Origin of the sequence: Terriglobus sp. ADX1, from assembly GCF_036877645.1 — a bacterium.
In the GTDB taxonomy this organism is placed as follows: Bacteria; Acidobacteriota; Terriglobia; order Terriglobales; family Acidobacteriaceae; genus Terriglobus.
The window spans coordinates 1-57,671 of the sequence record NZ_JAEDXV010000021.1 but is presented as its reverse complement, the minus strand read 5'-3'; the positions used below and the strand labels follow the sequence as shown (position 1 = coordinate 57,671).

The following is a 57,671-nucleotide window of genomic DNA, read 5'->3' as shown; positions in this document are numbered from 1 at the left end:
GCCGTCATAATAATGGGCCTCAGACGGGTAAAGCCTGCCGTTACAGCCGCTCGCAAAGGCGACTCACCGTTTGCTCTTAGTTCGTTTGCAAACGTAACGAGCAGGATTGAGTTTGCTGTAGCGACGCCGATCGACATGATCGCGCCCATCAGCGATGGCACATTGAAGGTCGTCTGGGTAAGGAACAGAGCCCACACAATACCGCAGAATGCACCTGGCAGAGCGCAGATGATGATGAACGGATCGAGCCAACTCTGATAGTTAACAACCATCAACAGATACACCAACAGAGCAGCAAAAGTGAGACCGATACCAAGACGCGTAAATGCCTCATTCATGCTTTCAACCTGTCCGCGGACGACAATCTTAGTTCCTGCCGGAAGATTTGCACTCTCCTGTTTCACAATGCGGTTGACTTTGGCAGCCACAGAGCCAAGATCACTGTCCTGCGTGTTCGCGTAGATGTCATAGACTGGTGCGCCGTTGTGGTGATTGATGACAACAGGCATGATGGCTGGTCGAAGCGTCGCCATATTGCCCAACACCTCTGTCCGATTGGCCATCGTGCGCATCGGAATCGGCGTATTTTGCAACGCGTTGATGGAATCAATACTGTATTGTGGCGTCTGTGCAGCAACGGTGTAAGTAATACCCATCTTCGGATCGAGCCAGAAATTCGGCTGTACCGCAGCGCTGGAACTTAACGAAACATACAGACTGTTTGCCACGTCCTGCTGTGTCAATCCGAACTGTGCTGCACGAACTCGGTCGATATCCAGATGGAGATCCGGCGCATCGACAACCTGATGCATATGAACATCAACAGCACCGGGCACGGTTGCTAATTGCTCGCGTAAACGCTTCGCAATAGCGTAGTTCGCCGGATCATATCCCTGCACCTGAATATCAATCGGCGCGGGCAAACCAAAGTTCAGGATCTGCGTCACCATGTCCGCAGGCTGGAAGAAGAACGTCGCATCAGGAAACTTCTTTGGAAGCTCCATACGAAGCTGCTTGATGTAGCCCTGCGTGGAGTGGTGTTTTTCATTCAATGCAATGAGAACTTCGCCATCCGCACTGCTAATCGTCGACCCATCACCGAACGCATAGTTAAATGTCTCAGGAGTAAGCCCGATGTTATCCATCACCAATTCCGTCTCATCAGCCGGAATTGTTTTACGGATTTCATCCTCCACCTGACTGAAGATGACCTTCGTCTTCTCGATTCGTGTTCCTGGATGCGTGCGGATATGCAACTTTATCTGTCCCGCATCAACACTAGGAAAGAAGTCGCGTCCAATGAACGGTAGCAACACAAAGGCTGAAAGCATTACCGCTACTGAAGCAAAGAGAGCCTTGCGACGATGAGCAAGGAACGTTTCCAGTGCTGCAGTATAACGATGCTGCAGACGCTCGTATCCTCGATTGAAACGTTCATTGATGCGACGGAAGAACGACGGGGCACCAGCATTTGCCACAGCCTGAGTGGAGTGACCTTCGAAGCTGTGCTCCGCACCAAGAAGGAAGTTCACCAAGACCGGCACCAGCGTGCGAGAAAGCACATAGGAAGCCAACATGGCGAAGACGACAGCCAGTGCCATAGGTGTAAAGAGGAATTTTGCAGGTCCCGTTAAGAAAACAACTGAGACAAACACAATGCAGATCGTGAGTGTCGAGACAAGCGTGGGCGTAGCAATCTCTGAAGCACCGATGAGAACAGCGTCGCGTAACGATTGACCATGCATATGGCGATGAATGTTTTCGATGGTCACCGTCGCGTCATCCACCAGAATGCCGATCGCAAGTGCGAGACCGCCGAGAGTCATGGTATTCATCGTTTCCCCAAGCGCGCTGAGAACGATGATGGAACTAAGAATCGACAGCGGAATTGAGATCGCAATGATTAACGTACTGCGCCAACTTCCAAGAAACAGCAGGATCATAAGCGCCGTAAGCGAAGCAGCGATTAAACCCTCGCGCAAGACGCCAACAATCGATGCCTTTACAAAGATGGACTGATCGAAAAGCTCAGTAATCTTCAATCCCTTAGGGGCTGCGGCACGCGATGCAGGCAACACATCATCCTTGATCTGCTTCACGATATCCAGCGTGGATACCGAGCCCGTCTTCATAATGGTGAGCAGTGCAGCAGGCTTTCCATTGGCTCTTGCAACATTCTGTTGTACTGACCAGCCATCGCGTACGTGCGCAACATCTCGCATGTACACCATTGCGCCGTTCACTTGCTTAATAGGAACGTCGTTCAGTGACAATGCATCGACTGGACTGGAGTTCGTGCTGACCGTGTATTCAGTGTTTTCGACCTTCGCGGTGCCGGAAGGCAGAGTGACGTTCTGCGCATTAATGGCATTGGTCACATCAATCGGCGTTAGGCCTTTCGCCAAAAGCGCATTCTGATCAAGATCGACCATGATTTGTCGTGCAACACCGCCATAAGGAGTAGGCAAAAGTGTGCCCGGCACCTTCGTCAGCTGCTGACGAACGCGGAACAAACCGTAGTCATAAATCTCTGACTCTGAAAGAGTGTCACTTGAGAGTGATAGCTGAATGATCGGCACCGTGGATGCACTGAAGCGAAGAATCCATGGCGGATTCACACCCTGCGGCATACGGAAGCGAATGGAATTTACTGCTGCCCCCACCTGCGACATGGCCGCATCAATGCGCACCTGGGGCTGGAACGAAATCTTGATAACAGACGCACCATTTGTCGTCTGCGAATCAATCGACTTCACATCATTGACGACCGCCATCACAAACTCACTGAAGGTCGTGATGCGCTGTTCCATCTCTTTCGCGGGTAGACCGGAGTACGACCAAATCACCGTAACTTGCGGAATATCAATGTTTGGGAAGATGTCCGTCGGAGTCGTCGCAATCGAAGAGAACCCAAGAACAAGGATGAGAATCGACGCTACAATAAAGGTGTAAGGCTTATTGAGCGCAAGACGGACTATCCACATAACGACGTCTCCATAACGCGACGTTTCTGTATTTCGACTACTTTGATGTTCGTCAAAATAGTTGGATTCAGGATTCACACGTTTTTGAATATTTGCGCCGATAGATACGTCTCATAGGTATGGGCGCGATGAAAGAGAAAGAAGCAACACTGATCGCGAAGGCACTCGGAGAACCGAGCCGCTTCTCCATCTACAGTCAGATTGCTGAAGGTGATGGGATTTATTGCGGTGAGGTCTGCAACAAGCATGCGCTCTCACCGGGAACGGTCTCGCATCACCTCAAAGTGCTGACAGATCTTGGCCTCATCACTTCTCGCAAAGAAGGACTGAACGTTTACTATCGCTCTGTCCCGGAAAAGTTTTCAGCCTATCTCGCTTACCTGCAGAGTCTCAACCGGAAGTAAGCCGCCTGAACCCAATGTTTTCGATGTTGAAATAGCAGTACACTGTTCGGGTTGAATGCTTCAGGAACAGAGCGGGCTCGGGTGACGATGCGGCAGCGCATGGAATACGCCGCTTTGCGTCTGATCGTCGGTATGCTGCGGGTGCTTCCCAGAAATAGCGCGCGCGCTGTTGGCGCGTGGCTCGGTACTGTTGCAGGCAGACTTGCAGGCAAACTCTCTTCCGCTGGGGAACAGAATCTTCAGATCGCTTTCCCCAGTATGGGCGCCACGGAGCGGCGTACCATCCTGCAGAAGACCTATCGCAATCTCGGCTGGCTGCTGGCTGAGTTTTGTCAGATGTCAAAGTACTCGCCGGAGTTCGTGCAGCAAGAGGTCATGCGTTACGAAGGCCTGGAGCATTACCTCTCGGCCAAGGCCAAAGGTAAAGGCGTCCTCGTTCTGACAGGACATCTTGGCGCGTGGGAGTTGTCCAGCTTCGTCCATTCCCTGCTTGGCGAGCCCATGGGAATGGTCATCCGCCGACTCGATAATCCGCTGGTAGACAACTTCGTAAACAGTATTCGCTGCTTGCACGGCAATCGCGTGCTGCACAAGGATGACTTTGCGCGAGGCATCATCAAGGCCATGCATCGCGGCGAAGCCGTCGGGATTCTGATGGACACAAACATGACGCCACCGCAGGGTGTGTTCGTTCCCTTCTTCGGTATTCCCGCATGCACTGGCAGTGGCCTGGCACGCATTGCACGCAAAACAGGCGCAGCGGTTGTGCCGGGTTTCCTGCTCTGGTCTGAAGAAGAGTCTCGTTATGTGTTGCACTTCGGCGAGGAACTGCACCTACAAAGGACCGAGGACGCTGAGGCTGATGCGTTAGCAAACACCGCACTCTTTGCGCGCGTTACCGAAGATTACATCCGTCGCTATCCAGATCAATGGTTATGGCTTCATCGTCGCTGGAAGACGCGTCCGGAAGGCGAGCCGCCGATTTACAAGCGGCGTACTTCCTCGACCGAACCGGCATTACCGGTATCGCGAACAGCAAAACAAGGTGAGTTGGTTTAATGGCAACCATTGCAGAGATTGCAGAATGGACCGGCGGACAGGCTGTTTCTTCTCTCGCCAACAGCGAGATCACACGCGTGAGCGCTCTCGATGATGCGGATGTCGATGCGGTCGTCTTTGCTTCATCTGCAGACGCCTTGCAGAGCGCTTTGCAATCCCGCGCAGGAGCAATTCTTGCTTCAGCGAAGATCGCCTCTGAAGAGCATGACAAACGGCTAGTGCTGGTGACAGACCCGCGACTTGCATTCTCTATTGTTGGCGATCGGCTACGCCCATCGGTAGCGGCAGCTATTCATGCAACAGCGGTGATCGACACGACCGCACAGATTGGCGCCAATACTAACGTCGGACCGGGCGTTGTGATTGGCGCGGGCGTTCGGATCGGCGACGGATGCCTTATTGGCGCACGCGTTGTGGTGGAACCCGGCGTGATCATTGGAGACCGTGTGCGTATCCAGGCAGGAGCAGTGCTTGGCGCTCTCGGCTTTGGTTATGCGCGCAGACCCGACGGCAGCTACCTGATGTTCCCGCAGCAGGGCGCTTTGGTGATTGAAGATGATGTAGAAATTGGTGCGAACACCACCATCGATCGCGGCGCTCTTGAAGAGACACGCATCGGCGCGGGCACCAAGATCGATAATCTGGTGCACATCGGTCACAACTGCCGCATTGGCCGCAACGTAATCATCGCTGCACAAACCGGTATTAGCGGATCGTCCGTGGTGGAAGACGGAGCGATCCTTGGCGGACAGGTCGGCATGGGCGAACACGCTACCGTTGGCCCCGGCGTGATCCTTGGCGGCGGCGCGGGGGTACTTAGCGGCAAGAAGCTCTTCGGTGCAGGACAGGTTTTCTGGGGGCGTCCTGCGCGTCCTTTGAAGCAGTACTTGCGTGATCTGGCACGCCTGAGTCGTGGCCGTTAAGTAGGCAAACGAACAAGACAAAAAGAATGAAGGCCCGCCATGATGAGCGGGCCTTCATTCTTTTCCTGATGCTGTATTTAGTTGGCTTCGTTCGTAGACGCGTCCATGTAGGCTACGTCGTTCGCCGTTCCCTGTACTGTGATGTTCGTGTTGTCGATCTCCGAACCATCGGCAGTGTTGAAGGCGTGAACCTGGCCGCCGTACGCCGTGTATACCTTGTTCAGATTCTCGACCCAGCACAAACCGGTCAGGCTGCCGTAGTAGTACTTGTCCAGATTCTCATTCGGATACGGAACCGTCGTCGTGCCCCCCGGTGTGACATTGGGAACGATGGCCGCAGCCTTGTTCGTAATGTCGTAGCGCGTCAGGCAGTTGTAGTTCTGGTTGTGCGCTGCACGTTCGCCGCTGGCACAGTTGGAAGAACCAATCCAGAGCGTGTTGTTATCCGCAAAGAGCATCTTCGTGTGCGTTCCATCCGAGATAGAGTATGTCGCGGAGATTGCCTTCGTGGACAATGGAATCACCGACAGATTGCCGCCAAAGAGCCCATCCGTCTGCAGCGACTGGCCAGACACGTACAGCGTGTTGCCATCGGAGATGGCAGCTGTTGCTCCACCCGGTACCGCTGTAAAGCTGGACACGGGTACTACAGAGCTACCACTGGTCGGGTAGTAATCAATACGTAGCTGATTGAGATTGACGAAAGAAACACCTGCAACATCGTCACCTGTAGCCGCCGTGCCGCCGCACTCGCGACCGCAGTTCAAGAAGTACACCTGCGAACCATCGGGCGAGAAGTATGCGTCATACGGGCGGTGAAAGGTGGGTGCTGGAACGCCACCGCTGGAGCCATCTGGTGCATTGACCGGAACGATGCAATACAGCGGATTGTTAACCGGCATGCACGTCAGCGCATCTGCAGGAGGAGCCTGCGTACCAGATGAGGTGTTTGAGGAGTTATTGAGCTGCAATACGCGATACACATTGTTCGAATTACGCAGCATCAGCAGAATCACGCTGTGGGACGGGTTCGCCACCACCTTGTACACGCTGGGCACCGGGAACGAGTACGTCGCCATCACGGATGTCGACGTGGCCGAGGCCGTCGATGGCTGATTCATGACAAAGAGACCGCTGCTCTCCACCGCAGTCAGAACCGAGTACACGTCCTGCGACACAAAGTACGAGGACAGCGCGCCCGTGGTGGATGCCGTTGTACCGGCTGCGGCTTCCGTCGAATAGTTAATCGTATTGATCGCACCATCCGAGCTGTACACGTAACCGCGCATCTGCTCTGGATAGTTGATGATGCTCTTCGCATTGCTGCTGTAAGCGCTGATCATCGTGGTGCTGTTCGCCACGTAGACGTTGGAACGGATATCGCGTTTGGCATCCAGCACTTCCAGGCCACCGCCCAGAAGCGAGGCCTGCGAAATGGCGACCATCACACGCTGAGTCAGCTTCGACGGCGGTACGGGACGGCCAGCGAACTGATTCTCGGTGGTCTTATAGGGGCGATATCCACAACCCGTCAGGAGAACAACGACGGTGGCACACAGGAGGGCGGCTGCCGACCGCGCAACGGAAACACTCTTCAACGGAAAACCTCAATGTTGCTGCGGGAATCTCCCTGTCCGCAACCTGCCAAAGTATACCAAAGCAAACAGGCTGATTTGCAGAATGGGTACAGGTTGGACGAACAGAACTGTGAACCGTTGGACGAAGTAGGATAGGGAGATATTTATGTCTGAAGTTTCTCTGCCCAGCATCGACCGCATTTTCGGCTCCCGCCCCATCCTTTGCGATGGCGCGATGGGAACCATGCTGTATGCGCGTGGCATCTTTATCAATCGCTGCTTTGACGAACTAAACCTCAGCGAACCAAAGATGGTCCGCGATATTCACGAGGAATATCTGCTTGCGGGCGCAGAACTTCTTGAGACGAACACCTTTGGCGCAAATGCCATACGCCTGAGGCGCTTTGGCCTAGAAAACAAAGTAGCGGAGATCAACGCCGCCGCAGTAAAGCTTGCCCGCGAGGCCGCAAACGCCGTCCGTGAAAAACATGCGCACCACGCCTATATTGCTGGCGCACTCGGCCCGCTTGGCCTAGCAGCACCGGAACGCGATGCTGCCATCATGACGGCCGCCTACCGCGAGCAGGTACAGGCACTGGCGGATGCGGGCGTGGACCTGGTTGTGGTGGAAACGATGACCTCCATGGCCGAAGCGAAAGCGGCCATCGACGCCATACGGCAGGTGAGCAGCGATCTGCCCGTCATCGCCATGGTCACTGTGACCGATGCCGGCAATGTATCTGACGGCACTTCGCCGGAAGAGGCCGCGCGGCTGCTGACTGAGTGGGGCGCGAATGCCGTTGGATGCAACTGCAGCGATGGACCACAGCTTGTACTGGACACCATTGAGCGCATGCGCCGGATGACTTCCCTGCCCATCGCCGCCATGCCCAACGCTGGCGTTCCCAGTTGCGTAGACGGTCGCAGCATCTATCTTTCGTCGCCAGAGTATCTCGCCAGTTTTGCGCGCAAGGCCATGCGTCTTGGCGCAACGATTATTGGTGGCTGCTGCGGCACCACGCCGCAACATATTCGCGCCATGCGTTCCAGCGTAAAGGCCATTCAGTCGCAGGCAGAAGGCGTAGCCCAAGTGGGCGACAAGCCTGCCGCGGCGCTGATCGAACCCGCACCCCTTGCGGAGCGTTCGCAACTTGGCCAACGCATCGCCACGGGTGAATTCGTCACCATGGTGGAGATCGTGCCGCCGAAGGGCTTTGATCCTACACGCGAACTCGAAGGCGCTCGCATGCTGAAAAAGCTCGGCGTGCATGCTATCAATGTGCCCGATTCACCACGTGCCAGCACACGCATGAGTGCCAGCAGCCTCTGCCTGCAGATTGAGCAGAAGATCGGCATAGAAACGGTCATCCATTTCACCTGCCGCGACCGCAATCTTCTGGGTATTCAGAGTGATCTTCTCGGCGCAGCATCGCTGGGCATGAAGAACATCCTCTGCCTGACAGGCGATCCGCCGAAGATGGGCAATTATCCCGATGCAACTGGGGTCTTTGATGTGGATGCCGTCGGCCTGACGCGCGTGCTGCGCGACATGAATCATGGTCTCGACATTGGCGGTCAGAGTATCGGCGCCAGCACCGGATTCGTGCTCGCCTGCGCAGCCAATCCTGGCGTGCCTGATCTGGATCTGGAAGTCCGTCGCTTCGCCGCCAAGGTAGAAGCGGGAGCGGAATTCGCCATCACCCAGCCGGTTTTCGATCTGAAACTGCTGGAGACATTCCTGAAGCGGATCGAAGGCTTCCGTATCCCTGTTGTTGCGGGTATCTGGCCGCTGACCAGCGTGAAAAACGCGGAGTTCATGAAGAACGACCTGAAGGTGCGCATGCCGGATCAGATCCTGCATCGCATGGCTGCGCATGCTGGAACACCGGAGCAGTCCCGTGCAGAGGGCATCCGCATTGCCCAGGAGATGCTGGCCGAGGCGCAACCCATGGTGCAGGGTGTGCAGGTAAGTGCTCCCTTCGCTCGCTACACTGCGGCGGCAGAAGTGCTGGAAGCCCTGTTGGAACCAGTGGCAGCAGAGTAGGATCAGGGAACAGATATGGCAACTTTCGAAGAGCAGCTCAAGTCGTTGGAAAGCGTCGTAGAACGACTGGAAAAGGGCGACCTCCCCCTGGAAGAATCGCTGGCGCTCTTTGAACAGGGTGTCGCTCTGTCAGAATCCTGCAAAAAAGAACTGGATGCGGCAGAAGGCCGTGTCCAGGTCCTGCTGCAACGCGGCCGTAAGATGGAAGCGGAAGACCTCACACTGAGCGAAGACGAGTAGCCACCGCCTTGAAATCGCGCCTCCCAACAATCCATCGCAAAGAAACAAACTTCGCACGTAATCGCTGTGGAGCGAAGCCGTGTGGAATGCGATACTCGAACTTCAAACAGCCACTGAAATTGGGAGAACGCCTGCTTGGGTAAGCCACCGATCAGCGATGCCGCGATGCGGAAGATGTACGAAACCATGAAGGCGCTTCGCAGCGCCAAGCGGGAAACCACCACATGGACAGGCGTGGCGCGCAACGCCAAAGCCTCGGCAGTGGCCGAACCAGAGTCGTTGCTGGCGGGCATTCTTTCGCAGTTGCATCGACGCGACACGGTGGTCACCTCCGGCGAACTACCTCTGCTGAAGACTGCGATAGAGAGCTACTTCCCTGTCTCCGTCGCGTCACTTCACACCGTCACCTGCAACGGCTCGACAGAAGAATGTGCTTCTGTGGCTGCCGGTGTCGCGCTGCGATCCATGGATGCGACGCGCGATCCCAAGCCTGTAACCATTGCACTGTTACAGGATTTTCCGTCTTTAGCGGGAACCCTGAAACTGATGGAATCCCACGACCTGCCTCTGCTGGTTATTGCAAAGAGCGAAGCGGAGCCAAGGGCTATTACGGAAAAGCGGATGAAGTCCACGCAGATCCCTATACTTCCGGTGGACGCTGCAGATGCAGTTGCAGTATGTCGCGTGATGCAGGAATCTCTTCTACGAGCACGCAATGGATGGGGTGGTTCCGTGATTCATGCCATCGCTATGCCATCAGCGGCTGACTCCATCGCCGGGATGGAAGAGCGTCTGCGAGCACGTGGTTTGCTCTAGGTTTTGCCGAGGCGTTTCTGTGTGAATATGCGCGCCTATCGACATCCTATAAGCTATTTACCAGGAACGACATGCACTGGCTATGGCAAACATTCGGGGATCAGAAGGAGCGCATGTGCCCTTTTGCCCGAACATCTTAAGTGCCGTTGCCAGTCATCTTACGGGCAAAGCTCATCCCAGTGAGGTCCGCTTGGAAGTATGTATTCGTGCAGTAATTAGGCCGCTGTGGTTTGCTACGCGTCGGAACCTGGCAACCACCGCTGTCCTTGGGGCTACCTTGTTGCCCTTCAGCGCATCTGCGCAGCAGCAATCACCTCCACCGGAAGCACCTGTCGTTCAGGCTCCGAAGCCAACCCCTATCGATCCATCGTCTGTACCAAACTACCCCACCGCGCAACCTTCTGCATCCCCACCGGTAACAGCTCCTCCGCTCAGACCTTATACAGAAGCCGACAAACCCGTCGTAGAAGATGAGCCGACCAAGGAACACCCGAATGTAGCCCGCAATCCCTACAATCCAGATTTGATCCCTTCGCAATTCAGCGACTACTGGCTTGGGTCTACCTACATCGACATGGATAGCTGGGTTTATCCCGCTCTCTTGCGTTTGTATTCGCGCGGCTATATTGATACCGCGTTCCTCAGTCTGCGCCCATGGACCCGTCGCAGCGTCCTGCACATGCTTGAGAAAAGCGAAGGCGCGATCCGCGATGGAGGCGATACCGAATCCGAAGAAATTCTGGATAAAGTGCTGTACGAACTGCGCGATGAACCGTCAGCGGATGGCCTGACAAAACGCGGGCTTATAACCGGCGTCTCTTCTGCCTACGTCAGCGTACGCGGTGTCGGTGGCACGGTGTTGCGTGATAGCTGGCATCTTGGCCAGACCTTCATTAACGATTATGGTCGCCCCTACTCCAGCGGCTTCAATACCTATGACGGTGGATCAGTCATCACTGAACTGGGTCCGTTTTCTTTGCGAGTTCGTGGCGAGTATCAGCATGCTCCGGGATACGAAGGCTACAGCTACGCACTGGCCAGTACCCTCTCCAATTTGGATGGCATCTCCTACAACAACCCATCCAAGGATTACTTTGGTGGAACCAATCGTCCTCAGGCCACCATCCCAGAGGGCCCCCTCTCCAGCGTCAACCGCTTCCATCTGATTGAAGCAACGTTTGCAGCACATGTCTTCAACCATGAAGTCTCCATCGGTAAGAGCGATGCATGGCTTGGACCAGGGCTGGGCGGCGCGATGCAATGGTCCAACAATGCGGACAACATCTATGCATTCCGTATCAATCGCGTAGAACCACTCCATATTCCGTTGGTGAGCAAGCTGCTCGGCGACACTCGTTATGACTTTTTCGTTGGCAGTCTCAAGGGACACACCTATCCCAACTCGCCGTGGGCGCATTCGGAAAAGATCGATTTCGCACCAACGAAGAATTTTCAGTTTGGCTTTCAACGAACCATCATCTGGGGCGGCAAGAACCATGCTCCCATCACGCTACATACTTTCTTCAAAGGCTTCTTCGACTTCAACGACACAACGCAGCAAGAAAAGTATTCACGCGACGATCCAGGCGCCCGCTTCTCATCGGTCACCTTCAGCTATCGCCTCCCCTTCCTGCGCAAATTAGCGACGCTGTATGCCGATTCCACGACGCATGACGATTTGTTCCCCCTCAGTGCGCCGCGGCGCGCAGGATGGCTTTCGGGCATCTACCTGACGCGTCTTCCCTACGCCCCCAAGCTCGACCTGCGCGTGGAAGGCGTATACACCGACTTCGTCACCAGCACTTCCACCAAAGGCCAGGGCAACTATTACGAAACCATTCAGCGCCAGGGCATGACCAATAGCGGCGTCATCTTCGGCGATTGGATCGGTCGCGAAGCAAAAGGTGGCCAGGCATGGTTGACGTACCACTTGAGCGGTAATGAGTGGGTTTCACTGCAGTATCTCCGCAAGAAAAACGGCAACGATTTTCCCGCAGGCGGCACCACGCAGAACACCTTCCGCGTAGACCTTGTAAAGCGCCTCACGCGTGATGTGGAGCTGAACGCATGGTTCCAGGAAGAGCGCTGGAAAGCCCCTATATGGAAGACAGGACAACAGGGCTCCACCACAGCGGCCTTCACGCTGACGTGGTATCCCGACCTGAAGACACCGCAATAATTTCACATGAAAAAGGAGGGCATGGCGCTTGCCATGTCCTCCTCTTTATTTCTTTGCGATCCGTTATGCCTTCGCTGCAATACGGGCTTTGAAATAATCCATAGAAAGCTGCAGACCATCTCGCAGGTTTACCCTGGGCTCCCATCCCAGCAACGCCTTCGCCTTCGTAATGTCCGGCTTGCGTTGTTTCGGATCGTCCTGCGGCATAGGCCGATAGACGATTTTGCTGCTGGAGCCGGTCACTTCCAGCACCGTCTTCGCGCAGTCCAGAATGGTCCATTCCTCAGGGTTGCCAATGTTTGTCGGAAGAGGCTCACCACTCTTTGCCAACGCCACAATTCCCCGAATGAGGTCTGATTGGAAGCAGAACGAACGCGTCTGCGACCCTTCACCATAGATCGTCAGATCCTGCCCCTGAAGCGCCTGCATCATCAGGTTGCTGATTACGCGACCATCGTTCGGCTGCAAACGCGGACCATACGTATTGAAGATGCGTACCATGCTGGTCCGCACCTTGTAGTAGTTGTGATAGGCCATGATGGTGGCTTCAGAGAAGCGCTTCGCCTCGTCGTACACAGAGCGAGGACCGATGGGATTCACGTTGCCCCAGTAAGTCTCTTTCTGCGGATGCTGCTCCGGATCCCCGTAGCATTCCGAGGTGGATGCGTGCAGGAATCCAGCGCCATACCTCTTCGCCACTTCCAATGCATTCACCGTGCCGTCCGAACCAACACGCAGCGTCTCCGGTCCCAGCTTCATGTAATCCACCGGGCTGGCAGGAGATGCGAAGTTGAATACAAAATCCACTTCGCCAAAATCAAATGGCTTGCAGATATCGTGCTGCTCAAACGAGAACTTCGAGTTCGATTTCAGGTGGGCCAGGTTTTCCAGTGAACCGGTGCAGAGGTTGTCGACACCGACAACTTCTGCACCTTCGGCCAATATTGCATCCGTAAGATGCGATCCCAGAAAACCTGCCGCGCCTGTAATCAGGACGCGCTTCCATTGCGCCATGTCTACAACCCTTCTCGCTTACGCGTTGATCGTCTCGCGGACAGGATGCGCCACAGGACGCCCCACGCTGTAGTAGCTAATGCCCGCATCCGCGACCTTCGTCGGGTCGTACATGTTGCGGCCATCAATGACAATGGCATAACGCAGCGCCGTACGCAGCTTCTCCAGATTGAGCGCGCCAAACTCATTCCAATCCGTGAGGATGAGCAGAGCATCTGCATCTTCCGCAGCCGAATAGATACCGTCGGCATAGTGCAGCTTGTCAGACTCCGGAAGTACAGCGCGCGTACGCTCCATTGCAGCCGGATCATATGCTGTGATCGAGCATCCTTCCGCGATCAGCATCTTCACCATCTCAATGGCGGGGCTGTCCCGGATGTCGTCGGTATCACCCTTGAAGGCCAGTCCAAGCACGGCAAGCTTCTTGCCGCGAAGCGTCCACAAAGCCGCACGCACCTTAGCCAGGAAGCGCTTCTTCTGGTTTACGTTGATACGCTCCACTTCCGTCAAGAGCGAGAAGTCCACGCCCATCTGCTCTGCAACGGAACGAAACGCCGCCACGTCCTTCGGGAAGCAGGAACCACCATAGCCGATGCCAGGACGCAGGAACCGCGGTCCGATACGCGTGTCCAGTCCCATACCCTGCGCCACCTGTTGCACGTTGGCATCGGTGGCTTCGCAAAGGCTGGAGACAGCGTTGATGAACGAAATCTTCAACGCCAGGAAGGCATTCGATGCGTGCTTAATGATCTCAGCACTCTTCGTAGAGGTAAGCAGAAGTGGCGGCGGCGCATCTGATGTGAAATCTCCGGGAATAATTCCTTCCCGCGTGTAGTACTCGCCGGAAGTCAGCGGAGCATAGATATCTTGCAGCAGTCGCGCTGCCTTTTCAGAATCAGCGCCCACCACGATGCGGTCCGGGTGGAGAAAGTCCGATACTGCGGTGCCTTCACGCAGAAATTCAGGATTTGAGCAAACATCAAACAGGCTGCGATCTACGCCGTTACGCTCAATCGCACGGCGAATCCACTCATTGGTATAGACCGGCACCGTGCTCTTTTCCACGATCACCTTGTAGGTCTTCAAATGCCGGGCGATTTCGCAAGCGACTGCTTCCACATAGGAGAGGTCGGCATCACCTGTCTCGGACTGCGGTGTTCCCACCGCAATAAAAATCGCTGCAGCTTTCTCAGTCGCAGCGCCCAGATCTGTGGTGAACTCGACACGATTATTGCGATATCGGTTGAGTAATTCTGGAAGATGCTCCTCGTGAATGAGGCTATCTCCGCCCTGCAGCGCCTTTACCTTCGCGGGATCATTGTCCACGCAAATTACATGGTGCCCCATCTCAGCGAAACAAACGGCAGCCACAAGGCCGACGTAACCGGAACCAACAACCGCGATATCCACAGTCTTTCCCATGAGGACAGGATACCTCACAGCATTGTCTATACCATCGTCCGCAGGCATCTCAATCGTTGGTCCCAAGACCTCTGGAAAGGAAACACTCCAGTTGCAGCAAAGGAGGTTATGATCTTCAAAGATGCCGCCCCTGACGAATCAGCCATCCGAGCGCGGAGTACCCGAAGCAGACGCAGGCTTCAGCGCTACTTCCGCAGAAAGTGCACTTTCGGAAGCTCTGAATGTGCTGCGCAAACGTAAATGGGTTCTCATTGCCGCTGCTGCCTTAGGCATTTTGTTCGGTCTTTACCAGGCCGCCACCCAGCCCATCGTCTACACCGCCAGCGGCAGGATTCAGGTTGCCAGGCCCAACTCACAAGCTTCGCTGGGTGCGGCCACAGGATCTGTAATGGGCTCATTGCAGTCCGAAGATCTGGAAACGGAAGTCCTGATTATCAGCAGTGAATCGCTGATGCTGAGTGTTGCGCAAGAGATGAATCTGGCGAACAATCCGGACTTTATGGGACCTGGCCCATACCGAAACATAAATGATCCCGTGATACGCGCCGCTGTTATCAGCAGGTTGTCCAACGCGTTTCAGGTTGCCTCCATTCCACGGACGCAGATGATCCGCATTGGGGTAACCGCCAGCAAACCGCAGCTTGCTGCCGATCTGGTCAACCATCTGATCAATGCGTATCAGCAGCGCTCTTTTGAAAGCCGCTTCGCTTCCACGCAACGCGTCTCACAGTGGCTACAAGGGCAGCTGGATGACCTGAAGCAGCAGGTCGAAGCATCGCAAGAACAATTGATGGACCTTCAAAAGCGGATTGGTGTGCTGGGGCTTGGAGCAGACGCCAGTAAACCCGTCACGACTCAGGTTACGGCTGCTGTCGAAGCGCTCAGTGCTGCAGCTATTCAGGCTAAGGTGCAACGCATTCTTGCGGAATCCCGTTACCGGGTTCTGGCTTCTGCCGATCCCACCTTGATGGAAGACAGTATGCAAGGACAGGGCGGAGGGCAATCGGCCCTGTCCTCGCTGAGAGCTGATGCTGCCGCAACCAAAGCGCAGATTGCCCAATCCGCTGTCACACTAGGTCCAAAGAATCCTCAGATTCTTGCTCTGCAGGCGCATTTGCGCGAAGTGGACCGAGAGATCAAGACAGAAGAAACACGCCTGGTAACCGAAGCCCAGCAGGCTCTGGTTGCAGCAAAGGCAAATGAAGCGCAGACGGAATCCGCACTGGAAGATCAAAAAAATCAGTCGTACCGTCTTCGTGATGACCTCGTGGAATATACGCTCCGTCAGCGCGACTATGAGACCAACCGTGCTCTGTACGAAGCGCTCCTTGCCAAACTGAGAAGCGCCAGCGTGCAGGCAGGTCTGGATGCACTGGAAATCGACGTCGTCGATCCTGCGTTCAAACCGGTAGGTCCTACCATTACGCCGCGCTCCAGCATTATGAGCAGAGACCTCATCATGAGCCTGATCCTGGGCGTCATGCTCGCCTTTGCCCTGGAGAGTCTGGACACCGGCATCCGAAGCGTTGCGGAAGTGGAACACATCACGCAACTTCCTTCGCTCAGCATCATTCCGCGTGTGCGCCGCTTGCCATCCGACGGTTCTGGCTCCATGACCGTGGCCCAGACGAACATTGGGGTTTTAGCAACATCAAAATCTCAGTTCTCAGAAGCGTTCCGCTCGCTCCGAACTGCGCTACTGCTGGCAACAACAGGACATCCCCCCAAGTTCATCCTGATCTCCAGCTCTACGCCCTCAGAAGGCAAGACGACAGTATCAACGAACCTCGCCGCGATCCTTGCCCAGCGAGAAACCCGTGTGTTGCTGATCGATGCGGATCTTCGGCGCCCCAATGTCCATCACCGTTTTGGATTGAACGGGCGCATTGGTCTCTCCACGATCCTGTCCGGCGGTGCCACTCTGGAAGAAGCCGTAAAGAACGTTCCCGAGGTTCCGAATCTGGATGTTCTATGCAGCGGTCCAGTACCACCATTCCCGACAGAAATGCTCTCCTCCGAGAGCATGAATCAACTTCTGCAGCAGTGCGCAGAGCTGTATACCCATATCGTGATCGATTCTCCCCCGATTCTTTCCGTAACCGATGCGGTCATCCTGGCGCGTCATGCAGACGCTATTGTCTTGGTGGTGCGCCATGGCAAGAGCAGCCGCAACGTCGTGCGGCGTGCGCGTGATCTTCTAGTACGTTCAGGCGCGCCCCTCACCGGAGTCGTGTTGAACTCTGTAGACATCAATGCACCGGAATACCACGGCTACTACGGATATTCGGGATACAGCTACTCCAACATCGATTCGGAATCGTGGGAATCAAATGGACGAGAAACCGAACGCAATAACAAGGGAGACGAAGCATGAAGCGGCTATATAACTTCATCATCCTTGCATCTCTTTTGTTGAGCGGAACGGTGTGGTGCCATGCACAATACACAGGCATCGCCCCCACCTCTTCGCCGGGGCTGAACATTCGCCACCCGCTGACCACGGATCGGACCATTCTGTTTCCCCCGCAACAAGATTTGACCGTGTTGCCCAATGACGTTGTGACTCTCTCGATTTTTGGTGTCACTCCGACGTTCACAGACGTGGAACGGGTAGCTCTTGACGGAACCATCCATCTCCCGATGGCTGGAATAATACGCATCGGGGGCTTGACCATTACCGCTGCGGAACAGAAGATCGCGCGTTTTTTGGAAGAGAAAGAGCTTTTTCATGATGCTCAAGTGAATCTCGTCCTCACGGAAATGCCCGATCATGTCGTCACGTTGGTCGGCGCGCTCGAAAAAACACTTCCGATGGTGGGTCAGCGTCGTCTGCTTGATGTCCTTTCCAGCGCAGGCGGCTTGCCAGAAACTGCAAGCACAGTGATCAAAATTGATCGTCCCGGAGTGGCAGACTCCATTTATGTCGACCTCGGAAACGACCCTTCAACCAGCTTGGCAGCCAACATTCCCGTCTTTGCAGGCGATATCATTACGACCGGCAACGTCGGAGCGTTTTATATAGTAGGCGCGGTTGGATCGCCCGGGGCTCATGCTCTGTCTGGAGCACGGCCTGTTACGGCGCTCATGGCTGTCGCCACCGCGGGAGGCACTTTAGAAACTGCCAAGCGGAATGATGCAAGCATTGTTCGTACCACAGGCAACACCCGATCCGTAATTCCTTTGCCTTTGAAGGATATTCAGGAAGGCAAAGTAGCGGATCCGGTTCTACAGGCAGATGACATCGTTCTGGTTCCCACAAGTATTCTCAGGAGCATCTTCCGCACGAGCAATGCAACGGCTATCGTCAGTCTGGCTGTTTCCATGGCAGCCCTTCTGCGTTAACCCCGCTACCACGGGAGCGAGCATTCGCTCCCGTGCGTAAGAGCTTCACAGGAGATCGATGGCTTCCGTAAATGAGCAGGTACGTCTGGCCTATGTGGTCAGTCATCCTATTCAATACCAGGCTGAACTGCTGCGCCGTATTGCTGCAGAGCCAGGCATAGATTTGCGCGTATTCTTCTGCTCAGATTTCTCTCTGCGCAGCTATAAGGATGCCGGCTTTGGTGTCACCGTAGAGTGGGACGTTCCACTGACGGAGGGTTATGCTTCAACGGTATTGCCCCGCTGGAGAGACACTTCAAAACCCAGCCCTCTTCGTCCCATCTCGCGAGGTTTCTTTCGCGAGTTGCAAAAGGGTGTCGATGGAAAGCCGTTCGATGCAGTCTGGATCCACGGCTACTCCACAGTAAATTCAATCCACGCCATGCTTGCGGCAAAGGCGCTTGGATTGCCCGTGCTACTGCGGGCCGAGTCGTGGCTCGCAGACCGCGTACGTTCCAATCAAAAGTTATTGGCAAAGCAAGCCTTCTTCACGATGCTTCGCAGCATGGTGAAGGCTGTGCTTCCTATCGGAACGGCGAACGCGCGTTACTGGGCACATTACTTTGGAAAAGACTTCCCAGCATTCCTGATGCCTTACGCAGTGAACAATGCATATTTTTCTGCGCGCACGAAAGAAGCAGAAGCCACGCGAGCGAATCTTCAGGCAGAGCTATCACTCGATCCTTCCCGTCCCGTCATTCTCTTCGCTTCGAAGTTGCAGGAGCGCAAACATGCAGACCATCTCCTGGAAGCCTACCTGCAATTGCGCGCGCGCAGTTCTTCGAATCCCTATCTGGTCATCGTTGGCGACGGTGAGATGCGTGCTGCGCTTGAAGAGCGCGTAGCACAAAGTGGTGTGACGGATGTACGTTTCGCCGGCTTCCGCAACCAGAGCGAACTTCCCCGTTTCTTCGACCTCAGCGATGTGTTCGTATTGCCCTCACGACACGAAGCATGGGGTCTGATTACGAATGAGGCCATGGCTTCTGGACTCGCTGTGATTGTGACCAGCGACGTGGGATGCGCCGCAGATCTGGTTCGCAATGGTGAAAACGGCTTCGTATACCCGATAGGCGATGTACAGGCTCTAAGCCAGGCTCTGGAAGCAACTCTCCAGCCGGGTGCGCCTGAACGCATGGGAAGACGCAGCGAAGAGATCATTGCTCACTGGGGTTACGCCGAAGATATCGCGGGACTGAAAGCTGCTTTGCGCCACGTCACCGGCAAACAGGCAGGAGCCTGAGTCCATGCGTATCCTGCACGTTATCGCCACACTGGACCCGGCCGCAGGTGGCCCCATTGAAGGTGTACGCACGCTCTTCGGCTACAAGAACGAAGGTTATGAAGGTGAAGCCGTCACTTTTGACGCGCCCGACGCGCCGTACCTGAAAGGCCTCCCCTTTCCGGTGTATCCACTGGGGCCGCGCACGTCAACCTATGGATACACGGCAAAGCTTCTGCCCTGGTTGCGTGAAAACCGTGATCGTTATGACGGTGTGATCGTCAACGGCCTGTGGCAATACACCGGTCTGGCAACCATGCGAGCCATGCGAGGACACAAACCGTACATGGTTTTCTCGCACGGCATGTTGGACCCTTATTTCAAGCGCCGGTATCCACTGAAGCATTTGAAAAAAGCCATTTACTGGTATCCCGCAGAGTATTGGGTTCTGCGAAATGCCTATCGTGTCCTTTTCACTACTACGAGTGAAGAAAAGCTTGCAGAAGAGAGCTTCGCCTTCTGGAACTGGAAAGCGCAGGTGGTGCCCTATGGCATCCGCGCTCCACAGACTGATCCCGTAGCAGACATCGCTTCATTCCTCCGCGTGGTTCCTGCCGTAGAGGGCAAACGCTTTCTGATCTACCTGAGCCGTATCCATCCCAAAAAAGGCTGCGACCTGCTGCTGCAGGCGTTTGCTTCCGTTGCAGCAAGCGATCCAGACTTGCATCTCGTCATGGCTGGTCCGGATGAAACCGGTTGGATTCCAGAACTACAACAGATCGTGGACAAAGCTGGTCTCACAGACCGCGTTCACTGGCCCGACATTTTGCGTGGCGCAGAGAAATGGGGAGCTTTCCGTGCTGCGGAAGCTTTTGTCCTGCCCTCGCATCAGGAGAACTTCGGCATCGCTGTCGCTGAGGCACTGGCAGCGGGCAAGCCCGTTCTGTTGAGTGACAAGGTCAACATCGGCGATATGATCCGCAACGAAGGCTGCGTGCTCATTGAGCCAGACACTGCAGAAGGAACGCACACGTTGCTGGAGCGTTGGATTGCGCTGTCTCCAGAAGACAAGCAGCGTATGAGCAATGCAGCAACTGAGTGCTTCCGCACACGCTTCGATATGCTGGAGACCGCACAGACCATCATGGCCCTCTTCCAGCAGGCAAAGAACGAAGGAGCACGCTGAATGGCACGCGAAGCCGCTTACGTGGCCACCGACCATATCGACGAGAGCGAGCACGCCGACCCCTATCTGCGTCCGGCATTCACGCTGCGTAATCGGCTGATGCGTGTGCTTTGGGGCGTGGTTTGGCTGTTGCTGTACCGTCCGTCGCCAAGGCCCATGCACGGTTGGCGCGCCATGCTGCTGCGTCTGTTCGGAGCCACCATGGGACCGAATTGCCACTTCTACCCAAAGTCAAAAATCTGGGCTCCCTGGAACCTCTTCTGCGCGGACCAGGTCACAGCTGCCGACGGCGTGGAGATCTATAACCCTGCGCCTATGCACTTTGGTTCGCATGCCATCGTCTCGCAGGATGCCTTTCTGTGCGGCGCAACACACGACTACAATTCCGCTGCTTTCCCGCTCATTGCCTACGAGATGCGTTTCGGCGCCTACTCATGGGTATGCGCGCGCGCCTCTGTTGGGCCAGGGGTGAATGTTGGCGAAGGAGCTGTGCTGGGCATGTCTGCAGTAGCCACGCGCTCACTACAGCCGTGGACAGTCTATACAGGCAATCCCGCCAAAGCAGTCAAGGAACGCGTTAACACCATGGAGCGTTCGGCGTGATCTCAGTTGTCATTCTGACGAAGAACGAAGCCGGTGATATCGCAGGCGCGATCAAAAGCGTTGCATTCTCCGACGATGTGCATGTCTTCGATTCGCTGAGCACCGACGGAACACAGCAGATTGCCCGCGATCTGGGCGCCACGGTACACGAACGCGCCTTTGACAATTACGCAGCTCAGCGCAATGCGTCGCTGACCGTGCCGCAATTTCGCCATGACTGGATTCTGATTCTGGATGCGGATGAACGGCCCACTCTAGAGCTTGCGCGGGAGATGCTGACGTCAACGCAAAATGCGCCCCCGGAAGTGGCAGCCTTTCGTTTGCGACGCCACGACTACCTATGGGACACATGGCTGAAACACGCGCAGATTACGCCGTATTACACGCGTCTGGTGCGCCGCGGACGCGCACGTTACATCCGCGAGATCAATGAAGTCATTGAAGTGGATGGCAGCATCGTGGAGCTCACCGCCCCGTTGAACCACTACCCTTTCTCCAAAGGCATTGCTCATTGGGTCACGAAACACAACACGTACTCCACCATGGAGGCGCAACTGCTGGCCACAGGTGCTGCATTTGAAGACGCGTCAGTCAAAACCGCACTCTTCGGCAAAGACCGCGCAGAAAGACGCCGCGCGCAGAAAGCACTGTTTTTCCGCGTCCCGGCAAGGCCACTGGTGAAGTGGCTTTACATGATGTTCTTTCGCGGAGCGATTCTCGACGGCTACGCAGGCCTGACGTACAGCACGCTACAGTCTTTTTACGAATACCTGATCGAACTCAAGCGTCGCGAAATCCTTCTTAAGCGCTCCTGAATTTACCGAATTTTATTCGCCAAACGAAGTAAAGCCCTCGCAGAAAGCGAGGGCTTTGCTCATGTCGTAAAACGTCGTTTCAGGGCAAAAAGCAAATTAGCTTCGCAGCTTGGCCAGCAGATCTGTCGGATGCACTGGCTTGGCCAGAATCTCAAACTCGTGCCCCTGCGCACGTGCCTTCTCCAGCAGGTCAGCCGTGGCGGCCTGTCCGCTGAACAGAAGGATCTTGCAGGTGGGAAGCTTTTCCCGAATTTTGATGGCGGCTTCGATACCCGTCATGCCTGTCATGATCACATCTGAAATCAGCATGTTGGGTTGAAACTGATCGATGATTTCCACGGCAGATTCGCCGGAGTACACGGCCTTGGCTTCAAAGCCCGCCTGATTGAGGATGATTGCGAGCGTGTTTGCAATCACCTGTTCGTCGTCGGCAACCAGTACCTTCGGTTTGCTGGGGGTTGTCATATTAATCACAGTTCTACTTGACCCGGTGGCATAAGGCAAGTTTCTGGAAGTTGTTGTTTCACCGGAGGATGATACCCTCAGAGGACGCCATGCGGCCAACTTCGGCCGGCCGCTCTGCCACCAAACTTCCAGGGTCCGGTCACTGATCCGGCTCCACTGCCAATGGAGACGCCCAATGCAACAGGCCATCATTCGCGCCGAACGCGTTGAAAAATATTATGCTCAGCCGAGCGAGAACCGTATTCAGGTTATCTCGCCGACAGATCTGTCGATTGTGCCGGGCGAAATTGTCGCACTTCTGGGGCCATCCGGCTCCGGCAAGTCGACATTGCTGCGCATGCTCACCGGACTCTCAGTGCCCTCAGGTGGCCAGGTGTACTGGCATGAAAAACCTATTGGCCAGACAGAAATCAACGTCTCCATCGTCTTCCAGAGCTTCGCTCTCTTTCCGTGGCTAACGGTGCTGGAGAACGTGGAAGCTCCGCTACAGGCGCGCGGCATGGAACCGGCGAAGCGCCGTAAGCGCGCCATGAAGATGCTGGATACGGTAGGTCTTGACGGCTTCCAGCACGCGTATCCCAAGGAACTCTCCGGTGGCATGCGTCAGCGTGTGGGCTTCGCGCGGGCGCTCGTTGTCGAACCAGAAGTTCTATTCATGGATGAGCCCTTCTCTGCTCTCGACGTGCTCACTGCAGAAAACCTGCGTTCAGAATTGCTGGAACTCTGGCAGAAGAAGACGATGCCCACGCAGGCCATCTTCATCGTGACGCACAACATTGAAGAGGCAGTTCTGCTTGCGGATCGCATCATTGTGCTGGGTCGTAATCCCGGCCATGTACGCACGGATTTCCGTGTCGCCCTGCAACATCCTCGCGATCGCAAGGCTGCAGCATTTACGCAACTGGTGGACTACATCTACAAAGTGCTGACGCAGCCTGAAGCACAGCCGCCCGAGTTGCCGCGCACCGCAGGTGGCAAGCGTGTTCGCGACCAGCGTTTGATGAGCTATCAGATGTTGCCGCATGCACGTCCCGGCGGCATTGCTGGTCTTTTGGAATTGATGGTGGATCATGGCGGCAAGGCTGACATTTATCGCCTTGCCGATGATCTCGCTTTCGAAGTCGACGACTTGCTGCCTATCGTTGACGCCGCCTCATTGTTAGGTTTCCTAACGGTTACGGAAGGCGACGCCACACTTACTCCCAACGGCACGGAATACGCCAATGCAGAAATCCTTCGGCAGAAGGAGATCTTCCGCGAAGCCGCACTGCAACATGTGCTGTTGCTGCGCCAGATCATGCGCGCGTTGGAAGCCAAGAGCGACGGCTCGGTACCGGAAGAGTTCTTCCACGACATGCTGGACGAACAGTTCAGCGAGGAAGAAACGTTGCGACAGCTTGAAACGGCCATCAACTGGGGCCGCTATGCAGAACTGTTTGACTTTGATGCGCAGCGCCACCGCTTCATCCTGGCGCACGTCGCTGAACCCGCTGTGGAGACGCACGAATGAAGATGCTGCCTGGCAGCTTCAGTAATTTGCGGGCACGGGGTGAGATGGTCATCCCGCGCACCCTTGCGCGTTCGCAGGCGGTCCGCAGAAGCTGGCCATTCCTTCTTGATCTCATCGTTGCCAGCATTGGCCTTGCTGCGTTTTACGGCGTGGTGCAGATTGCACGACTCTGGCTGGGACACCCAGAGCCGCAGGTCACGTTATCGCTCTCTCCACGGGCCTTGCCGTTGTATGCGCTTTATTCCATCGTTCGCATGTTCCTGGCATACCTGTTGAGCCTTGCATTCGCCATTGGCTATGGCTACGTGGCCGCGTATAGCCGCAGGATGGAAGCGCTGATGATTGCGGCGTTGGACATTCTGCAATCCATCCCCGTGCTGAGCTTCCTTCCCGGTGTCATGCTGGCGATGGTCGCTCTGTTCCCTTCGCGTCAGCTTGGGTTGGAATTGGGCGCGATTGTGCTCATCTTTACCGGCCAGGTGTGGAACATGGCTTTCTCGTTTTACTCATCGCTGAAGAGCCTTCCGCGCGAGTTAACAGAAGCCAGCGCCATCTATGGCTACTCGCGTTGGCAGCGCTTATTTCAGCTTGAACTTCCGTTTGCCGCCATCGGCCTTATCTGGAACAGCATGGTTTCCGTTGCAGGCGGATGGTTCTTTCTGATGGCCTGCGAAATGTTCGTTCTGGGCTCGCGCGACTTCCGTCTGCCCGGCCTCGGCAGCTATCTGCAGACTGCTGCGAGCGAAGGCAACACCACAGCCATCCTGTGGGGTCTTTTCACGATGATTCTCATCATCGTTGCAACAGATCAGCTACTGTGGCGCCCCATCATTGCGTGGAGTGATCGTTTCAAGTTTGAACAGGTGGAAAGCGCACGTCATGTACGGTCGCCCCTATTGGCCATCCTGCAGCAATCGCGCTTCGTGAAGCGGATGCGGCACGTTACTCTTTCTCCTCTGCTGGATAAGCTGTACCAACACGAAGCGAAGCGCGGCCCAACGCATGTCACCCTGGACGATGGTGATCAACGCTCGCCTTCTGCACTTGCACAAGTAGCCCTGGCGCTGGTGATTTTCGCGGCAGTGGCTTATGCGGCGATACAGGCTCTCCATCTGCTGCATTCCATCGACCGTCAGGAATTCGGCCTTGTGCTCGGTGGGGCAGGCATGACGCTGCTGCGTGTGATCGCGTCCCTGTTCCTCGCAACGTTGTGGACTGTACCAGTTGGCGTTGCGATCGGTTCGCATCCGCGTCTTGCGCGCATTGCACAACCGTTGGCACAGATCGCAGCCAGCGTGCCCGCTACTGCATTGTTCCCCGTAATCCTGTTGCTTCTATTGCGTAGTGGTGGCGGCATGAATACAGCGGCCATTCTGCTGATGCTGCTTGGCACGCAATGGTATGTGCTGTTTAACGTCATCGCCGGTGCCACTGCCATCCCGAACGATCTCAAAGAGGTTTCGCGTCTCTTCCACTTCGGCACTGTGCAGCGCTGGAAGACCATCATTCTTCCCGGCATCTTCCCTTACCTGCTGACTGGCCTTATCACGGCAAGCGGCGGCGCATGGAACGCCAGCATTATTGCGGAATACTTCCGGCTGAAGGGCAAAACGATGACAGCCTTCGGTCTGGGCGAACAGATCAGTGCAGCAACCGACGCTGGCAATTTCGCGGTGTTGCTGCTGGCCACGATTGTGATGGCGTTGATGGTGGTTACCATCAACCGTCTTGTGTGGCGTCCGCTGTTCCGATTGGCCGAATCGAAGTATCGCCTGGGCGCTTAACGACTCCGCCTGGCATTTCGCAACGCATAGATCACCGCAAGCACCGGCGGAGCCAGCAAAGCGCCCCACGGCGGTAGAAGGATACCGCCCGCAATGGGTCCCAGCACTGCCGCCCACCACGGCACCAGCGTGCTGCGTTTCAGCAACAGCGGTTGAATCAACGCGCCATCGACGATCGCGATGAACGCGTACAGCCCCAGCGTCCACCACAGTTTGTCCAGATCCGTGTCGATGGATGCGAAGAACGCCGCAATTGCCGGTCCACACACGGCAAAGGCTGTTCCAATGCCAGGCACAAACTGACAGACAGCCGCCACAAGCGCCCAAAGCGGAGCCCACGGCACATGGATGAAGTACAAGCCCACAAACCACATCAACCCCACGCAGAGAGCGTCGAGTGTCGTGGCGCGCCACCATCCCATCAGCGCAGTGCCAGCCGTGCGCAGATGATCTGACGGTTGTGAAGGTGGGGCTTCGTAAGGATTCGCCTGCCGATAGGGATACTGCTCGTCCGCCACGTTACGCTCCTCATGCAACAAACGCACAGACGATTGGATGCATCACAGCAAGTCGAACGACAGGAAAATCCGCGCGAATCGCAGAGTTTGCGACGCTTCTGGGACTGTATGCGAGGGAACACATGGCTGTGATGATGCAGGGCTTTTATTGGGATTGTGCCAAGGAAGAAGACCGACTGGGCGAATGGTGGAATTATGTAGCGGAGAAAATTCCAGCGCTGGGCAAAAACGGCATTGGTTTCGATTCCATTTGGCTGCCTCCCATCAGCAAAGGTGCAGACGTAGGAACCATGGGCTACGACCCTTACGATTACTTCGATCTCGGTGACTATGACCAGAAGGGTGCTGTGAAGACCAGCTTCGCAATCGCGCTGAACTGGAGAACCTCATCAAGACGATTCACGACAACGGCATGGGCGCGATCGCCGACATGGTCATCAACCACAACAGTGGCGCTGACGAAGAAGAAGAAAACCCACTGGACGGGCAGAAGCGCTGGACAAAATTCAATCCAAAGAGTGGTAAGTTCGCACGTAACTGGGACTGCTTTCATCCTTCTCGTTACGAGAAAGTGATGATGGAGGGCGAGCAGTTCGCTGGCTTCCCGCACCTGTGCCATCGCAATCCGAAGGTCTATGCGGCGATGTATGAATACGCGCGCATGATCATTGAAGAACTGGACTTCGATGGCTTCCGTTTCGATTTCGTCAAAGGCTTTGGCGCATGGATGATCGGGCTACTCGCCAAGTATCAATATCAGAAGAAGGACAACCCTGACTTTTCGCCATTCGTTGTGGGTGAATATTGGAGCGGCCCGGAAGACATTGGCGGATGGCTGGATGCCGTAAGCAAGTTAACTGACTCGCAGATTGCAGCATTCGACTTCCCCCTGCGCTACAAGCTGAAGGACGTCTGCGATACACCGAACTACGACCTGCGCAATCTCACCGATGGCGGTTCTGTCTCCGCGGCACGTCCGTTCAATGCGGTGACGTTTACTGAAAACCACGACATGGGCGGCAATGAAGTGGTCAACGACAAGATGCTTGGCTACTCCTTCATCCTGACGCAAGACGGTTATCCGTGCGTCTTCTGGAAGGACTACTACAACTTCGAACTGGCACGCCCCAACACTCCGAACGGCATTGACGCTCTTGTGCAGGCGCACCACAAACATGCCGGTGGTGAAAGCTGCATTCTGCACGCCGATCCGGACCTGTACATCTCGCAGCGCGGCGGCACGGAAGATCAGAGCGGCCTCATCTACGTGCTGAATAACCTTGGCAACCAGTGGAGCGGTACCACGGTGAAGACCAAGTGGACCAACACGCGATTCGTTCCCGTGGCATGGGACGGCCACGACCAGGCGCATCCGGACGAGCGCGGCACAGACGAAGAGGGCAACGGCGAATTCCCTGCTCCACCGCGCGGTTACTGCGTCTACGCTCCGGTGTTTGAATAGCAAAAAACGAGCGCAGCGCTCGTGGCGGTTTGCTGACGGCGCTGCGTTCTGCTTTTCCAGCCAACGTCCTGTAACCTAGAAGCATGAAGATTGGCGTGCTTGTCTTCCCCGGTTCCAACTGCGACCACGACACCTACAACGTGATCGATGCTGTCGCGCAACAGCCTGCGACCTTTCTCTGGCATGCCAGCGAGGATCTGCAGGGATGCGACGCCATCCTGGTCCCCGGCGGCTTCGCCTATGGCGATTACCTGCGCACTGGTGCGCTTGCGCGCTTTGCTCCCATCATGGGTTCGGTGAAGAAGTTTGCCGCACAGGGTGGCCCCGTTATGGGCATCTGCAATGGTTTCCAGATCCTGTGCGAGAGCGGCCTGCTGCCCGGCGCACTGATGCGCAACGCGGGTCTGCGTTACATCTGCAAACAGGTAAACCTGCGTACAGAAACGAACGATTCTCCCTTCACACACCTGCTGCAGCGCGGCGAAGTTCTCCAGATGCCCATTGGCCACATGGAAGGCAACTACTTCTGCGACGCCGACGCACTGGCTACGCTGAAGAAGCAGGATCGTATCGCCTTCCGTTACAGCACCCCTGCGGGCGATATCACTGCTGATGCCAACCCCAATGGTTCGTTGGAAAACATCGCGGGCGTACTCAGCGAAGGCCGCAACGTGCTTGGCATGATGCCGCATCCGGATCGCTCAAGCGAATCCATCCTCGGCACAGCCGACGGCCTCAAACTCTTCCAGGGACTTATCTCCAGCCTTCAGACTGCCTGATTTTGCCGATGATTGATATCCACCACCATTTGTTGCCCGGCGTAGACGACGGCTCCAAGAGTCTCGAACAGTCCATTGCGATGGTCACCATGGCAGTGGAAGATGGCATCACCCATATCGTAGCCACGCCTCATGCAGACGATACGTGGAAGTACAACCGTGAACGCAACGCAGAGCTGCTACAACAGTTGCGTGAAGCCTTGCCCGCAGAAATCGCTGCAAAGATCACGCTGGGCCTTGGCTGCGATTTTCATATCAACTGGGAAAACACGGAAGACGCACGCGTCCACAAACGCCGTTACACCATCAACGAAACGGAATACCTGCTCATCGAACTACCCGATGTTGGCATTCCAAACCGTATTGATGAGGTGATCTACCAGCTTCGCGTGGACGGTCTGACGCCGATCCTGACCCACCCTGAACGCAACCAAACGTTGCAACGCACGCGCGACCGCCTGCGCGAATGGATGCAGAGCGGCCTGCTGCTGCAGGTAACCGCTGGCTCCGTCACGGGCCATTTCGGCAGTACTGCCGAAACCTTTGCATGGGAGCTGCTGGAGAAGCGCTGGGTTCACTTCCTGGCCACTGACGCGCATAACCTGGACCGCCGCCCGCCGCATATGAGTTCTGCGTATCGCCTTGTATCGGAACGGCTTGGTACGGAAACCGCGGAACGCCTCTGCGTCACGAATCCCCGTGCCGTCTTTGAAGGCAAAGCGTGGCCATTGCAACCCGCCCCCATCGGCGTCTTTGAGAACCAGTTTGGCGAAGACGACGAAGATGAAAAGCCCTCCTTCTGGCGTCGCATCTTCGGCCGCTGAAAGAAACAGAGTCGTTTCGGGGAACAACCTCATCACAATCAAGGACTAAATCTGTCGTAGATTGCGTTACGATAGTAGAAGCGTGCGTTCCACGCCGCTGAAGTTTCTGGAAGAAGGACCGCGCAGTGCACCTGGCAGAGTTGAAGCATGGAGAGAAAGCCACGGTGCTGGGCGTGGCACAGGGCGAGGCTTATTGCCACCTGTGCGCCTTGGGCCTGAACGCCGGAGCAGAAGTGGAAGTGGTGCGAACCCTTTCGCGGCGCACCGTTCTCATCGTTCGGGTGGATGGTTTTGATATTGCCCTGCGCGGTGAGACCGCTTCGACAGTAAAGATTCGCATGGAGAGTGCCCTGTGAGCACCGCAACGGTCATCGCCGTGGAGAAGTCCGCACCGGCCCGACCTGCGGGGACGTATCACACCATCGGCCTCATCGGCCCGCCTAACGTCGGCAAGACCACGCTCTTCAATCGCCTTACAGGACTGCGTCAGAAGGTCAGTAACTACAGCGGCGTCACGGTGGAGCATCGCTCCGGCAAATTGAAATCCGGGCAGACGGTAATTGACCTTCCCGGCGTATGGTCGCTCACACCCGAGAGCGAAGATCAAAAGATCGCCGTCAATGTCCTGCATGGTGCACAGCCCGGCGTGCCAAAGCTGGATGCGGTATTGCTCGTCGTTGACGGTACAGCGCTGCACCGCTATATGGGCCTGATCCATGAAGTGCTGGCATGCGGTCTGCCCACCATGGTGCTGATCAACATGGCAGACGAGCTGGTGGCACGCAACGGCTACATTGATCCGCTGGCCGTGGCACGCGAACTGGGATCGCCTACGGCTTTGATCAGCGCATCACGCGGCACGGGCATGGAAGCCATCTCCCACTTCCTGAATGGAGAGCATGCCGCCGCACAGATTCTTCCCGTGCTGCAGGCTGGCGGCAACGCTGCGCCCGGATGCGCAACGGACTGTAATACGCTCACTCGTTCCGGCGCGTATCGCCGCCCGCATCACTCCAAGTTCACACGAGCCTTTGATCGCTGGGCTCTGCATCCGGTCGTCGGGCCGCTGATGTGCATCTTCTTCATCGCCGCGGCGTTTCAAATCATGTTTCGCCTCGCCTATCCTGCAGGCCAATGGCTCAGCACATGGCTTGGCAACATCGGCATTGCGGCAGGCGAACATATTCCGGATGCCATCCTGCGCGCCATTATCGTCGACGGCATCTGGAATGGCATTGCATCCATCCTTGGCTTCCTGCCCACCATCCTCTGCATGTTCCTTGTGATTACGCTGCTTGAGGATTCCGGTTATATGGCTCGTGCAGCCGTCATTGCGGACCGCACCATGGGCCACGTGGGCCTGAACGGCCGTTCGTTCCTGCCACTACTTAGCGCTTATGCCTGCGCTGTGCCAGCGATCATGGCAACACGTGCCATCCCTTCCAAGCGCGACCGTCTTGCAACAATCCTGATCGCGCCGTTCATGACATGCAGCGCGCGTCTGCCTGTGTACGCGCTACTCATTGCAGCATTCATCCCGCAACGTAAGGTCCTTGGCAATCTGCTCGGGCTGCAAGCTGTCACGCTCATGCTGCTCTACGCAGTTGGCCTTCTCGCAGCATTGTTCACCGCAAAACTGTTGCACTCCAGCGTACTCAAGGGCCGCGCATCCATGTTCGCCATTGAATTGCCGAACTACCGCATGCCGCGCCTGCGCACCGTGGCACTCGCCATCTACGACCGCAGCATGGTCTTCCTGAAGCAGGTGGGCACGGTCATTCTGGTGCTGAATCTGGCCATCTGGTTCCTGTCGCACATGCCGTTTCACAACGGCCAACCCAGCGATGTGGGCGCAAGCTACCTTGCCCGTTTGGGCGATGTGATTCAGCCTCTGCTGCATCCGCTTGGTCTGAATCGCAATGTGGGTATTTCGCTTTTGGGTGCGTTCGTTGCACGTGAAAGCGTCGTCAGTACGCTGGCCACACTCTACGGTCAGGTCAACGTAGGCGATGCCTTGCGTGCTGAAATCGGACTTGCAGGAGCGATCGCATTGCTGGTGTTCTTCGCGCTCGCCATGCAATGCACTGCCACGCTTGCCGTTGTACGCCGCGAGACGAATAGCTGGAAGTGGCCTCTGCTGCAATTCGCGTATATGACGATTTTGGCCTATGGCGCATCTTTCGCCACCTATCGCATTGCGCTTGCCATGCATCTATAGATTTCTTCTGTAGCAACGCAGTAACCTCCAGGGCATGACGCCGCTTCCTCGCCGCACGTTTCTGAAGACCACCGCAGCCGCGGTGGCCACACTGCCATGGATCGCGAACGACGCGCAACACGCAAAGACCTCTGCAACACCGAAAACATTGGGAGTGACCATCCATGTGCGTGATATGGGGGCCACTGGCGACGGCAAAACCAAAGACACACTCGCGTTGCAGCAATCGCTAGATCGCTGTTCCCTGCTTGGCGGTGGCGAAGTCGTACTCTCCGCAGGCGAATACCTCAGTGGCGCGTTGCAGATTCACTCCAACACCACACTGCGCATAGAAGAAGGCGCAACGCTGACCGGTTCGCCAGACATGCAGGACTATCCCCTGGCGCAGGTGCGCTGGGAAGGCAAGTTCATCAAGGGCTACTCCGCATTTCTAAACGCGGTCGATGCCACCAACATTCGCGTCACGGGGCCAGGCCGCATCATCGGCAGTTCAGCAATTGTTGGCCGTCTGGAAAAGGGCTCGCGCATGCGCCTGCCTGCATTGCTGGAGTTCACAAACTGCCGCAACGTCACCGTCGACAACATCTTCACGAAGCAGTACGGCATGTGGTCCATCCATCCCGTACTCAGCGACGATGTGACCTTCCGCAACGTCACGATTGAAAGTGGTGCAGACGGCATTGATCCAGACTCATGCCGCAACGTCATCATCGACAACTGCACCTTCCGCACAGTCGACGACTGTATTGCCATCAAGAGCGGACGCGGCTCCGAAGCCTATCGCATGGCACGGCCCTCCGAGAACATTCACATCTCGAACTGTACTTTTACCGATGCGCGCTGGGCCTGCGTCTCCATTGGCTCTGAAGCATCTGGTGGCGTGCGTAACGTGGTCGTGGAGCACTGTAAGATCCTCTCCGCATACACGCATGGCGTCTACGTCAAGACACGCAGTGGCCGCGGCGCATTCATTGAAGACATCACCTTCCGCAATATCGACGTCTCCGGCTGCCGTGAAGGCTTCCTGCGCCTCAACAGCCTCGGCAGCGGCTTGCAGGATCAGGATCCAGTCCCCGGTGATGAAGGCTTGCCGCAATTTCGCAACCTGCGCTTTACGGACATCCGCGTGCAGGATGTGCCACAGCTTGTCCTTGCGACCGAGATTCATCCAAAGAAGCCGCTCGACGGCCTCGTTCTCGCAAACATCTCCGGCACCTGCCGCAAAGGCATGGAGATAGCCAATGCAACTCACGTTGAGATTCGCAATGTAACGGTCACAGGCTTCAATGGCCCGTTGCTGTCTACAAGAAATGTCACAGGAAAAGGGCTCGCAGGCTCAGTGGAATTGCCCGCATCCGCCATGCCGAAAATCCCCGATGAGATTCTTCCACCGGCAACACCGTACATACTCAAGTAAATTTGTTATCCTGTATCAGGAACGGGCGAGTAGCTCAGCTGGTTAGAGCGCCTGCCTTACAAGCAGGATGTCGGGGGTTCGAATCCCTCCTTGCCCACCATCACCGTTCTCGCAATACACAACCAAGAGGCGATGGGGTTCGCCTTGATGCCCAGCCGACAGGCTGGAGCTGATGACTCCTACAACTGTAGGAGGCCCATTGCCCAAAATTGATTTCCGACAATTTTTCAAAGAACCTTTCGGCATGATCCGCCATCTGCTGCGCTGGATTCCCATTGCCTGCTATGTCGGCATTGCCGCGGGAACAGCTTCCGCTATTTTGCTGGCATCGCTGACGTATGCGACCAACCTGCGCGAAAGCCACACCTGGCTCATTCTTCTGCTTGCTCCTGTCGGATGGTTGATGGGTCTGATGTATCGTCACTTTGGCAAAACAGTCGAAGCGGGCAACAATCTCATCCTCGAACAGATTCACGATCCCAAAGACGTCATCCCCTTCCGCATGACGCCGCTGATCCTGATCGGCACCTTCCTCACCCATGTCTTTGGCGGCTCCGCAGGCCGCGAAGGGACCGCTGTGCAGACCGGCGCATCCCTCGCCGACCAACTCACGCGCCCGCTCCGTCTATCGCCTCAGAATCGTCGCATCCTGCTCATGACCGGCGTCAGCGCTGGCTTCGGTTCCGTCTTTGGAACGCCGTTAGCGGGCGGCGTATTCGGCATGGAAGTACTTGCCATCGGGGCCATCGGCTACGACGCCATAGCCCCCTGCTTCCTTGCCGCCTTTGTGGGCGACCTGGTCACACGCGCATGGGAGCCCATCCTCCCCGGCATTCATCACACGGTGTACTCCGTCTCTGAAGTACCTGGCTTCAATGTACGCACCATCCTCTATGCGTCCATCGCAGGCGTCCTCTTTGGGTTGGTCGCCATGCTCTTCGCGCGCCTGACCCATGCCATCGCCAGCACCATGCGACGCCTCATCCGCCGCTCGGAAGTCCGCCCTGTCATGGGCGGACTTCTGGTGACGACAGCCGTCTTCGGCATCGGTTACGCGCACACAGCGAAATATCTAGGACTCGGCATTCCCACCATCGTCGCGGCCTTCCACACACATCTGCCGTTTTACGATTTCGCAGCCAAACTCGTCTTCACCGCGGTCACACTGGGAACCGGATTCAAGGGTGGCGAAGTCACTCCCCTGTTCTTCATCGGTGCCACCATGGGCAACGCCCTCTCCTCGGTGATTCCTCTGCCAGCTTCCCTCCTTGCTGGCATGGGCTTCGTCGCCGTCTTCGCAGGCGCTGCCAACACACCGCTGGCGTCCACCCTGATGGCTATGGAACTCTTCGGAGCTGAAGCAGGCGCCTACGCGGCCATCGCCTGCATCCTGAGCTATCTCTTCTCCGGACACAACGGCATTTACCACGCACAGCGCATCCGCAGCAACAAGTACGCAGAACAGCTTCCTCTCACCCTTGAAGCCAAGCTGCAATCGGAAGAAAACGCAGACAGATAACGCCTGTCACACGAATGGAAAAGAAATGCACAGGAAAAGGTTCAGACAAAGTGTGTAAACAAAGATCAAACCTGATACACTCAATCTTGTTGTTGGGCAGTTCGGTTCTGGACCTGAAAGGGAACAAGCCTCGAGCACCCAGAAACAACAAAGTGTGAATGCACTTTGGGGACGTAGCTCAGTTGGTTAGAGCGCTGCCCTGTCACGGCAGAGGTCGCGGGTTCGAGCCCCGTCGTCCCCGCCACTCAATCGTAAGCGGATCGCCTTTGAGTGGCTAAACAAGTGACAGACCAATCTATACATCCAATAAAACACACAAGGCGACTTTTCATTCGTATCTCATCGCTGATACAAGTTCCTATTACACAATCATCAGTCGCCTGTTCTGAGCCACACTCTCGTGTGAGTTTATCCGCCTGTGCAATGAGCCTGCTTTTGATTCCGTTGTCATCACCCTACTGACCAGTAGTGGCTATTACGGAATCATCATCAAGAATGATTCCGTAATAGCAGCTCTGGTCAACTTCTATTCCGATCATGAGAGGTCGATCGAAATGTCGTAGAGTTCATTTTCTCCGACGGAATAGCCGAACAGCAGTTCTCCAGACGGTGTGACCTCGAGAATGCTCGACGCATAATCCTCGTCGTAGCGCTCAGGCATCTTCCGCACCTCCACTGGTTTACCGCCAGCAACCTGGTATTTCATCAGAACGTAGCTACCATTCTGAGCCTCAATGAAATAAAGAATGTTCTTCTTCCGATCCCAAGCCTGTGCTCCGATCGCACCGGATGAAGAAATGTCATGCCAGGTCTGAGTGGTTACATCAAACAACTTAAGTTTGGATTGATCATTCGTCACTGCCGACAAATAGCGGGCATCCGGTGACCACTTCACCGACGACAGGCCTGAAGACGCAGGTAATGTCTCAACACTGTGATCACCAAGTTTCAGAATAAAGATCGCACTCTCAAAGTGGTTTGCTCCTGATTGAGATTCGAAAGCAATCCTCTCGCCCATCGGTGCATAGGCTATCTGCCGTACATCGCGTATGCCTGCGACAGTCGTCCGCGAACCGCCACCGGCCGCATTCACACGGGCAATTGTGTTTCCACCATTTTTCTCTCGCACATAGATCAGACTGCGGTCGTCCTCTGACCACTGTGGAGATTTCGCAAACTCGCCGGGGGCTGAGAGTTGGACTCGTTCGCTCCCATCGAGCCTACTCTTCCAGAGAGTTCCTTCAGGATGCAACGTGTAGGCAATCCACTCACCATCGTGCGAGATGCTCATCGACGACACTGAGAGATCCCGAAGAACTGGCTCAAAATCGCGACTCAGCATTGTTAAATAGAGTCGGCTCTGCTCCCCCATTGCATAGAGGTGGCGAAGATCCGGACTGAGTGTAGGTGATCTCCAGAAATCAACAGGTCCCGAGGCTATTTCCCAAGGACTGCCGCTTCTTTTCCAATTGAATATTTTTTCCCGTCTCGCCCAAATGGAAGATGAGCCCGCGCTATCTACGGTATAGACAAAATATTTTCCATTAGCGCTCCAGGAACCACAGCAAGCATGGTGCTCGTACGGATCTCCCCTCAGAACTGGAGTCACACTGCGGTTGGCAAGATCAACCTCGTACAAACTCATTTGATCGTTCGCCTCATGGACGGAAAACCTTACAGCGCTTCCATCGGGAGACCAGGACGGCCAAAAGGGAGTGCCTGCAGTTGTAGCAAGCACCGATGCGTTCTGCCCATTGCTATCGGCTAACATGACCTGCTGCTGAGAGACGTACACGATTTGAGTGCCATCTGGAGACCACGAAGCCGACCGGCCAAATAGCTCTGTCATGGGTTGTGACGGCTGGCCCTGCAGCGTAACAGCGGTAATGGGGCCATCGCTGTCACCCTTGGAAACCAGGGCTTCCTGGTTCTCTGACTGGACGCTGGAAATATATCCAGTTGCAAGCCCCAGTGCCGCCGCGCCGATAGTGCCCCCGTCAATGGGAACAGAAGCAAGGTAAGACTTCTTACCGCGGAGTTCCGTAAAAAGGATCTTTCCCTTGTTGAGTATCAAGGGAGCTTTGCTCACTTTTGTGAACCCATCCCGAGTGAGCTTTGTCACTGCGCGCAGGTCTTCACGTTGGTTGTAGACATTTCCAACAATGGGTATGACAGCAAAGATAAACAAAGCAATCAGTCCTATCAGCAAGGACGATTTCACTGTCACAACTTGATGCACATGTTGGTTAGGGAGCTTAACACCGAGATCTACTCTCAACCTATCTAGCGGGTCTTCGGAGTCCGAGTTTTCCGTAAATAGCAAGTTACCCTGGGTTAGGGCCCCTACTGATATACGGTACCCCTTCTTGGGTACTGTCTCGATATATTCGCGTCCGTTTGGCAGCTTGCCGAGGGCTTTCCGCAACATGAATATGGTCTGCGTAAGATTATGTTCCTCGACGACGACACCTTTCCAGACAGTATCGAGAAATTCTTCTCGGGATACTACCTTCCCTTGTGCCTTTAAGAGCAATGCCAGAGCCTCGCGCTGGCGTTGCGGCATATCAATTATCTCAATCCCACGCATGACAACCATTTGTGTGGCCTCAAACGTGTATTCACCAAAATGCAGTATCTGTTTCATATCAGGGACCTTGGGGAAAATCCGTTGATTTTTGATCTGCCTCAATCGTTCATTTGAGGACTTCTATCTCACCAGGTATTAGCGTGATGAAGTTCCCAGAATTACGAAGCCGCAGTTCAGTACCCAACGGTGAGAATTCTGTGCTTTGAGGGGTTCGCCCTTCTTTTGACTCTCCAGGAGTTTTGCCAATGTCTGCCACTAGAGTGTTCCATCCGCTTTTTGCGAGCAATGTGTACATCAAGCCCCGACTCTCTGGCCGGGCTTTGATCTTCTTTCTTTACCTACCATCAATACTTGTGACGTTACTAGGGGTTGCAGCACTGTCAGTGTACTGGGCAGCATTTGCAATTGCGACGCCCGGGACTCTGTCGGTGGTTGTATCAGTGCTTATTCAACTTGCCTGGTTCATCTCACTCATTGATGTGTGGCTACAAAATACATATTCCGTTTTCCGTAGGAAACCTTCTTTATTAGATGGTTTTGACCTACGAAGTCACGTTCATCCATAGAAAGCCAACGCTTTCTACGACCAACATCAGGGGGATTATCGAAACGATCTAACGATACTCCTAAAAGTTGGTTTTCGATACTAATTTCATTTCTCTCCGACATATAGGTCTAAGGATCACACCATGCTCCGTACTCGAACGGTTGCTCTTATCAGTCCCTCTACTCCTTTTCTGCAAGCTGCTGTAACTGCTTTGACCTTTGAAGGCCACGATGTTGTAGCGTTCGAAGCCCTCACAGAAGCGATCAGCGCCATGCACAATAGGTCATTTGATGCTGTTGTCATCGATGTATCTGCCCGGCCTCCACGGGATCAACGATCTTTAAGCGATCTCGTAAGGCTTGTTGGTAAGGACAGGATTTGGATAGCTCTGCCTCTAGGCGTAAGCCCATGGGCATCGGACGCGGAGCGCCTTGGTATCCGACATACACTTGGAGTCCCACTCCGTTCGACCGAGCTTGAAGAAGTGTTGACTTATCTTCAAGAAATTCCAGCTGCGCTAACGTCCTATGACGCAACCGAACCTGCACAAACGCGCGCTGTACATATTGAGGACCTTCCAAACAACCGCTATTTCCTGGCCGCTAGCCCGTCAATGATGCGGATTTATGAGAATATCCGTCTCCTGGCTCAGGTCGATGCGCCGGTACTCATCCTTGGAGAGAGTGGTGTAGGAAAGGACGTTATTGCCAACCTTCTACACAAACACTCGCGCCGCGCTGCACACACGTTCTGTTCCGTAAACTGCGCTGCTCTTCCTCCTGACCTACTTGAGAGCGAGCTCTTTGGATATGAAGCAGGCGCCTTCACCGGAGCCGTAAAGGCGAAGCCTGGCCGTTTCGAGCAGGCCGACAAAGGCACTCTTCTACTGGACGAAATTGGCGAAATGAGCGCTCCAATGCAGGCAAAGCTGCTGCATGTTCTGCAGGACGGTCGCTACTCACGCTTGGGTGCGCGGAGCGTATCGACGGCCGACGTCCGTGTGATTGCAGCAACGAACGTGAATATTGACAGCGCAATTGAAGACAAGCTATTTCGTGAGGACCTGTATTACCGCATCAGCACCTTCACCATCCGAGTCCCACCTCTTAGAGAACGCCGTGAAGAAATACCATACTTAATAGAAGAGATGGTGAAACGGCAGGCAATGGCGTTCCATCAGGATCCGGTTTATATTTCGCCGCGGATGATGTCTCTGTTGCAAGATTATGAATGGCCCGGTAACTTGCGCGAACTCGGTAATGCTGTCATTCGTATGCAAGTCTTAAAAGGACAGGAGTCCTCAATCTCTGATATTGAGGCTAAGGTCCTGGGTAAGGTAGCTAAAGTTCAGTCATGCGGCAAAGACGCACCAGAGCCAGAAGTAAGCGTGAATGAAATGCGCTCGATTGTCCGGAATTTCAAAGATCAAACAGAGAGCCGATTGATCCAGCAGGCTCTGGAAGAAGCACGATGGAACCGTAGACAAGCCGCACTGGCTCTACGGATCAGCTATCGCACCTTGTTATACAAGATCGAACATTATCGCTTGAAAGAAACTCGTGTCCCAATTCGCTTCGAAGCAGTCCAGGGCAGCGGCTCTTCTCTGCCAGTCTAAAGTAACCTTCATCCACACTAAAAGTAACAATGCGGTGTGCAGGATTAGTACAAAACAAGAAAAGGGGAGGTTTTACCTCCCCCTTTTCTTATGCAGTTACCAGAGTTTCTCGTTCCTTTATCAGCTGTTCCTTTTGCCATTGGATAGTACGGACAAGTCCTTCTTCCAACGGAACGGAGGCTCGGAACCCCAGTAACCTTTCCGCCTTACGAATATCCGGCACGCGACGTAAGACATCCTCGTACTTACGACCAGCAATAGCATCGTATGGAATCATGTCAATCCGCGGTTCTCCAGGCTTACCGCATAGCCGATGAATCTCACGGGCCAGATCAAGGATCGTTATCTCACGATTGTTACCAATGTTAACGATCTCTCGATTCGCGGTCGTCGCTTCTGCTGCTGCAACAATGCCACGTGCTGTGTCTTCAACAAAGGTGAATGAGCGAGTCTGCTGGCCGTCCCCATGAATGGGGATGACCTCATCGTTCAGAATTGCATTGATGAAGACGGACTGGGGTCCTCCCCACCAGGTCAGGTTCTGACGAGGGCCATACGAGCCAAAGATGCGGAGAACGGTGGCATAGATTCCGGATTCCTCCGCCATTGCGAGGACGAGATGCTCATCGAACATCTTCGATGCCGCATATGCCCAACGAGCCACAGTCGCTGGACCCAACACGCAGTTTCCATCTTCTGCGAATGGAACATCCGGACTCTTACCATACACATCGGACGTAGACGTAATGGTGAAACGAGCACCATTGTCGATCGCTACCTGCAATGCATTCTGCGTTCCGATGGAATTAACGAGCAGAGTCTTCTTGGGATTTTCGTATCGTGGAATCTTGTAGGCCGCAAGGTGAATCACACTGTCGACTTTTCCCGCAGCTTCTTTCAACGCTGCAAGATCACACACATCGACCGCGCGAAACTCAAAGGACGGATGAAGCGAAGCTGCCTCGATATTGCGCATATGACCATGCGACAGGTCATCCACCGCAATTACGTCATAGCCTTTCTCGAGCATCCTATCCGTCACATGCGAACCCAGAAACCCTGCAGCTCCTGTAATAAGTACTCTTTTCATGCCGCCCTCACCATTTCTACGATTTGATCAACACTACGTTTGCAGGCCAGGCCACCGCCGAAGAGATCGAGGTTACGTGGCTCGGCAGATGGGCCGGTGTGTACCAGCGCATTCGCCGCCTGAATAATGGGTTCCCGATCACTCCCGACGAGCATGTTCCAGCCGCCGTGCAGAGTCTCGCGCCACTCCGTCTCTTCTCGAAGCGTGAGACACGGAGTGCCCGTGAAGTACGCTTCTTTCTGTAGGCCACCCGAATCTGTCATGACAAAGCGTGCGTTCCGCTGTAATGCAAGCATTTCGAGGTACCCCACAGGCTCAACAACATGGACATGGGTTCCCAAAAAAATAGAATTATCGCTTTGGGCCAATCGATTGCGAAGACGCGGGTGCATTGGAAAAACGATGGGAATATCAATTTGGCGAAGTGCGCCCAAAATTGAAGAAAGCTTCGTAGCGTCATCCGTCATTTCTGCTCGGTGCAACGTGAGCAGCGCGTAGTCCCCGCCTTTTACGGGAAGATCCCGTAATGTTGCAGCTTCACGGCGCTGACTGCCAAATTGTTCAACAGCATCCAACATGATGTCGCCAACAAATACGGCGCGGTCGCCGAGTCCTTCCTGACGCAGTTGCTCCACAGCAGCATGCGTCGGACAAAGAAGCAAGTCTGATACCTGATCCGTGACGATGCGATTGATCTCTTCTTGCATGAGCCGATTGAAGCTACGCAGTCCGGCCTCTACATGAATAAGCGGAATATGTAATTTCGCTGCCGCCAGAGCCGAGGCAAGCGTCGAGTTCGTATCTCCATATGCAATCACTGCATCCGGCTTCCAGTTGATCATCTCCGCTTCAATACCAGCGAGCATGATTGCGGTCTGCAGCCCCGGGGTATGCGCCGGTGTGTTCCTCAACATTTGAGGTTTCGGCATGCCGAGTTCACTGAAGAAGATGTCAGACATCCCTGGATCACGATGCTGTCCCGTGTGGAGCAAGCGGTGCTCAATGGGAGCAGATGTAAGCTGATTGAATTCTTCAATCGCCTTCGACATAATGGCCATTTTGACGAATTGTGGCCTTGTTCCCCCAACGGAGAGGAGCTTCATTTGCTGCCTCCAGGCTTCTTATCTGCAGCAGGCTGAAGTTTCTGCTCATCAGGTACCGGTCGAATGGCACGTGCAGGGGATCCCATAACCACCATGCCGGCGGGAACATCACGCGTTACAACCGATCCAGCCGCAACAAGTGAATCTTCTCCGATCGTGATGCCAGGCAATACTGTTGAGTTCGCAGCGACACGAGCACCGCGGCGCATCGTTACGCCGCCGAAGTGCTTGAAGCGTTCCTGGGTCCGTCCCACGAAATTGTCATTGGTAAATGTGACCTCTGGGGCTACAAAGCAAAGGTCCCCGATCGTGGATTTCGCAGTGATATACGCTCCGGTTTCGATCTTGCAGCACCGGCCGATCGTCACTTCATTTTCCACGGCAACGCCGCGACCAATAATCGTGAGTTCTCCTATGACAGTGTCTTCTCGCACGCTGGCAAAATCAGCGATTAATACGCCGTCATGCACTACAGAGCCGGTATAGATGACAGCGTTGCTACCCACCAGACATCCGTTTCCGATAAAGGTGGGTGTGAGTTCGCGAAGAACCGTCGTCGCACTTGCGCGCGATTTCATCGGTCGTTTTCCGATGACGACACCATCATCAATGCGAACATCTTTTCCAATGTTGATGTGGCTGTGCAGGACGACATGGTTTCCAATGACAGTCCCTTCACCAATACTGACATCTTGACCAACGACAACGTGCTTGCCAAAGCTTACGTCGGGATATTGGCGGTTCCTGTCTTGTTCTTCCAGAAGAGTGTTTTCAGAAACAACAAACTCTGCTTTCATAGCTCTTTATCACCCCGGGATACGGCCAGTTAGCGGCTATTTCCTGCAACTTTCATGAAATGTCTTGTCTCGTTTTGCGCGGAGACTTTCGCGTCCTGCGTTGAACAAAAAAAGGGGTAGCCACGCTCCTTTGAAAGGATGCAACCAGCTGCAAGACGAAGGTGCTGTCCAACGGTGCGGAGAATCCGCATCTTGCTGGTGCCTGCTACACGGCGATGTAGGACGACTGGAAACTCTTCGATGTGATAGCCCATGTAAGACGCACTCATGAGAATCTCAACCGTCGACACAAACCCTGTGCTTTGAAATTGCGCCTCACGCACAAATGAACCGCGATACGCACGAAACATGCTGGTGTAGGTGTAGAGCTTGACTGGAGAGACCACGCGATAGAGCTGTGAGCACCAACGGCTAAGTCCCAACCTCCACGCCGGCACACCATCCACACCACCTTGCGGATGGTACGGAGAAGCTACAACGACATCAGCCTTTCCTTCAATGATGCGGTGAATCATGGGAATGAGATTGTCTGCACGATAGCTGCAGTCTGCATCAATCGTGCAGACAATCTCGGCGCTTCCCACAATTTGAAAGGCAGTACGAAACGCTTCGCCGAGGCCCCGATTCGTCCCGTGCGAGACGATCTGATATGCCGCGTCGCCGGGAATCGCCCGTGGAATTAGTTCCACGGTGCGGTCCGTACTACCATCGTCCACAAAAAGATAGAAGACGATAAAGCGATCCTGGAGACCACGCTGCAGTTCCGCCAGACGTATTCTGAGAACCTGCAGACTGTCCTGTTCGTTACAGACAGGAATGACTATCGCAACCCTCGGAAGGGTTTGTGTGCGCGCGCGCCCCATGATGTATCTCCCTTTCTTGCTTATCGGCGCCGATTAGCAATGAACAATCTTGCTGGACTCAATGCCACGCGTTGCATTGCGGCTATCGACGACCAGTTGCGCGTTTTTAACGATTGAGGCGTAGTCGTAATCCGAGTGATCCGTGGCGATGACCACACAATCGAATTCACCAATACGATCCAACGGTGTGCAGGTCATCCCCAGGTCGTAGTGACGACCACGGCCTACTTTGGCAAAGTAAGGATCGTTGTATTCCACGATTGCCTTCTCGTCCTGCAGCATCTCGATGATCTCCAGCGAAGGAGACTCGCGAAGATCGTCAATGTCCTTCTTGTAGGCCATACCAAGCACCAGGATTCGAGAGCCATTGATCGATTTGCGGTGCGAGTTCAAAGCATTCGCTACAGACTGCACAACATAACGCGGCATGCCTTCATTGATCTCGCCAGCGAGTTCGATGAAGCGGGTGTGGAAGTTCCACTCGCGCGCCTTCCAGCTCAGATAAAAAGGATCAATCGGAATGCAGTGACCACCAAGGCCGGGGCCCGGATAGAAGGGCTGGAAGCCGAACGGCTTGGTCGCCGCAGCGTCAATGACCTCCCATATATCGATACCCATCCGGTGCGAGAGCATCTTGAGCTCATTGACCAGTGCGATATTGACGCAGCGATAAATGTTCTCCAGCAGCTTCGTCATTTCGGCCGCCTGAGTGGACGAAACCGATACGGTCTTCGCAAAGATGTTGTTGTAGAGAGCAGAGGCAAGGCGTCCCGCATGTGCTCCATGGCCACCAATGACCTTGGGAATATCGCGGCGCGCGACCGTATTGTTACCTGGGTCCTCACGCTCCGGTGAGAAGGCCACGAAGAAAACATCACCGTCCGGATCCATTCCGTCTTCGTAAGCGCACAGTCCTTCCGGGCTGCCAGCGTTCAGGATCGGGATAAGTACTTCTTCTGTGGTTCCGGGATAGGTCGTGCTTTCAAGCACCACGAGTTGTCCACGACGCAGCCAGGGAGCAATAGACTCCGCAGTGCGCTCAATGAAGGAGAGATCGGGATCGCGGTGATCCGTGAGAGGAGTAGGTACGCAAACAATGATTGCGTCCTGCTCAGAGATCTTCGAGAAATCGGTGGTCGCACGGAATCCCTGTGAACGAGCCATTTCGATTTCTGTTGGTGGAATACGGAAGATGTAACTCTTCCCTTCCTCAAGCTGGCTAACTTTAGCCGTGTCGATGTCGAATCCCTGGATAGCGACACCCGCTTCCGAGAACAAGAGTGAGAGAGGCAGACCGACATATCCAAGGCCGATGACGCCAACCTTTGCAGTCTTCGCTTGGAGCTTATCGAGTTGACGCTCCACCTGATGGGCACGTGATGCGAGAGTTACGCTGTTCATGCCGGGGCATGTTGCACGGTTCGTACCAAACCGAAAACAACAGGAAGAGCTTCGTAATTCAAGCGCAATATCTGGAGTTTCGTATCTTCGGTGCACTTACGAGATACGAAAGTAACGTGACGGTGTGCATAGAGTATGCAGAACTTTGCGTCTCTATTCTCCGCATGGCGTTGAAGTTCCCCGAAACGCACGCCTGAAACCGGCATTTGTATTGGCATAACAATTGCACACCCTTAGTCAAACGATTCCTAGATATGGAGACGGAACGGACATGGATACACGCTTGAAGTTAGGTGTGGTAGGTCTTGGAGCCTGGGGTTGCAACGTCGCACGTTGCCTATATGAGTTGCCCGATTGCGATCTGGTGGTTTGCAGCGATCTGAGCGAGAGCCGCCGCACGATGGCAGAACGCAACTGGGGTGTGCAAACAGTTGCATCTCTTGACGAAATGCTCGCGCAATTCCCGGAAATTACGGCAGTTGCGATCGCGGCACCGGCAGTCATGCACTATCCATTAGCGAAAAAGGCTCTGCTCGCAGACAAGGACGTTTTCGTCGAAAAGCCATTCACACTGAACGTCCCCGATGCAGAAGAGTTGATGGCGCTGGCGGAAGAGCGCGGGAAAGTTCTGATGGTAGGCCATCTTTTGGAATACCACCCTGCCGTCAACAAAATCCGCGACATTGTGCAGGCGGGTGAACTTGGAGATGTCTATTACATCTACACGCAGCGCGTGAACCTGGGCCGTATCCGTGGAGATGAGAACGCTATGTGGAGCTTTGCGCCCCACGACATCTCCCAGATTCTTTACATCCTCGGCGAAGAACCGGTGGACGTCAGCGCCCGCGGTCAGTCCTACATTCAGGACGGAATTGAAGATGTTGTCTTCCTGAGCCTCTTCTTTAAGAACCGCCGGATGGCACACATCCATATCTCCTGGCTGGATCCGCACAAGATGCGCAGCACCACCGTAGTGGGCAGCAAGAAGATGCTGGTGTTCGACGACGCCGCCACAACGGAAAAGCTACGTATCTATGACAGCGGAGCTCAACAGCCGGCGACTTACTCTTACGGAGAAGCGATCCAGGTTCGGTTTGGAGATATCCAGATCCCGCACCTTACGACCACCGAGCCGTTGAAGCTGGAATTCCAGCACTTCATTCAATGCGTAAATCAACGCCTGACCCCGCGCAGCGATGCAAAGGACGGTCTCCGCGTAGTGCGCATTCTGGAAGCGGCTCAGAAATCGCTGGAGCTGGATGGACTGCCGATTTCTCTCAAGTCCGGCATGGCGCGTAAGCGCATGCCCAAACTCACTCCCATGGACCGTCAATGGACGCCGCAGATGCCGGTTCCGGGACGGGTGCCTGCAGTAGCAGTCTCGTAAAAAGTGAATCCACATGAACGGATACAAAACAGAGTTGTTGGTGATCGGTTCTGTGCTGATGGCGGCAGCTGGTCAGACACTGATCAAGCTGGGGCTTATGGGACACGGGGCTTTCTCCAGAACGTTACTGGAGTGGCCCCTGGCTCTCACCGCCGGTGTTGTCATCGGTCTTTGCGTGTACGGGTTAGGCACTGTGATGTGGTTCGCCGCAGTGGCACAGCGCAACATCAGTTATCTTTATCCGCTTGCGGGAATCAACTACGTGCTAATGGGATTCATTGGGCATTTCCTGCTGCATGAAGGAATGGGACCGCTGCGCTGGTGCGGAATTTTTGTCATGACAAGTGGCATTGTTCTCTTGTCAAAAACCAACACAAAGGAAACCGCAAGCTGATGTCTACTTCTTCTCTTTCCTTTGCCTGGGCTTCTCTCGCAGTAAGTATTGCGATGGGGTCTTTTGCTCAAATCACGTTGAAACACACGACGAATCGCTTGTCCGTTGTGGAACAACGCTACCGTGCGATTCCGTGGCTGCTTCTGTGGGGAATCCTGTTCGCAGGCGCCATGGTCTTCTGGATCATTGCGCTGCGACGACTCGACATCTCCATTGCATATCCACTCATGAGTTTGGGATATGTCGTCGTAACAGGACTAGCCGCAATTCTTCTACGGGAACACGTTACGAAGTGGCGATGGATTGCGGTGGGCCTGATAACATGCGGGGCCGCCATGGTAGCAGGGAGCGTGTAGTATGCAGAATGCTGAAGTCCGACAGTCACACATTGCTGTTATCGGCGGCGGTTTTACCGGCATGGTCTGTGCTTTTCGCCTATTGCGCGCCGGCTATCGCGTCACCATTTTGGAGCGCGAAGTCGAGCTTGGCGGATTGAGCGCGACACAATCCTATGGCTCATTCAACTGGGATCGCTTCTATCACTGCATCCTCACATCCGATAAACCGCTCCTGAGTTTGATCCGTGATCTCGGTCTCGAAAGCGAGCTGCGATGGAACAAAACAGAAGTTGGTCTGTTTGCTCACGGCGAACTTCATCAGATGACCGGCCCAACGGACTTGCTCCGTTATCGCCATCTTTCCCTGCTTTCAAAAGCGCGGCTGGCGATCATGACGTGGTATATCACTCGCCTCAGGAACGGTCGCAAGCTGGAAGGCATTCCATTGTGCCAATGGACGCGCCGCCTTTTCGGAAAGAACGTCTATTCCCAGATCTGGGAACCGCTCCTACGGTGCAAGTTGGGCGAAATGCGCAAGTATGCCTCCGCCGCATTCCTCTGGGGCACCATCGTCAGGCTTGCGTCCACACGCGAGAAAGGTCCGGGAACGCAGGAATGCCTCGGCTATCTGCACGGAGGATACGGAACTCTTTTCAAGCGGCTGCAACAGACCGTGAACTCGCTGCATGGTGAAACGAGCCTTGGAGTCGATATTCGCGGTATCGGCGCAGGCAGAAGCGATGTACCCGGAGAAGGCGTTCTTATTCGCGCACGGCATAAGGACATTTACGTTGACGGAGTCGTACTTACGACACCCAATCGCGTTGTCGCTTCTATGCTTCAGGTGGAAGATCACCAGTACAAAGAGCGTCTGGGACAGGTGATGTACCTGGGCATTGTGTGCACGGTACTCGTCCTCAAGCGAAAGCTTTCCTCCTTCTATGTGACCAATGTTGCGGAAAAGATTGGATTCACGGGCGTCATTGAAATGACCAACCTGATCGATCCCGAGCAGGAAACAAACGGGCGCCACTTGGTTTATCTTCCGCGATATACCTCACCGTCCGATCCGCTGTTCGCCGCGAGCAATGATGAGATCTGGGCGCATATTCAGCCGGATCTCAAGCGAATTTTCCCTGATTTGCAGGAAGAGGACATTGAGAGCCGCTACGTCTTCCGCCATAAAGACGTTCAGCCGGTACCGACCATCGACTATTCCACGATCGCCCCTCCGGTCCGCACACCGGTTGCCGGTGTATACCTGGCGAACACCTCACAAATCATCAACAACACGCTCAACAACAATGCGATGACCTCTATTGCCGAAGCGACGTGTGACGCACTCATGCAGGACATTCCAGCTGTGCAACAGCTTCAACAGACTGCGGAAGTTGGGGAGAAACCTTCGGTATTTACGGAGACGCAGGGGGTACGTGCCGCATGTACAGCATGACGCTTCTCTTTGAAAGTTCGTTTCACCTCCTGGACGGCATTCTCAGCCGCAGCCCGGTGTTATGCCTTTTCCTTCTCTCGGGAGGACTGATCCTGGGCTCCATGATTCTTGATCGACGGAGCCGTGTCCGCGTTGCCACGCCCAAACCATCCATCACAAACCAGAGCGTAGGAGACGGCACAGCATGAACCCGACCGTCCACATAGAAGACACTCCGGTACGCGCGTTTGCGTATCACGAAATTCACAATCTGACGGTGAATGACGTGTATTGCATAACGCCGGAGCTTTTCTTGCAGCATCTGTGGACCATGCGTGACTCGGTCAGCGAGAACATTCAATCTCTCATGATCACCTTCGATGATGGGCATTACTCTAACTTTCGATTTGCGGCTCCACTGCTGGAATTCGCAGCGCTCCACGGTCATTTCTTCTTACCGAGCACATGGATAGGGCAACGTAGCGGATTTATGAGTTGGCAAGATGTTCGCGAACTCGCAGCAAGAGGGCACAGAATCGGATCGCATAGTGCGACGCACGCATTTCTTCCATCCTGCAGCCCAACTGCAATGTATGAAGAGTTAGCTGGATCACGTTTCGCGCTTGAGGATCAATTGGGTATGTCCGTGACATCTATTTCCATGCCAGGAGGCAGATGGAATGAAGAGGTGCTGCGAGCATGCGCTATGGCCGGATATGAAACGGTCTACACCTCAGAACCCGGATTTTACAGGCCCGCAATCAACATGGATGAATTGCGTACGCCTGCGGTAATTGGCAGATTTGCCATACAGCGTCGAACAAGTTTGCGAGCCATCAGCGGCTATTCAAGTGGTGATCGCATGACCGTAAGAAGGATCCATTCGATGTACCAGGCGCGGAACAGCGTGAAGCGTTTGCTGGGCGATCAGGCATATCAGAGATTGTGGTCCCATTTGTTCCGGGCCACACCGAATTAGAGGGCAAAGTGCGAGTACTACAGCTGGTTTCCAGTTCGGGCTTCTACGGTGCGGAGCGAATGGTCAACCTCTTGGCCAGCTCGTTAAATCAGGCCGGTGAACAGGTCTATCTCGGTTTGTTCAATGCGGACGGCGCATCATGTGCGCAGGTGGTTCGCGAGGCTGATCAACACCAGATTCCTGTTTGGAATTTGCGTTGCCGCGGACGCTGGGATTGGCGTGCAGTTCATGATCTGGCGAATTTCCTGAAGATCAACCATATTGATGTTCTGCATACACACGGATACAAAGCCAATATCTACGGCTTTCTTGGTGCAAGGCTTGCGGGCTGTGCCATTGTTGCGACATGCCACAACTGGACCAAACGCACCGCCGCTCTGCAAAAGTATGCTGCGCTGGACCAGATCTTCTTGCGATGGTTTGACACTGTCATTGCAGTTTCTCAAGGCATCGTCACGGAGCTTCGCCATAATCGTGTGAAACGTATTCGCGTCATTGCAAATGGCATCGATGTGGCGAAGTTCCAGGGGTCAGGCAATCATTCCAAACCCAATCAGCCTGTCGTCATCGGATGCCTCTCGCGCTTATCCAAAGAAAAAGGCGTGGACGTTTTGCTTTGGGCATTACCAAGGATTCTGGACCGATACCCGAACCTACACTGCTGTGTCGCAGGAGAAGGACCGGAGAGAGAACGCCTGGAAGTTTTGGCTACGAAACTCGGTGTTGCCGACTCATTTCATATGCCCGGCTTCTGTGATGACACAGCAGATTTTTTGAAGCTATGCACCGTCGTCGCCCAGCCATCGCGCATGGAAGCCATGCCTTTGGCCATTCTGGAGGCGATGGCTGCAGGCAAGGCAATTGTCGCTTCCGCGGTGGGGGAGATCCCCCGCCTACTCGAAGACGGACATGCCGGACTGCTTGTACCGCCCGACAGTCCGGAAAAGCTAGCCGAGGCAATTCTTACCCTGTTGCAGGATGAAGCTCTGCGTCAAAGTCTGGAGCGCAGAGCTGCACAAAAAGCCGCATCGCAATTCGATGTGGCGACAATGACTGCGGAATACCAAAAGGTCTACCGCACTGTCACCTCCGGCCATCAGCATGTACGGCATCTGACACGCGCCGATCGCATGGACATGCAGGTATGATCGCGCCGACACTCACGTCGTCTCCATCTGGATCGGATGTGGCACCGAGTGGCCGCGAATGGGACATATGGCTTTCCGATGCATTTTGTTTCACGCCCTGGTATAGTGCTGCGCTTGTGAAAGCGCTGCTTAATACAGGGGCATCCGTACGCTTTATCGCTTCCGACGTTGCAGGAGAACCGGCATATTTCAAAAGCCAGGGAATCGAACCAGCTCCCGGCCCATTCTGCTTTCGTCATGCAAGCAGGCTTCCCTCTCCAGCCAGAAAAGCAACGCGACTTGGTGCCGCAATGGCAAATTCTGCGGCGCTGCGGTGGCAGCTAAAACATTCCTCAGGGCGCCCAGACATACTGCATTTGCAACAGTTACCCGCGCTAAATCATGGGATTCATGACGATTTTCGTACGATCGCATGCGCCCAACGTAGAGGCATTCCAGTAGTCCATACAGTGCATAATTTGTTGCCACACGACAGTGGCAATACGCTGCGTGCTACTTATCAGACACTCTATGCGACTGTGGATCGGCTTATCTGCCATTCGCCTGATGTAGCAGAACAGCTAACGAAGCAATTTAGCGTCAATGCACGCAACATCTCTGTCATTCCACATGGGCCTCTGTTTGAAGCTCAAATGGAAACAGAGAACGAGCGGGGTTTCGCGAGAACCCGCCTGAACATCCAACACGACCGCCCAGTAGTCCTCTGGCAAGGTGTGATGGCCCCATACAAGGGGCTGGATCTACTTTTGCAGGCATGGGAACGATGCATGTTGCGCTGGCAACACACTGCGCCCAAACCACTACTGCTCATTGCCGGAACAGGCCCAGCAACTGAAGTGGCTCTGGTGAATGCAGCGGCAAAACAGTTGTCTGACAGCATTCGTTCAGAGATTCGTTACATCACGACTGCAGAATTGCCACTCTTTTTCCAAGCGTCCGATGTTCTGGTTTATCCCTATCGAGCGATCACGACGAGCGGTGCACTGCTTACCGGCTTGAGTTATCGCAAACCCATCATTGCCTCAGACCTTCCACCGTTCCGGCAGTTTCTTCGCCACAAAGAGAATGCTCTTCTCCTCCCTCCAGGCGATGCAGACGCCTTAACGGAAGCACTTTACACACTTCTGTCTGCACTCTCCGGCGATGAAACAACGCAGCCGCTGTATCGAACTTTGGCTACCGGATCTGCAAGGAATCGCGAGCTCTATACCGGTTGGGATGTGATCGCGAAACAGACACTTTCCGTCTATCGGGAACTAGTGCCAAACAAGTGAAATGAAGTGTGCAGACACTTGCACACCTTTCACTTGTTAACTCCCTCCACACTGCTTGAAAGCCCTGAATTCACCATATTCACGCTATCGGACTTTGGCTCTCCGGTTGCTTCTTCCTAGGTATCGGAAGGAAGACGGCTATGGACTCGAAGCGGAAAACAAGGTGGAGCGCACTATATATACCGCCCCTCCTGCTCTGCACAGCGTGGTGCAGCGGCCAACAGGCCACAGCAAATGTGACAAAGTCGGCAGTATCGACCACAGCATTAACAGAGACACGTTCAGCAACAACGGCCACGCCGTACACCATCGGCAGCGGTGATGTGTTGAACGTGCAGGTCTGGAAAGAAAAGGACCTAAGCCAGACCGTCGTCGTGCGTCCTGACGGGAAGATTTCCCTTCCACTCCTCGGCGATCTTCAAGTGATTGGCAAAGAACCATCGCAGGTTGAAGAAATCGTCCAGACACGTCTGCAGTCCATGGTGGTTGAACCGCGCGTCACGGTCACCGTCACAGAGATTCACAGCCGCATGGTTTACATCACTGGCGAAGTTGCCCGCCCCGGTGCATATCCGCTCAATACTCCCATCACCGTACTGCAGCTCATCGCACAGGCCGGCGGTCTGACAGAATTCGCATCGCGCAAGAAAATTCAGGTGATTCGTGCAAACAATAAGCGCGATGAACAACTGCTGAGCTACAAAGCGATGACGCAATCCAAGGGTGGTAGCAACCTCACCCTGAACCCTGGCGACACGGTGGTGATTCCATGATTGCTTCGAAGCACATGTTCATTGCGATCAGTGCCCTACTCTGCACTCCCGTCTCTTTGCTGGCGCAGGATCGCAACCAGGTTGCCGCAACAAATAACACGCAGCAACAGGTCGAATCGCAGGAGCTGAAGCCATCCTGGATTAGCTCGAACGTCTCCATGGGTGAACGCTCGGACTTGAATCTTGGTGTTTCAGGCAGCTATGGCCACGATTCAGCAGTGAACAATATTCCGGACGTTTCGTCACAGTACAGTAATCTCCAGGGGACGCTTGGAATGGCGATGAGGAGCCGCACAAGCTACTTCTCATTGCGTCACGATGCCACATTCCAGCTGTTCCCCGGAAGCGGCCTTGATATGCAGCAGTATCAATGGACGACGCTGAATCTCACACATTCGCCTTCGCGCAGAACAACCTGGGGAGTCAACGCAGCGAATGCCTACGGTGCAGACTCTGCACGCGCCAGTAGCTCTCTTAGTCTGGCTGCCGTAAACACAACCTCGATCGATAACAACAGTGTGCTAGCTGGTGTTATCACGGGCAATACGCTGCGTCAGTATGTTTCGACGGTAGTCGACCATCAAGTATCGGAAAGTCAGGCTTTCTCACTTGGTGCCAATGTAAGTTTTCAGAACTTCCTTGGTGCTGCGCCATCAACCCGCCAGTATGACGTTACAGGCTCAGTCCGAAAGTATTTGAACGAAGCTTTACTCATCGGTGTACGCGCAGATGGTGTGCAGCAGTATTACGGTTCCGGAAGCTGCACGACTTCGTCGCTTCTGGGATTCACCACGATGCAGTTCAGCCACGATATCCGCTTCGACGGCGGGATAGGCCCGGCATTCGGTTCTTCACAATGCACTGGAAGCTACCAATATCAAGCGATGCTCTCCGGGCAGAACGTCCGCGGCCAGCGCGCGTACATAGGAACCAGCCGCAAACGCGGCAACGGTGACGTCGCAGGCTCTCTGTGGGAGACTTCTGGATTCGGTGGCATGCAGGTAGGCAATCCGCGACAATTCACTGCTGCTGTCAATGGTGGATACACCAGCTATCACGGAGGATTTCCATCGGCACAGAGTACTGACCTGAGTGGTTACTTCGTGTCTTTCGAACTCCACCGTCCCATTTCAAACAATGCGGAATGGACATTCACTGCTCGCCACTTTCAACGCTCTGTCACGGGCACCATCCCTACAAATACGACGCCCGTAGCGGATCTTGCACGTACGGTCTTCTTCGTCGCCTTTACCTGGCAAAAAAACAATGGAGGGCGCTATGGCCGATGAGCACAGGTCTCCGCTCAGTGGTATCCACACCTTGTTGAGTGCGATTCGATATCGCTACCGACTCATCATCTTTGTCGCCGTTGCTCTATTGGCAGCGGGAGTGACTTACGTGATGAGCATGCCCGATGTCTATCAATCTTCAACACAGATTCTCGTAAACCCGCAACGCGTCTCAGACAAATACGTGAATAGCATCGCAACCATGGATGCCAGCGAGCGCCTGAACACTCTAAGCCAGCAGATTCTTAGTTCGTCGCGCCTGGAAACAATCATGGACGAACTTCACCTCTTCTCCAATCTGCGAGAAAAGGTAAGCCGTGATGAACTCATCGCGCGGATGCGCAAGAACATTGGCATTGAGTTGAAGCATAACTCGGAAGGCCTGAGCGCATTCACGCTTAGCTATACCGGCGATTCCGCGCAGGAAGTAGCAGATGTGGCCAATCGCCTTGCGGCATCCTTCATCTCATGGAATTTGCAGGACCGCGAGCAGGAAGCAAAGGGCACAACAACATTTCTCGCAAATGAATTGGCAACTACCAAATCCCAGCTAGATGACCTGGAAGAGCAGCTGCGCAGTTACAAGATGAAACATCTTGGTCAACTACCGGATCAGTTGGACGCAAACATGCAGACGTTATCGCGGCTGCAGGTTGAACTCCAGGCAAATACAGAGGCACAGAGTCGTCTGGATCGTGAGGCACTCCTCACCTCTTCTCTGCCGGACACCTCAACAACGCATGCCCCTGCCACCCCTTCGTCGATCCGGCAGAAACTTACTGCAGATAAAAATGCGGCACAAGCGGATTTAGTCGAATTACATAAACACTACACAGATAGCTTTCCGGATGTTGGAAGGAAAGAGGCAGAGATTCGTTCTCTTGATGCGCAAATTGCTGCGCTTCCGTCTGATCCTATTTCTTCTGCTGCCACCGAAACCGTAACAGCGAATCCACGGCTGCAACTTATCCGTCGCGATCGCGCACGCTTGCAGGAAGAACAGCGCAAGATTCAGGGATCCATAGGCCTCTATCAGTCCAGGATCGACTCTGCTCCTGTACGCGAACAAGAGATCTCACAACTGCTTCGAGACTACGGCACTGCACGAGATCACTATCGAGCTCTACTCGAGAAGACTTACTCAGCACAGATGGCAGCGCAACTTGAGCAGGAACAGCAGGGCGGAAACTTCACCATGCTGGACAAGGCGCGTGTTCCTGAAGCACCCATCGGACCGAAGCGAATCCCCTTGCTGCTTGGCGCGTTTTTCTTCGCCATCGCCGCGGGAATTGGAGTGGCGCTCCTTGCTGAAACACTGGACAACACCGTGAAGTCTGAAGCCGAACTGCGCGATTGTCTGCCTGACATTCCGTTGCTGGGAACAACACCCGGAATGCAAACCGTTCCAATCATTCGCAGGGGCCTTCCACAATCGCGCTTTCTGCTGGGAGGTCAATGATGATTTCGCTGTCTCTGAAACACGAATCCGTTACTCACACTCGCCGTGAGCTGAAGTTAATCGACGACGCGGAGATCACTCAAATCGCGCAGGAGTTTCTCCACGTCGATGATGAGGAATACCTCGACAGCATCCCCATTCTTGAGGCCGACGGATCCGACAAAGCACAGCAGCATTCTGTCTTTCACATCGATCCATACGGATCTGCCGCGGAGCAGTTTCGTCTGATGCAGCGGCGTCTCAGCAATCTGCGTCCGGCGGGCGGCTCTGTGTTGCTGACCAGTCCTGGCATCGGCGACGGCAAGACCACGAACGCGAACAACCTTGCATGGGCTCTTGCGGAAGCCGGACACAGCACATTGTTGCTGGAGCTCGATTTTCGTAGACCAGGATTGCATCGTTACATTCCGGAAATTCCCCCACACGATTTGAATGATGTCTTATTGGGCGAAATATCCTGTGCTTCTGCTGTGCGGCGCTTACACGAACTTCCGCTCTTTTATCTGGGAGTGGATAAGCCCGCACCGCGTCCCATCCGCTTACTGCGTTCGAAGAAGCTCACCGAATTAATTCGATGGGCGAATCAGACTTTCTCCTGGGTAATTATCGATGGTCCTCCGGTGCTCGCGGTATCGGATGTGGAAGAGATTTTGCCCAGGGTAGACCTCGCGCTCATGGTTGTGCGTGAACGCGGAACTCCACGAGCGATGCTGGAACGCGCCGCAGAACGCCTGGGCGAACGCTTGAACTTTGTGATCTACAACGACGCACTGCTTTCAGATTCATACGGACAAAAGTAATGACTGGATCAATTCTTTCTTGCAAGGAAACCGACATGTGCCTTCCTAGAAATCTTCGCTACTCCCGCTTTGTACTCTTCTGCAGTCTGCTGCTGACGAGCTTCCTGCTGCTAACACCGTTTGCGATGGCCCAGAGCCAGAGCCTCACTGTCGTTGTGCTTGTGAATTCCGCGAACACCACCGGATACAACACCAACAGCACAACGCCAGGAACATATCAGATGGGTCCCGAAAGGTACCTCGTTCATCTGCAGGTGCCTTATAAGGTCATCGATGTCAGCCAGACTGCCGCGATCGACTTATCCGCGTCGCAGCTCATCATTGCTGGGCATAACGGATTGAATCCAAGCGTTGCATGGCAAAACGCGATCGTTTCCGCCGTTGCGAACGGAACCGGTTTCGTAAACCTCGATAGCGACACGGGCATCGGCACGCAGACGCATATTCAAACGATGTTTCATGCAACGGGCGCTACGCTGGGCGCTGCGCAGACAAGTATCACCATTCCGGCAGCGGTGCAGGTAGGAGGCTCGACACCCCACTACATTGCTGCTCTGCAACGGCATTGGCTGAACGATCCCGCTGGCGACATCACCTACAACTATCACGGCAATGGAACGACAACGATCGCATCCAACGCAACGATTTTGACGGGCGCGACGGGCACTGTTGTCGCGGAACTTGGAACCGATCCTCTAATCCTGGCGTCGACCTACGGCAGAGGAAGAATCGTCGACTTCACGACGTATGACTATCTGCACGCAGATCGCTTTGGATTTGTGGAAGGCGTAGATGATCTGTTCTGGCGCAGTGTCGTCTGGGCAGCACGTAAGCCGTTCGTTATGCGCGGCTATCCGCGTATCGCGGCAATCCAGATGGATGACAACGAGGTCGGCGTTATGTCTCGCGTTCCCGATATGTGGAACACGAGCCTGACAGGCACGGTAGCTTCGGATGGCACGGGCGGGCCCTGGATGCCGCAGCTCAATCTGCAGGTTAGCTCCGTTGGAACTGGAGACACCGACCGTGCGCCAATGATCAGCGCAATCAACGCAAACAACCTTCATGCATCGGTTCACGGCTTGGACTATGGCTCCGGTGGCGACATGTACTGGAACCTGACCGTCCCGACCACGGACGCGCAGTGGCAGGCGAACGTAGCATCCGCTCTCAGCTGGAAGGCCGGTTCGGGTGGAACAGATACCTTTCCCAAGTTGAGCCGCTCCATGGTTGCGCACTACTGGGATATCTCGGATAACACAGGCTATGAAATGTACAACAGCCTGAACATCCGTTACATCACCTCTCCGCAAGCCGCAGGGACATATTACTTTGACTATCCGAAGACGGTAGCGGGAAGAACCCCACTCGGGCCATTCCGCATCTACGAGCAGCCTCCGGTATATCCGGTCGATTACGACGAAACATTTCCTTTCTTCTACGCCGATGACGTCGTAGTTCATAGCGTTGCTGGAAAACCTGCACAAACCTTTTTCGGTTTTGCCACGCAGGTTGGACAAATGGGAGGACGCTTCACGCGCCCAGACGCACTGTGGCCGAGCTCGACCAACAACTACACCATTGCTCAGAGCTTGAATCAATGGGAGTACTACATGTGGCATTTCTGGTCGGGCATGGAGCCTGTTCAGATCTACACACATGACGGCAACAACCTTGATCAATCAACGGTCGCCGATCGTCAGAGCTTCATCACGCAGCTCTCCGCCTGGTTCAAGACCAACAAAGGCACCCACGTATTCATGGACGGCATGGGTGACTATCTGCGCGCACGCAACCATTCTCTGCTTGCGAGCGGCAGCGTAACACCCTCCACCATCAGCCTAACCTTCACCGGTTCGGCCACGGATGCAGATGGAAACCTCATCCCGACGAAGACCTACGTCTTCTACGGAGACGATGAAGGCCAGCTTCTCTCCGTTCCCGGATTTAGCAACGGCGGCACTTATACCTTCACCAATCAGGCGCCGCCAACCATGCAGGTATCGCCGGAATCGCTGACTTTCTCAGCA

The 57,671-nt window shown here is 54.8% G+C and carries 46 protein-coding genes, 2 tRNA genes, 1 pseudogene and 1 riboswitch (1 of these 50 running past the window's edge); of the genes and pseudogenes, 37 read left to right on the top strand and 12 right to left on the bottom strand.

Going from position 1 to position 57,671, the window contains the following annotated elements; all coding sequences use genetic code 11:
* Positions 1-2,984, bottom strand: the 5' portion of a protein-coding gene (locus JAO32_RS14200) for an efflux RND transporter permease subunit (protein ID WP_334241500.1). 184 nt of this gene lie to the left of the window's left edge; 2,984 of the gene's 3,168 nt are visible here — the first part of the coding sequence; its start codon is at positions 2,982-2,984; its stop codon lies off the left edge, out of view.
* Between the two features lie 128 nt (positions 2,985-3,112).
* On the opposite strand from JAO32_RS14200, the gene JAO32_RS14195 reads away from it, so the two are divergent.
* The 3 genes from JAO32_RS14195 to lpxD all read left to right on the top strand — a co-directional run bounded on the left by JAO32_RS14195 (position 3,113) and on the right by lpxD (position 5,370).
* On the top strand, positions 3,113-3,388 hold the full coding sequence (locus JAO32_RS14195; RefSeq protein WP_334241496.1) for an ArsR/SmtB family transcription factor: 276 nt from the start codon (positions 3,113-3,115) through the stop codon (positions 3,386-3,388).
* A 99-nt stretch (positions 3,389-3,487) separates the two neighbouring features.
* Entirely contained in the window at positions 3,488-4,447 is a 960-nt protein-coding gene (locus JAO32_RS14190; RefSeq protein WP_334241494.1) for a lysophospholipid acyltransferase family protein, read from the top strand.
* Positions 4,447-5,370, top strand: a complete 924-nt coding sequence (gene lpxD, locus JAO32_RS14185; RefSeq protein WP_334241492.1) for a UDP-3-O-(3-hydroxymyristoyl)glucosamine N-acyltransferase — start codon at positions 4,447-4,449, stop codon at positions 5,368-5,370. The genes JAO32_RS14190 and lpxD overlap by 1 nt, the downstream gene beginning before the upstream one ends.
* A gap of 77 nt (positions 5,371-5,447) precedes the next feature.
* Here lpxD and JAO32_RS14180 read toward each other — a convergent pair whose 3' ends face one another.
* The gene (locus JAO32_RS14180) at positions 5,448-6,968 is read right to left on the bottom strand and encodes a hypothetical protein (RefSeq protein WP_334241490.1); all 1,521 of its coding nucleotides are present in this window, start codon (positions 6,966-6,968) and stop codon (positions 5,448-5,450) included.
* Positions 6,969-7,113: 145 nt separating this feature from the next.
* Between JAO32_RS14180 and JAO32_RS14175 the strand changes: the two genes are divergently transcribed.
* The 4 genes from JAO32_RS14175 (at position 7,114) to JAO32_RS14160 (ending at position 12,226) form a co-directional block, all read left to right on the top strand.
* Positions 7,114-8,991, top strand: coding sequence for a bifunctional homocysteine S-methyltransferase/methylenetetrahydrofolate reductase (locus tag JAO32_RS14175; protein WP_334241488.1), 1,878 nt, complete (start codon positions 7,114-7,116; stop codon positions 8,989-8,991).
* Positions 8,992-9,006: 15 nt separating this feature from the next.
* Positions 9,007-9,231: an exodeoxyribonuclease VII small subunit gene (gene xseB / locus JAO32_RS14170; protein ID WP_334241486.1), complete on the top strand. Its 225-nt coding sequence runs from the start codon at positions 9,007-9,009 to the stop codon at positions 9,229-9,231.
* Between the two features lie 135 nt (positions 9,232-9,366).
* On the top strand, positions 9,367-10,047 hold the full coding sequence (locus JAO32_RS14165) for a hypothetical protein (RefSeq protein WP_334241484.1): 681 nt from the start codon (positions 9,367-9,369) through the stop codon (positions 10,045-10,047).
* 280 nt (positions 10,048-10,327) lie between these two features.
* The gene (locus JAO32_RS14160; protein ID WP_334241482.1) at positions 10,328-12,226 is read left to right on the top strand and encodes a capsule assembly Wzi family protein; all 1,899 of its coding nucleotides are present in this window, start codon (positions 10,328-10,330) and stop codon (positions 12,224-12,226) included.
* Positions 12,227-12,289: 63 nt separating this feature from the next.
* Here JAO32_RS14160 and JAO32_RS14155 read toward each other — a convergent pair whose 3' ends face one another.
* Together JAO32_RS14155 and JAO32_RS14150 are read right to left on the bottom strand one after the other, a co-directional pair.
* Positions 12,290-13,240: a UDP-glucuronic acid decarboxylase family protein gene (locus tag JAO32_RS14155; protein ID WP_334241481.1), complete on the bottom strand. Its 951-nt coding sequence runs from the start codon at positions 13,238-13,240 to the stop codon at positions 12,290-12,292.
* Between the two features lie 18 nt (positions 13,241-13,258).
* A complete protein-coding gene (locus tag JAO32_RS14150) occupies positions 13,259-14,662 on the bottom strand; it encodes a UDP-glucose dehydrogenase family protein (protein ID WP_334241479.1) in 1,404 nt (467 codons plus the stop codon).
* Between the two features lie 121 nt (positions 14,663-14,783).
* On the opposite strand from JAO32_RS14150, the gene JAO32_RS14145 reads away from it, so the two are divergent.
* From JAO32_RS14145 to JAO32_RS14120, 6 genes are read left to right on the top strand one after another with little or no spacing between them, the layout of a single operon-like run.
* Positions 14,784-17,036, top strand: a complete 2,253-nt coding sequence (locus JAO32_RS14145) for a GumC family protein (RefSeq protein ID WP_334241476.1) — start codon at positions 14,784-14,786, stop codon at positions 17,034-17,036.
* Positions 17,033-18,004 (top strand): polysaccharide biosynthesis/export family protein, encoded by a 972-nt coding sequence (locus JAO32_RS14140; protein ID WP_334241474.1) that lies wholly within the window; start codon positions 17,033-17,035, stop codon positions 18,002-18,004. Before JAO32_RS14145 ends, JAO32_RS14140 begins: the two co-directional genes overlap by 4 nt.
* Positions 18,005-18,062: 58 nt before the next feature.
* Positions 18,063-19,286, top strand: coding sequence for a glycosyltransferase family 4 protein (locus JAO32_RS14135; protein ID WP_334241472.1), 1,224 nt, complete (start codon positions 18,063-18,065; stop codon positions 19,284-19,286).
* Between the two features lie 4 nt (positions 19,287-19,290).
* Complete coding sequence (locus JAO32_RS14130) at positions 19,291-20,451, top strand: glycosyltransferase (RefSeq protein ID WP_334241470.1); 1,161 nt, start codon at positions 19,291-19,293, stop codon at positions 20,449-20,451.
* The gene (locus JAO32_RS14125) at positions 20,452-21,054 is read left to right on the top strand and encodes a putative colanic acid biosynthesis acetyltransferase (protein WP_334241468.1); all 603 of its coding nucleotides are present in this window, start codon (positions 20,452-20,454) and stop codon (positions 21,052-21,054) included.
* Positions 21,051-21,869, top strand: a complete 819-nt coding sequence (locus tag JAO32_RS14120) for a glycosyltransferase family 2 protein (RefSeq protein WP_334241465.1) — start codon at positions 21,051-21,053, stop codon at positions 21,867-21,869. The genes JAO32_RS14125 and JAO32_RS14120 overlap by 4 nt, the downstream gene beginning before the upstream one ends.
* A gap of 96 nt (positions 21,870-21,965) precedes the next feature.
* Here the strand turns inward: JAO32_RS14120 and JAO32_RS14115 are convergent, their stop codons facing one another.
* On the bottom strand, positions 21,966-22,334 hold the full coding sequence (locus JAO32_RS14115; protein WP_334241463.1) for a response regulator: 369 nt from the start codon (positions 22,332-22,334) through the stop codon (positions 21,966-21,968).
* Positions 22,335-22,509: 175 nt separating this feature from the next.
* Here JAO32_RS14115 and JAO32_RS14110 point away from each other — a divergent pair, with 175 nt between their 5' ends.
* Together JAO32_RS14110 and JAO32_RS14105 are read left to right on the top strand one after the other, a co-directional pair.
* Complete coding sequence (locus JAO32_RS14110; RefSeq protein ID WP_334241461.1) at positions 22,510-23,844, top strand: ABC transporter ATP-binding protein; 1,335 nt, start codon at positions 22,510-22,512, stop codon at positions 23,842-23,844.
* Positions 23,841-25,628, top strand: coding sequence for an ABC transporter permease (locus JAO32_RS14105; RefSeq protein WP_334241460.1), 1,788 nt, complete (start codon positions 23,841-23,843; stop codon positions 25,626-25,628). Before JAO32_RS14110 ends, JAO32_RS14105 begins: the two co-directional genes overlap by 4 nt.
* Here JAO32_RS14105 and JAO32_RS14100 read toward each other — a convergent pair.
* Positions 25,625-26,146: an AI-2E family transporter gene (locus JAO32_RS14100; protein WP_334241458.1), complete on the bottom strand. Its 522-nt coding sequence runs from the start codon at positions 26,144-26,146 to the stop codon at positions 25,625-25,627. The two genes, JAO32_RS14105 and JAO32_RS14100, sit on opposite strands and share 4 nt — an antisense overlap.
* A 412-nt stretch (positions 26,147-26,558) precedes the next feature.
* On the opposite strand from JAO32_RS14100, the gene JAO32_RS14095 reads away from it, so the two are divergent.
* The 9 genes from JAO32_RS14095 to JAO32_RS14055 all read left to right on the top strand — a co-directional run bounded on the left by JAO32_RS14095 (position 26,559) and on the right by JAO32_RS14055 (position 34,609).
* A complete protein-coding gene (locus JAO32_RS14095) occupies positions 26,559-27,608 on the top strand; it encodes an alpha-amylase domain-containing protein (protein WP_334241456.1) in 1,050 nt (349 codons plus the stop codon).
* 83 nt (positions 27,609-27,691) lie between these two features.
* Positions 27,692-28,387, top strand: a complete 696-nt coding sequence (gene purQ, locus JAO32_RS14090; RefSeq protein ID WP_334241454.1) for a phosphoribosylformylglycinamidine synthase subunit PurQ — start codon at positions 27,692-27,694, stop codon at positions 28,385-28,387.
* An 8-nt stretch (positions 28,388-28,395) separates the two neighbouring features.
* Entirely contained in the window at positions 28,396-29,211 is an 816-nt protein-coding gene (locus JAO32_RS14085; RefSeq protein ID WP_334241453.1) for a tyrosine-protein phosphatase, read from the top strand.
* Between the two features lie 125 nt (positions 29,212-29,336).
* On the top strand, positions 29,337-29,567 hold the full coding sequence (locus JAO32_RS14080) for a FeoA family protein (RefSeq protein WP_334241451.1): 231 nt from the start codon (positions 29,337-29,339) through the stop codon (positions 29,565-29,567).
* On the top strand, positions 29,564-31,429 hold the full coding sequence (feoB, locus tag JAO32_RS14075) for a ferrous iron transporter B (protein WP_334241449.1): 1,866 nt from the start codon (positions 29,564-29,566) through the stop codon (positions 31,427-31,429). Before JAO32_RS14080 ends, feoB begins: the two co-directional genes overlap by 4 nt.
* Before the next feature lie 34 nt (positions 31,430-31,463).
* Positions 31,464-32,846: a glycoside hydrolase family 28 protein gene (locus JAO32_RS14070; protein ID WP_334241448.1), complete on the top strand. Its 1,383-nt coding sequence runs from the start codon at positions 31,464-31,466 to the stop codon at positions 32,844-32,846.
* 23 nt (positions 32,847-32,869) lie between these two features.
* A tRNA-Val gene (locus JAO32_RS14065) sits at positions 32,870-32,946 on the top strand.
* Positions 32,947-32,965: 19 nt separating this feature from the next.
* A riboswitch (Fluoride riboswitch) is annotated at positions 32,966-33,035 on the top strand.
* A gap of 55 nt (positions 33,036-33,090) precedes the next feature.
* Positions 33,091-34,365: a voltage-gated chloride channel family protein gene (locus JAO32_RS14060; RefSeq protein ID WP_334241445.1), complete on the top strand. Its 1,275-nt coding sequence runs from the start codon at positions 33,091-33,093 to the stop codon at positions 34,363-34,365.
* A 167-nt stretch (positions 34,366-34,532) separates the two neighbouring features.
* Positions 34,533-34,609: transfer RNA gene (locus tag JAO32_RS14055), tRNA-Asp, on the top strand.
* 291 nt (positions 34,610-34,900) lie between these two features.
* Here the strand turns inward: JAO32_RS14055 and JAO32_RS14050 are convergent.
* The gene (locus JAO32_RS14050; protein ID WP_334241443.1) at positions 34,901-37,009 is read right to left on the bottom strand and encodes a winged helix-turn-helix domain-containing protein; all 2,109 of its coding nucleotides are present in this window, start codon (positions 37,007-37,009) and stop codon (positions 34,901-34,903) included.
* Positions 37,010-37,641: 632 nt separating this feature from the next.
* Here JAO32_RS14050 and JAO32_RS14045 point away from each other — a divergent pair.
* Entirely contained in the window at positions 37,642-39,114 is a 1,473-nt protein-coding gene (locus JAO32_RS14045; RefSeq protein WP_334241441.1) for a sigma-54 interaction domain-containing protein, read from the top strand.
* 88 nt (positions 39,115-39,202) lie between these two features.
* Here JAO32_RS14045 and JAO32_RS14040 read toward each other — a convergent pair whose 3' ends face one another.
* Genes JAO32_RS14040 through JAO32_RS14020 form a run of 5 tightly spaced genes read right to left on the bottom strand, consistent with a single transcriptional unit; the run spans position 39,203 to position 44,368 of the window.
* Positions 39,203-40,204: an NAD-dependent epimerase/dehydratase family protein gene (locus JAO32_RS14040; protein ID WP_334241439.1), complete on the bottom strand. Its 1,002-nt coding sequence runs from the start codon at positions 40,202-40,204 to the stop codon at positions 39,203-39,205.
* Positions 40,201-41,307, bottom strand: coding sequence for a non-hydrolyzing UDP-N-acetylglucosamine 2-epimerase (gene wecB / locus JAO32_RS14035; RefSeq protein WP_334241437.1), 1,107 nt, complete (start codon positions 41,305-41,307; stop codon positions 40,201-40,203). The genes JAO32_RS14040 and wecB overlap by 4 nt, the downstream gene beginning before the upstream one ends.
* Positions 41,304-42,104 (bottom strand): N-acetyltransferase, encoded by an 801-nt coding sequence (locus JAO32_RS14030; RefSeq protein WP_334241435.1) that lies wholly within the window; start codon positions 42,102-42,104, stop codon positions 41,304-41,306. The genes wecB and JAO32_RS14030 overlap by 4 nt, the downstream gene beginning before the upstream one ends.
* Before the next feature lie 29 nt (positions 42,105-42,133).
* Positions 42,134-42,967, bottom strand: coding sequence for a glycosyltransferase (locus tag JAO32_RS14025; RefSeq protein WP_334241433.1), 834 nt, complete (start codon positions 42,965-42,967; stop codon positions 42,134-42,136).
* A 33-nt stretch (positions 42,968-43,000) separates the two neighbouring features.
* Positions 43,001-44,368 carry a nucleotide sugar dehydrogenase gene (locus JAO32_RS14020; protein ID WP_334241432.1) on the bottom strand — a complete coding sequence of 456 codons (1,368 nt, stop codon included), beginning with the start codon at positions 44,366-44,368 and terminating at the stop codon, positions 43,001-43,003.
* 271 nt (positions 44,369-44,639) lie between these two features.
* Between JAO32_RS14020 and JAO32_RS14015 the strand changes: the two genes are divergently transcribed.
* The 12 genes and pseudogenes from JAO32_RS14015 to JAO32_RS13960 form a co-directional block, all read left to right on the top strand.
* The gene (locus tag JAO32_RS14015) at positions 44,640-45,755 is read left to right on the top strand and encodes a Gfo/Idh/MocA family protein (RefSeq protein ID WP_334241430.1); all 1,116 of its coding nucleotides are present in this window, start codon (positions 44,640-44,642) and stop codon (positions 45,753-45,755) included.
* Between the two features lie 13 nt (positions 45,756-45,768).
* Positions 45,769-46,149 carry a hypothetical protein gene (locus JAO32_RS14010; protein WP_334241428.1) on the top strand — a complete coding sequence of 127 codons (381 nt, stop codon included), beginning with the start codon at positions 45,769-45,771 and terminating at the stop codon, positions 46,147-46,149.
* A complete protein-coding gene (locus tag JAO32_RS14005; protein ID WP_334241426.1) occupies positions 46,149-46,505 on the top strand; it encodes an EamA family transporter in 357 nt (118 codons plus the stop codon). The genes JAO32_RS14010 and JAO32_RS14005 overlap by 1 nt, the downstream gene beginning before the upstream one ends.
* A 1-nt stretch (position 46,506) precedes the next feature.
* On the top strand, positions 46,507-47,940 hold the full coding sequence (locus JAO32_RS14000) for an NAD(P)/FAD-dependent oxidoreductase (protein ID WP_334241423.1): 1,434 nt from the start codon (positions 46,507-46,509) through the stop codon (positions 47,938-47,940).
* 184 nt (positions 47,941-48,124) lie between these two features.
* The gene (locus JAO32_RS13995; RefSeq protein WP_334241421.1) at positions 48,125-48,898 is read left to right on the top strand and encodes a polysaccharide deacetylase family protein; all 774 of its coding nucleotides are present in this window, start codon (positions 48,125-48,127) and stop codon (positions 48,896-48,898) included.
* A gap of 59 nt (positions 48,899-48,957) precedes the next feature.
* Complete coding sequence (locus tag JAO32_RS13990) at positions 48,958-50,046, top strand: glycosyltransferase family 4 protein (protein WP_334241419.1); 1,089 nt, start codon at positions 48,958-48,960, stop codon at positions 50,044-50,046.
* On the top strand, positions 50,043-51,320 hold the full coding sequence (locus JAO32_RS13985; protein ID WP_334241417.1) for a glycosyltransferase family 4 protein: 1,278 nt from the start codon (positions 50,043-50,045) through the stop codon (positions 51,318-51,320). Before JAO32_RS13990 ends, JAO32_RS13985 begins: the two co-directional genes overlap by 4 nt.
* Before the next feature lie 236 nt (positions 51,321-51,556).
* A complete protein-coding gene (locus tag JAO32_RS13980) occupies positions 51,557-52,093 on the top strand; it encodes a polysaccharide biosynthesis/export family protein (protein ID WP_334241415.1) in 537 nt (178 codons plus the stop codon).
* A complete protein-coding gene (locus JAO32_RS13975) occupies positions 52,090-53,382 on the top strand; it encodes a hypothetical protein (protein ID WP_334241413.1) in 1,293 nt (430 codons plus the stop codon). The genes JAO32_RS13980 and JAO32_RS13975 overlap by 4 nt, the downstream gene beginning before the upstream one ends.
* The gene (locus JAO32_RS13970) at positions 53,372-54,841 is read left to right on the top strand and encodes a GumC family protein (protein ID WP_334241412.1); all 1,470 of its coding nucleotides are present in this window, start codon (positions 53,372-53,374) and stop codon (positions 54,839-54,841) included. The genes JAO32_RS13975 and JAO32_RS13970 overlap by 11 nt, the downstream gene beginning before the upstream one ends.
* Positions 54,838-55,641, top strand: a complete 804-nt coding sequence (locus JAO32_RS13965) for a CpsD/CapB family tyrosine-protein kinase (RefSeq protein ID WP_334241410.1) — start codon at positions 54,838-54,840, stop codon at positions 55,639-55,641. Before JAO32_RS13970 ends, JAO32_RS13965 begins: the two co-directional genes overlap by 4 nt.
* Before the next feature lie 35 nt (positions 55,642-55,676).
* Positions 55,677-57,671, top strand: a pseudogene (locus JAO32_RS13960) (BACON domain-containing protein); the annotation flags it as partial.

Excerpts from the sequence above, each read along its gene's own strand:
- JAO32_RS14195 (WP_334241496.1), top strand. The coding sequence starts at position 3,113 with ATGAAAGAGAAAGAAGCAACACTGATCGCGAAGGCACTCGGAGAACCG.
- JAO32_RS14190 (WP_334241494.1), top strand. The coding sequence starts at position 3,488 with ATGGAATACGCCGCTTTGCGTCTGATCGTCGGTATGCTGCGGGTGCTT.
- lpxD (WP_334241492.1), top strand. The coding sequence starts at position 4,447 with ATGGCAACCATTGCAGAGATTGCAGAATGGACCGGCGGACAGGCTGTT.
- JAO32_RS14175 (WP_334241488.1), top strand. The coding sequence starts at position 7,114 with ATGTCTGAAGTTTCTCTGCCCAGCATCGACCGCATTTTCGGCTCCCGC.
- xseB (WP_334241486.1), top strand. The coding sequence starts at position 9,007 with ATGGCAACTTTCGAAGAGCAGCTCAAGTCGTTGGAAAGCGTCGTAGAA.
- JAO32_RS14155 (WP_334241481.1), bottom strand. The coding sequence starts at position 13,240 with ATGGCGCAATGGAAGCGCGTCCTGATTACAGGCGCGGCAGGTTTTCTG.
- JAO32_RS14150 (WP_334241479.1), bottom strand. The coding sequence starts at position 14,662 with ATGGGAAAGACTGTGGATATCGCGGTTGTTGGTTCCGGTTACGTCGGC.
- JAO32_RS14145 (WP_334241476.1), top strand. The coding sequence starts at position 14,784 with ATGCCGCCCCTGACGAATCAGCCATCCGAGCGCGGAGTACCCGAAGCA.
- JAO32_RS14140 (WP_334241474.1), top strand. The coding sequence starts at position 17,033 with ATGAAGCGGCTATATAACTTCATCATCCTTGCATCTCTTTTGTTGAGC.
- JAO32_RS14135 (WP_334241472.1), top strand. The coding sequence starts at position 18,063 with ATGGCTTCCGTAAATGAGCAGGTACGTCTGGCCTATGTGGTCAGTCAT.
- JAO32_RS14130 (WP_334241470.1), top strand. The coding sequence starts at position 19,291 with ATGCGTATCCTGCACGTTATCGCCACACTGGACCCGGCCGCAGGTGGC.
- JAO32_RS14125 (WP_334241468.1), top strand. The coding sequence starts at position 20,452 with ATGGCACGCGAAGCCGCTTACGTGGCCACCGACCATATCGACGAGAGC.
- JAO32_RS14115 (WP_334241463.1), bottom strand. The coding sequence starts at position 22,334 with ATGACAACCCCCAGCAAACCGAAGGTACTGGTTGCCGACGACGAACAG.
- JAO32_RS14110 (WP_334241461.1), top strand. The coding sequence starts at position 22,510 with ATGCAACAGGCCATCATTCGCGCCGAACGCGTTGAAAAATATTATGCT.
- JAO32_RS14105 (WP_334241460.1), top strand. The coding sequence starts at position 23,841 with ATGAAGATGCTGCCTGGCAGCTTCAGTAATTTGCGGGCACGGGGTGAG.
- JAO32_RS14095 (WP_334241456.1), top strand. The coding sequence starts at position 26,559 with ATGGGCGCGATCGCCGACATGGTCATCAACCACAACAGTGGCGCTGAC.
- purQ (WP_334241454.1), top strand. The coding sequence starts at position 27,692 with ATGAAGATTGGCGTGCTTGTCTTCCCCGGTTCCAACTGCGACCACGAC.
- JAO32_RS14085 (WP_334241453.1), top strand. The coding sequence starts at position 28,396 with ATGATTGATATCCACCACCATTTGTTGCCCGGCGTAGACGACGGCTCC.
- JAO32_RS14070 (WP_334241448.1), top strand. The coding sequence starts at position 31,464 with ATGACGCCGCTTCCTCGCCGCACGTTTCTGAAGACCACCGCAGCCGCG.
- JAO32_RS14060 (WP_334241445.1), top strand. The coding sequence starts at position 33,091 with ATGATCCGCCATCTGCTGCGCTGGATTCCCATTGCCTGCTATGTCGGC.
- JAO32_RS14050 (WP_334241443.1), bottom strand. The coding sequence starts at position 37,009 with ATGAAACAGATACTGCATTTTGGTGAATACACGTTTGAGGCCACACAA.
- JAO32_RS14045 (WP_334241441.1), top strand. The coding sequence starts at position 37,642 with ATGCTCCGTACTCGAACGGTTGCTCTTATCAGTCCCTCTACTCCTTTT.
- JAO32_RS14040 (WP_334241439.1), bottom strand. The coding sequence starts at position 40,204 with ATGAAAAGAGTACTTATTACAGGAGCTGCAGGGTTTCTGGGTTCGCAT.
- wecB (WP_334241437.1), bottom strand. The coding sequence starts at position 41,307 with ATGAAGCTCCTCTCCGTTGGGGGAACAAGGCCACAATTCGTCAAAATG.
- JAO32_RS14030 (WP_334241435.1), bottom strand. The coding sequence starts at position 42,104 with ATGAAAGCAGAGTTTGTTGTTTCTGAAAACACTCTTCTGGAAGAACAA.
- JAO32_RS14025 (WP_334241433.1), bottom strand. The coding sequence starts at position 42,967 with ATGGGGCGCGCGCGCACACAAACCCTTCCGAGGGTTGCGATAGTCATT.
- JAO32_RS14020 (WP_334241432.1), bottom strand. The coding sequence starts at position 44,368 with ATGAACAGCGTAACTCTCGCATCACGTGCCCATCAGGTGGAGCGTCAA.
- JAO32_RS14015 (WP_334241430.1), top strand. The coding sequence starts at position 44,640 with ATGGATACACGCTTGAAGTTAGGTGTGGTAGGTCTTGGAGCCTGGGGT.
- JAO32_RS14010 (WP_334241428.1), top strand. The coding sequence starts at position 45,769 with ATGAACGGATACAAAACAGAGTTGTTGGTGATCGGTTCTGTGCTGATG.
- JAO32_RS14005 (WP_334241426.1), top strand. The coding sequence starts at position 46,149 with ATGTCTACTTCTTCTCTTTCCTTTGCCTGGGCTTCTCTCGCAGTAAGT.
- JAO32_RS14000 (WP_334241423.1), top strand. The coding sequence starts at position 46,507 with ATGCAGAATGCTGAAGTCCGACAGTCACACATTGCTGTTATCGGCGGC.
- JAO32_RS13995 (WP_334241421.1), top strand. The coding sequence starts at position 48,125 with ATGAACCCGACCGTCCACATAGAAGACACTCCGGTACGCGCGTTTGCG.
- JAO32_RS13990 (WP_334241419.1), top strand. The coding sequence starts at position 48,958 with ATGGTCAACCTCTTGGCCAGCTCGTTAAATCAGGCCGGTGAACAGGTC.
- JAO32_RS13985 (WP_334241417.1), top strand. The coding sequence starts at position 50,043 with ATGATCGCGCCGACACTCACGTCGTCTCCATCTGGATCGGATGTGGCA.
- JAO32_RS13975 (WP_334241413.1), top strand. The coding sequence starts at position 52,090 with ATGATTGCTTCGAAGCACATGTTCATTGCGATCAGTGCCCTACTCTGC.
- JAO32_RS13970 (WP_334241412.1), top strand. The coding sequence starts at position 53,372 with ATGGCCGATGAGCACAGGTCTCCGCTCAGTGGTATCCACACCTTGTTG.
- JAO32_RS13965 (WP_334241410.1), top strand. The coding sequence starts at position 54,838 with ATGATGATTTCGCTGTCTCTGAAACACGAATCCGTTACTCACACTCGC.